Origin of the sequence: Microbacterium sp. HSID17254, from assembly GCF_003989315.1 — a bacterium.
Taxonomy (GTDB): Bacteria; Actinomycetota; Actinomycetes; order Actinomycetales; family Microbacteriaceae; genus Microbacterium.
The window spans coordinates 1-55,992 of record NZ_RBLT01000018.1 but is presented as its reverse complement, the minus strand read 5'-3'; the positions used below and the strand labels follow the sequence as shown (position 1 = coordinate 55,992).

Annotated in this window: 52 protein-coding genes (1 of these 52 only partly in view); 31 read left to right on the top strand and 21 right to left on the bottom strand. The window is 71.2% G+C overall.

All coding sequences use genetic code 11. The features are described from left to right. Together D8M34_RS11655 and D8M34_RS11650 are read left to right on the top strand one after the other, a co-directional pair. Positions 1–477: the 3' end of an ABC transporter substrate-binding protein gene (locus D8M34_RS11655; protein ID WP_126894074.1), read on the top strand. 552 nt of this gene lie to the left of the window's left edge; only the last 477 of its 1,029 coding nucleotides appear in the window; its start codon lies off the left edge, out of view; it ends in the stop codon at positions 475–477. Beyond that, positions 477–2,555: an iron ABC transporter permease gene (locus D8M34_RS11650; protein WP_126894073.1), complete on the top strand. Its 2,079-nt coding sequence runs from the start codon at positions 477–479 to the stop codon at positions 2,553–2,555. The genes D8M34_RS11655 and D8M34_RS11650 overlap by 1 nt, the downstream gene beginning before the upstream one ends. A 69-nt stretch (positions 2,556–2,624) precedes the next feature. Here D8M34_RS11650 and D8M34_RS11645 read toward each other — a convergent pair whose 3' ends face one another. After that, the gene (locus D8M34_RS11645) at positions 2,625–3,467 is read right to left on the bottom strand and encodes an alpha/beta fold hydrolase (protein ID WP_025104019.1); all 843 of its coding nucleotides are present in this window, start codon (positions 3,465–3,467) and stop codon (positions 2,625–2,627) included. A 95-nt stretch (positions 3,468–3,562) separates the two neighbouring features. On the opposite strand from D8M34_RS11645, the gene D8M34_RS11640 reads away from it, so the two are divergent. After that, the gene (locus D8M34_RS11640) at positions 3,563–4,129 is read left to right on the top strand and encodes a TetR/AcrR family transcriptional regulator (protein WP_025104018.1); all 567 of its coding nucleotides are present in this window, start codon (positions 3,563–3,565) and stop codon (positions 4,127–4,129) included. Positions 4,130–4,216: 87 nt separating this feature from the next. Then, positions 4,217–5,032, top strand: coding sequence for a TspO/MBR family protein (locus D8M34_RS11635; protein ID WP_126894072.1), 816 nt, complete (start codon positions 4,217–4,219; stop codon positions 5,030–5,032). Here the strand turns inward: D8M34_RS11635 and D8M34_RS11630 are convergent. Genes D8M34_RS11630 through D8M34_RS11605 form a run of 6 tightly spaced genes read right to left on the bottom strand, consistent with a single transcriptional unit; the run spans position 5,029 to position 12,844 of the window. Continuing rightward, positions 5,029–5,700, bottom strand: a complete 672-nt coding sequence (locus tag D8M34_RS11630; RefSeq protein WP_126894071.1) for a response regulator — start codon at positions 5,698–5,700, stop codon at positions 5,029–5,031. The two genes, D8M34_RS11635 and D8M34_RS11630, sit on opposite strands and share 4 nt — an antisense overlap. Next, the gene (locus D8M34_RS11625; RefSeq protein ID WP_126894070.1) at positions 5,697–8,258 is read right to left on the bottom strand and encodes an ATP-binding protein; all 2,562 of its coding nucleotides are present in this window, start codon (positions 8,256–8,258) and stop codon (positions 5,697–5,699) included. Before D8M34_RS11625 ends, D8M34_RS11630 begins: the two co-directional genes overlap by 4 nt. Beyond that, positions 8,255–8,860 (bottom strand): potassium-transporting ATPase subunit KdpC, encoded by a 606-nt coding sequence (kdpC, locus tag D8M34_RS11620; RefSeq protein WP_126894069.1) that lies wholly within the window; start codon positions 8,858–8,860, stop codon positions 8,255–8,257. Before kdpC ends, D8M34_RS11625 begins: the two co-directional genes overlap by 4 nt. Before the next feature lie 20 nt (positions 8,861–8,880). Next, positions 8,881–11,076: a potassium-transporting ATPase subunit KdpB gene (gene kdpB, locus D8M34_RS11615; RefSeq protein WP_126894068.1), complete on the bottom strand. Its 2,196-nt coding sequence runs from the start codon at positions 11,074–11,076 to the stop codon at positions 8,881–8,883. A gap of 2 nt (positions 11,077–11,078) precedes the next feature. Beyond that, on the bottom strand, positions 11,079–12,755 hold the full coding sequence (gene kdpA / locus D8M34_RS11610; protein WP_126894067.1) for a potassium-transporting ATPase subunit KdpA: 1,677 nt from the start codon (positions 12,753–12,755) through the stop codon (positions 11,079–11,081). Further along, positions 12,755–12,844, bottom strand: coding sequence for a potassium-transporting ATPase subunit F (locus tag D8M34_RS11605; RefSeq protein ID WP_036292752.1), 90 nt, complete (start codon positions 12,842–12,844; stop codon positions 12,755–12,757). The genes kdpA and D8M34_RS11605 overlap by 1 nt, the downstream gene beginning before the upstream one ends. A 279-nt stretch (positions 12,845–13,123) precedes the next feature. Here D8M34_RS11605 and D8M34_RS11600 point away from each other — a divergent pair, with 279 nt between their 5' ends. Beyond that, a complete protein-coding gene (locus tag D8M34_RS11600; RefSeq protein WP_126894091.1) occupies positions 13,124–14,281 on the top strand; it encodes an SLC13 family permease in 1,158 nt (385 codons plus the stop codon). 71 nt (positions 14,282–14,352) lie between these two features. Here the strand turns inward: D8M34_RS11600 and D8M34_RS11595 are convergent, their stop codons facing one another. Both D8M34_RS11595 and D8M34_RS11590 read right to left on the bottom strand, forming a co-directional pair. Further along, the gene (locus D8M34_RS11595) at positions 14,353–14,946 is read right to left on the bottom strand and encodes an FMN-binding negative transcriptional regulator (protein WP_126894066.1); all 594 of its coding nucleotides are present in this window, start codon (positions 14,944–14,946) and stop codon (positions 14,353–14,355) included. Further along, complete coding sequence (locus D8M34_RS11590) at positions 14,919–15,893, bottom strand: DMT family transporter (protein ID WP_126894065.1); 975 nt, start codon at positions 15,891–15,893, stop codon at positions 14,919–14,921. The genes D8M34_RS11595 and D8M34_RS11590 overlap by 28 nt, the downstream gene beginning before the upstream one ends. On the opposite strand from D8M34_RS11590, the gene D8M34_RS11585 reads away from it, so the two are divergent. Further along, complete coding sequence (locus tag D8M34_RS11585; protein WP_126894064.1) at positions 15,892–17,298, top strand: aminotransferase-like domain-containing protein; 1,407 nt, start codon at positions 15,892–15,894, stop codon at positions 17,296–17,298. The genes D8M34_RS11590 and D8M34_RS11585 overlap by 2 nt on opposite strands. Before the next feature lie 9 nt (positions 17,299–17,307). Here D8M34_RS11585 and D8M34_RS11580 read toward each other — a convergent pair whose 3' ends face one another. Continuing rightward, entirely contained in the window at positions 17,308–19,257 is a 1,950-nt protein-coding gene (locus D8M34_RS11580; protein WP_396654571.1) for an APC family permease, read from the bottom strand. A 224-nt stretch (positions 19,258–19,481) separates the two neighbouring features. Here D8M34_RS11580 and D8M34_RS11575 point away from each other — a divergent pair, with 224 nt between their 5' ends. Together D8M34_RS11575 and D8M34_RS11570 are read left to right on the top strand one after the other, a co-directional pair. Beyond that, positions 19,482–20,570, top strand: a complete 1,089-nt coding sequence (locus D8M34_RS11575) for a VanZ family protein (RefSeq protein WP_126894063.1) — start codon at positions 19,482–19,484, stop codon at positions 20,568–20,570. 10 nt (positions 20,571–20,580) lie between these two features. Further along, on the top strand, positions 20,581–21,285 hold the full coding sequence (locus D8M34_RS11570) for a GTP pyrophosphokinase (RefSeq protein WP_126894062.1): 705 nt from the start codon (positions 20,581–20,583) through the stop codon (positions 21,283–21,285). A 15-nt stretch (positions 21,286–21,300) separates the two neighbouring features. On the opposite strand, the gene D8M34_RS11565 is transcribed toward D8M34_RS11570, so the two are convergent. After that, entirely contained in the window at positions 21,301–22,548 is a 1,248-nt protein-coding gene (locus D8M34_RS11565) for an amidohydrolase (protein WP_126894061.1), read from the bottom strand. Between the two features lie 109 nt (positions 22,549–22,657). Next, entirely contained in the window at positions 22,658–23,299 is a 642-nt protein-coding gene (locus D8M34_RS11560; RefSeq protein WP_126894060.1) for a TetR/AcrR family transcriptional regulator, read from the bottom strand. A gap of 153 nt (positions 23,300–23,452) precedes the next feature. Here D8M34_RS11560 and D8M34_RS11555 point away from each other — a divergent pair, with 153 nt between their 5' ends. The 10 genes from D8M34_RS11555 (at position 23,453) to D8M34_RS11510 (ending at position 34,344) form a co-directional block, all read left to right on the top strand. Then, positions 23,453–25,114 carry an ABC transporter substrate-binding protein gene (locus D8M34_RS11555; RefSeq protein ID WP_085604718.1) on the top strand — a complete coding sequence of 554 codons (1,662 nt, stop codon included), beginning with the start codon at positions 23,453–23,455 and terminating at the stop codon, positions 25,112–25,114. A gap of 105 nt (positions 25,115–25,219) precedes the next feature. Continuing rightward, on the top strand, positions 25,220–26,044 hold the full coding sequence (locus tag D8M34_RS11550; RefSeq protein WP_025104001.1) for an ABC transporter ATP-binding protein: 825 nt from the start codon (positions 25,220–25,222) through the stop codon (positions 26,042–26,044). Continuing rightward, positions 26,041–26,847, top strand: coding sequence for an ABC transporter ATP-binding protein (locus D8M34_RS11545; protein WP_085604721.1), 807 nt, complete (start codon positions 26,041–26,043; stop codon positions 26,845–26,847). Before D8M34_RS11550 ends, D8M34_RS11545 begins: the two co-directional genes overlap by 4 nt. Beyond that, positions 26,844–27,932 carry an ABC transporter permease gene (locus D8M34_RS11540; RefSeq protein WP_085604724.1) on the top strand — a complete coding sequence of 363 codons (1,089 nt, stop codon included), beginning with the start codon at positions 26,844–26,846 and terminating at the stop codon, positions 27,930–27,932. Before D8M34_RS11545 ends, D8M34_RS11540 begins: the two co-directional genes overlap by 4 nt. 1 nt (position 27,933) lies before the next feature. Next, positions 27,934–29,082: an ABC transporter permease gene (locus D8M34_RS11535; RefSeq protein ID WP_085604727.1), complete on the top strand. Its 1,149-nt coding sequence runs from the start codon at positions 27,934–27,936 to the stop codon at positions 29,080–29,082. Next, entirely contained in the window at positions 29,082–31,334 is a 2,253-nt protein-coding gene (locus D8M34_RS11530; protein WP_126894059.1) for an exo-beta-d-1,3/1,6-glucosidase, read from the top strand. Before D8M34_RS11535 ends, D8M34_RS11530 begins: the two co-directional genes overlap by 1 nt. 155 nt (positions 31,335–31,489) lie before the next feature. Beyond that, positions 31,490–31,816 (top strand): ferredoxin, encoded by a 327-nt coding sequence (gene fdxA, locus D8M34_RS11525; protein ID WP_025103996.1) that lies wholly within the window; start codon positions 31,490–31,492, stop codon positions 31,814–31,816. Next, the gene (locus D8M34_RS11520) at positions 31,813–33,162 is read left to right on the top strand and encodes an FAD-dependent oxidoreductase (RefSeq protein ID WP_126894058.1); all 1,350 of its coding nucleotides are present in this window, start codon (positions 31,813–31,815) and stop codon (positions 33,160–33,162) included. Before fdxA ends, D8M34_RS11520 begins: the two co-directional genes overlap by 4 nt. Further along, positions 33,159–33,695 (top strand): flavin reductase family protein, encoded by a 537-nt coding sequence (locus D8M34_RS11515; RefSeq protein ID WP_025103994.1) that lies wholly within the window; start codon positions 33,159–33,161, stop codon positions 33,693–33,695. The genes D8M34_RS11520 and D8M34_RS11515 overlap by 4 nt, the downstream gene beginning before the upstream one ends. 22 nt (positions 33,696–33,717) lie before the next feature. Next, positions 33,718–34,344 carry a superoxide dismutase gene (locus D8M34_RS11510; RefSeq protein WP_025103993.1) on the top strand — a complete coding sequence of 209 codons (627 nt, stop codon included), beginning with the start codon at positions 33,718–33,720 and terminating at the stop codon, positions 34,342–34,344. Between the two features lie 92 nt (positions 34,345–34,436). Here the strand turns inward: D8M34_RS11510 and D8M34_RS11505 are convergent, their stop codons facing one another. Next, positions 34,437–34,703 (bottom strand): metal-sensitive transcriptional regulator, encoded by a 267-nt coding sequence (locus D8M34_RS11505; RefSeq protein ID WP_025103992.1) that lies wholly within the window; start codon positions 34,701–34,703, stop codon positions 34,437–34,439. 93 nt (positions 34,704–34,796) lie between these two features. On the opposite strand from D8M34_RS11505, the gene D8M34_RS19285 reads away from it, so the two are divergent. Then, positions 34,797–34,961, top strand: a complete 165-nt coding sequence (locus D8M34_RS19285; RefSeq protein ID WP_164498176.1) for a hypothetical protein — start codon at positions 34,797–34,799, stop codon at positions 34,959–34,961. After that, the gene (locus tag D8M34_RS11500) at positions 34,958–36,589 is read left to right on the top strand and encodes an FAD-dependent oxidoreductase (protein WP_126894057.1); all 1,632 of its coding nucleotides are present in this window, start codon (positions 34,958–34,960) and stop codon (positions 36,587–36,589) included. The genes D8M34_RS19285 and D8M34_RS11500 overlap by 4 nt, the downstream gene beginning before the upstream one ends. Positions 36,590–36,601: 12 nt before the next feature. On the opposite strand, the gene D8M34_RS11495 is transcribed toward D8M34_RS11500, so the two are convergent. The 3 genes from D8M34_RS11495 to D8M34_RS11485 all read right to left on the bottom strand — a co-directional run bounded on the left by D8M34_RS11495 (position 36,602) and on the right by D8M34_RS11485 (position 40,425). Continuing rightward, positions 36,602–37,609, bottom strand: coding sequence for a LacI family DNA-binding transcriptional regulator (locus D8M34_RS11495; RefSeq protein ID WP_126894056.1), 1,008 nt, complete (start codon positions 37,607–37,609; stop codon positions 36,602–36,604). A gap of 68 nt (positions 37,610–37,677) precedes the next feature. Continuing rightward, the gene (locus D8M34_RS11490; protein ID WP_085604737.1) at positions 37,678–39,339 is read right to left on the bottom strand and encodes a glycoside hydrolase family 13 protein; all 1,662 of its coding nucleotides are present in this window, start codon (positions 39,337–39,339) and stop codon (positions 37,678–37,680) included. 189 nt (positions 39,340–39,528) lie between these two features. Then, positions 39,529–40,425, bottom strand: a complete 897-nt coding sequence (locus D8M34_RS11485; RefSeq protein WP_060923499.1) for an SDR family oxidoreductase — start codon at positions 40,423–40,425, stop codon at positions 39,529–39,531. 214 nt (positions 40,426–40,639) lie between these two features. Between D8M34_RS11485 and D8M34_RS11480 the strand changes: the two genes are divergently transcribed. After that, positions 40,640–41,896 carry a hypothetical protein gene (locus D8M34_RS11480; RefSeq protein WP_126894055.1) on the top strand — a complete coding sequence of 419 codons (1,257 nt, stop codon included), beginning with the start codon at positions 40,640–40,642 and terminating at the stop codon, positions 41,894–41,896. Between the two features lie 96 nt (positions 41,897–41,992). Here D8M34_RS11480 and purQ read toward each other — a convergent pair whose 3' ends face one another. The 3 genes from purQ to D8M34_RS11465 all read right to left on the bottom strand — a co-directional run bounded on the left by purQ (position 41,993) and on the right by D8M34_RS11465 (position 43,617). Next, entirely contained in the window at positions 41,993–42,700 is a 708-nt protein-coding gene (gene purQ / locus D8M34_RS11475; protein WP_126894054.1) for a phosphoribosylformylglycinamidine synthase subunit PurQ, read from the bottom strand. Then, the gene (gene purS / locus D8M34_RS11470) at positions 42,697–42,945 is read right to left on the bottom strand and encodes a phosphoribosylformylglycinamidine synthase subunit PurS (protein WP_126894053.1); all 249 of its coding nucleotides are present in this window, start codon (positions 42,943–42,945) and stop codon (positions 42,697–42,699) included. The genes purQ and purS overlap by 4 nt, the downstream gene beginning before the upstream one ends. Before the next feature lie 141 nt (positions 42,946–43,086). Next, positions 43,087–43,617, bottom strand: a complete 531-nt coding sequence (locus tag D8M34_RS11465) for an adenine phosphoribosyltransferase (RefSeq protein WP_025103984.1) — start codon at positions 43,615–43,617, stop codon at positions 43,087–43,089. Positions 43,618–43,770: 153 nt separating this feature from the next. Here D8M34_RS11465 and D8M34_RS11460 point away from each other — a divergent pair, with 153 nt between their 5' ends. The 5 genes from D8M34_RS11460 to D8M34_RS11440 all read left to right on the top strand — a co-directional run bounded on the left by D8M34_RS11460 (position 43,771) and on the right by D8M34_RS11440 (position 49,669). Beyond that, on the top strand, positions 43,771–45,084 hold the full coding sequence (locus D8M34_RS11460) for an ABC transporter substrate-binding protein (protein ID WP_126894052.1): 1,314 nt from the start codon (positions 43,771–43,773) through the stop codon (positions 45,082–45,084). 97 nt (positions 45,085–45,181) lie between these two features. Continuing rightward, positions 45,182–46,222 carry a carbohydrate ABC transporter permease gene (locus D8M34_RS11455; protein ID WP_126894051.1) on the top strand — a complete coding sequence of 347 codons (1,041 nt, stop codon included), beginning with the start codon at positions 45,182–45,184 and terminating at the stop codon, positions 46,220–46,222. Then, positions 46,219–47,109, top strand: a complete 891-nt coding sequence (locus tag D8M34_RS11450; RefSeq protein ID WP_126894050.1) for a carbohydrate ABC transporter permease — start codon at positions 46,219–46,221, stop codon at positions 47,107–47,109. Before D8M34_RS11455 ends, D8M34_RS11450 begins: the two co-directional genes overlap by 4 nt. A 5-nt stretch (positions 47,110–47,114) precedes the next feature. Next, the gene (locus tag D8M34_RS11445) at positions 47,115–48,545 is read left to right on the top strand and encodes a GH1 family beta-glucosidase (protein WP_174235388.1); all 1,431 of its coding nucleotides are present in this window, start codon (positions 47,115–47,117) and stop codon (positions 48,543–48,545) included. Between the two features lie 128 nt (positions 48,546–48,673). Then, positions 48,674–49,669, top strand: coding sequence for a LacI family DNA-binding transcriptional regulator (locus D8M34_RS11440; RefSeq protein ID WP_126894089.1), 996 nt, complete (start codon positions 48,674–48,676; stop codon positions 49,667–49,669). A gap of 83 nt (positions 49,670–49,752) precedes the next feature. Here D8M34_RS11440 and D8M34_RS11435 read toward each other — a convergent pair whose 3' ends face one another. Beyond that, positions 49,753–50,562, bottom strand: coding sequence for a M57 family metalloprotease (locus D8M34_RS11435; protein WP_126894048.1), 810 nt, complete (start codon positions 50,560–50,562; stop codon positions 49,753–49,755). A 475-nt stretch (positions 50,563–51,037) separates the two neighbouring features. Between D8M34_RS11435 and D8M34_RS11430 the strand changes: the two genes are divergently transcribed. Continuing rightward, entirely contained in the window at positions 51,038–51,706 is a 669-nt protein-coding gene (locus D8M34_RS11430; RefSeq protein WP_102208659.1) for a TetR/AcrR family transcriptional regulator, read from the top strand. 14 nt (positions 51,707–51,720) lie between these two features. On the opposite strand, the gene D8M34_RS11425 is transcribed toward D8M34_RS11430, so the two are convergent. Beyond that, positions 51,721–52,377, bottom strand: a complete 657-nt coding sequence (locus D8M34_RS11425) for a GntR family transcriptional regulator (RefSeq protein ID WP_126894047.1) — start codon at positions 52,375–52,377, stop codon at positions 51,721–51,723. Positions 52,378–52,525: 148 nt separating this feature from the next. Between D8M34_RS11425 and D8M34_RS11420 the strand changes: the two genes are divergently transcribed. The 4 genes from D8M34_RS11420 to D8M34_RS11405 all read left to right on the top strand — a co-directional run. Then, entirely contained in the window at positions 52,526–53,803 is a 1,278-nt protein-coding gene (locus D8M34_RS11420) for an NRAMP family divalent metal transporter (RefSeq protein ID WP_025103975.1), read from the top strand. Between the two features lies 1 nt (position 53,804). Further along, entirely contained in the window at positions 53,805–54,569 is a 765-nt protein-coding gene (locus tag D8M34_RS11415; protein WP_126894046.1) for a LamB/YcsF family protein, read from the top strand. 1 nt (position 54,570) lies between these two features. Next, complete coding sequence (locus tag D8M34_RS11410) at positions 54,571–55,371, top strand: putative hydro-lyase (RefSeq protein WP_126894045.1); 801 nt, start codon at positions 54,571–54,573, stop codon at positions 55,369–55,371. Next, a partial coding sequence (locus tag D8M34_RS11405) for a 5-oxoprolinase subunit B family protein (RefSeq protein ID WP_148113054.1) occupies positions 55,371–55,992 on the top strand: 622 nt, incomplete at its 3' end. The genes D8M34_RS11410 and D8M34_RS11405, both read left to right, overlap by 1 nt.

Here is a 55,992-nt window from a genome sequence, read left to right as displayed (position 1 = left end):
GGCCGCGAGGAGCGGGCCGACGTCGTCACCGAGGAGTTCCAGGACCACCTCGACACCGCGAAGGCCGAGCTCGCCGACCGCGACCTCGCCACGACCGACTTCGTGTTCTTCGACGGCTGGGTCGACGGCGGCAACGTGGCGCTGCGTCCGTTCGGCCAGGGCTCGCTCGTCGGCGAGGTGGGCGAGGAGCTCGGGCTGACGAACGCCTGGACCGGCGAGGTCGACCCCGTGTACGGCCTCGGACAGACCGATGTCGAGGGCATGACGACGGTCGGCGGCGCGAACCTGTTCTACACCGGCACCGCGGACCCGGACTCCGAGAGCTTCGTCGACGCCCTCGCGGACAACCCCGCCTGGACCTCGCTCCCCGCGGTGGCGGAGGACCGCCTGACCGCGTTCCCGGCCGGCATCTGGACCTTCGGCGGCCCGCGCTCGACCGCGCAGATCATCGACGGCTACCTCGAGGTGCTCTCGTAGTGACGGAGACCCTCCGCCTCGACGACACGACGGCGACCGCGGAGCCCGGCGCCCCGGCGTCCGCTGTCCCCGTGGAGGCGGAGGGTCGGAAGCCCGCGGTGTGGACGGGCGTCGGCGTGCTCGTCGCTCTCGCCGTCGTGCTGGTCGCGGTCGCCTGCTGGCACCTCACCCAGGGCACGAGCGGCGCGGTGTTCGCCGACACCGACGTCCTCTGGGGCTCGCGGGTGCCGCGGCTCGCCGCCGGTGTCGCGGTGGGCGTGGCCCTCGGGGTCGCCGGCATCCTGCTGCAGTCCCTCGCCCGCAATGCCCTCGCGTCGCCGGACACGCTGGGCGTGACCGCCGGGGCCTACCTCGCCGTCACGGCGCTCGCCGCGTTCGGGATCGCCGTGCCGGTGTGGGCCTCCGGCGCGGTGGCGTTCGCGGGCGGCATCGTCGCCGCGGGCATCGTGCTCGGACTCGCCGGCGGGGCGGGGTCGTCCACGACCCGCCTCATCCTCGCGGGCTCCGCGCTGGCGCTCGCCTTCCAGGCCGCGACCTCGACGCTGCTCATCCTGTTCGACGAGGAGACCAAGGGACTGCTCGCCTGGGGGAGCGGGAGCCTGTCGCAGCTCGGACTCACCGCGTTCCTCCAGGCGGCGCCGGTCGTCGTGGTCGTCACGGTGCTGGCCCTCGTGCTCGCGCGGCGCCTGGACATCCTCACGCTGGGGGACGACACCGCCTCGTCGCTCGGCGTGCCGATCCGGTCGACCAGGACCATCGGGATCCTGCTCGCGGTCACCCTCACGGCGGTCGCGGTGACGCTCGCCGGGCCGATGGGATTCGTGGGGCTGTGCGCGCCGGTGCTCGCGCGGCTGCTGACGCGGGTGGTGCCGAGCCTGAACCGCCACGTGCTGCTGATCCCCGCGGCGGGGCTCCTCGGCGCCCTCGTCGTCATCCTCTCCGACGCCCTCCTGCGCGCGCTCATCGGCGCGGAGGCGGCGATCCTCATCCCGACCGGCGTCGCGACGACGCTGCTCGGCGCGATCGTGCTCGTGCTCATGGCCCGGCGCCTCCGCGACGCCGGTCCCACGCGCGAGCCTCCGCGGGTGCGCTTCGGCGTCCGCAGCCGCCTGCGCTTCCGGATCACCCTCGCCCTCGTCGCCCTCGGCCTGGTCGGGGTGCTCCTGCTCGGACTGCTCGCCGGGCACACCTGGCTGCTCACCGGCGACATCGCGCTGTGGCTGCAGAGCCAGGCTCCCGCGCCCATCGCCTTCGCCCTCGACGAGAGGGCGCCGCGGATCGTGGCCGCCGTGGTCGCCGGCGCCGCGCTCGCGCTCTCCGGCGCCGTGATCCAGGGGGTGAGCCGCAACCCGCTCGCCGACCCGGGCATCCTCGGCGTCACCGGCGGCGGCGGGCTCGGCGCGGTGCTGGTGATCACGAGCATCACGTCGTCGACGGGCGGGATGATCGCGGGAGCCGTCACGGGCTCGCTGCTCGCCTTCGCCCTCGTCTACCTGCTGTCGTGGCGGGGAGGCCTGAACGCGGACCGGTTCCTGCTGATCGGCATCGGGGTCTCGCACTTCACGGTCTCCCTCACGACCTTCCTCCTGCTGCGGTCGAACCCGTGGGACACCCCGAAGATCTACACCTGGCTCTCCGGCACGACCTACGGGCGTGTGTGGGAGCAGGTCGTCCCGCTGGCGATCGTCCTCGTGATCGCGGTGCCGTTCGTGGTGATGAGTCGCCGGGAGCTCGACGTGCTGTCGCTCGATGAGGACACGCCGCGACTGGTCGGCATCCGGCTGGAGCCGGTCCGGTTGACGCTGCTGCTGGTGGCGGCCGTCCTGGCGGCGCTGAGCGTGACGGCGATCGGGGTCATCGGCTTCGTGGGGCTGGTGGCGCCGCATGCCGCGCGGGCACTGGTGGGCGCACGGCACTCGCGGGTGATCCCGACGGCGGTGCTCCTCGGCGGGCTGCTCGTCGGCATCGCGGACACGATCGGCCGGACGGTGATCGCCCCCGCGCAGCTTCCGGCGGGTCTCGTGGTCGCGCTGATCGGCGCCCCGTACTTCGTCTGGCTGCTCTGGCGCTCCCGCTGACCCGCTTCGAATCGCGCAAATGGCCCCATTCCCGGGGGAAATGGGGCCATTCAGGCGATTCGAACGGGGCTACCGGGCCAGGAACTGCGTCAGCGCGGCGTTGACCTCGTCGGCGTGGGTCCAGAGGAGGCCGTGCGGGGCGCCCTCGACCTCGACGTACTCGGCCTCGGGGACGGCCTGGCGGAAGCGGCGGGCGGTCGCGTCGATCGGCAGGATGTTGTCCTTCGTGCCGTGCAGGATGAGGGTGGGCTTGCCGGCGGCGGCCACGGCCTTCACGTCGTCGCGGAAGTCCTCGATCCAGGTCGGGACCACGGCATACGCGGCGACCGGGGCGCTGGTGACGGAGAGGTTCCAGTTCGCGTCGACGACCTGCTGGCTGATGCGCGTGCCGAGGTTCTCGTCGAGGTTGTAGAAGTCCGTGTAGAACTGGGTGAACCAGGCGTAGCGGTCGCCCTTGGCGGCGGCCTCGATCCCGTCGAAGACCTCCTGCGGCACGCCTTCCGGGTTGTCGTCGCGCTGCACGAGGAAGGGCTCGAGCGACGCGAGGAAGGCGAGCTTCGCGACGCGCTCGTGACCGTAGCGGCCGACGTAGCGGGCGAGCTCCCCGGTGCCCATGGAGAACCCGACGAGCACGACGTCGCGGAGGTCGAGGGTCTCGAGCACCGTGTTCAGGTCGGCGGCGAAGGTGTCGTAGTCGTAGCCGGAGCCGACCTTGGAGGACTGCCCGAAGCCGCGGCGGTCGTAGGTGATGACGCGGTACCCCTGGGCGAGGAGCTCGCGGGTCTGGCGCTCCCAGCTGTGGCCGTTGAGCGGATAGCCGTGGATCAGGACGACGGGCTGGCCGCTGCCCTGGTCTTCGTAGTAGAGCTCGATCGGGGTGGTGTTCTCGGTGCCGACGGTGATGTAACCCATGATGTGTTCCTTTCGGTGCCGGTGAGAACGATCGTTCTCGCCTGATGTGATCAATCTAGAGAACGTTCGTTCTCGTGTCAAGTAGACTTCTGGACATGACCGAAGACGAGGCCCGCGAACGCATCCTCTCCGCCGCGGAGGAGCTGTACTACCGCAAGGGCTACGCGGCGGTCGGCATGGACGAGCTGCGGGCTGCCGCCGGGGTGTCGCTGCGGCGCGTGTACTCGCTGTTCCCGGCGAAGACCGACATCGTCGCCGCGGTGCTCACCCGGAAGCACGCCGAGTGGGAGCAGGGGCTCACGGCGGCCGTAGCGCAGAGCGGCGACGACCCGCGCGCCCGCCTCCTCGCGGTCTACGGCTACCTGGAGGACTGGTTCTGCAGCGACGGGTTCCGGGGCTGCGCCTTCATCAACGCGTTCGGCGAGCTCGGGGGGACGAGCCCCGAGGTGGCCGCGATCGTCCGCGCGCACAAGGCCTCGTTCCAGCAGTACATGGCGGAGCTCGTCGCGGACACCGGTGCCCCGGCGGGTCTGGCCGCCCAGCTCTCGCTCCTCGCGGAGGGCGCGCAGAGCACCGCGGCGATCGGCGCGGACCCGGAGGCCGCCGTGCACGCGCGCCGCGCCGCCGAGGTCCTGATCGACGCCGCCCTCGCTCCGGCCTGACGCCCCCACTCGCTAACTTGGTTAGCGAAATGGGGAGGTCCTGTCAAGGCCACTGCCTTCCGCGCCCGCCCCGCGTAGGGTGCGGGCATGGAGACCTCGACGAAGGGCATCGCCCGCCAGAGCCTCGTGATCGCCGCCGCCGTGTTCATGCTGATCGCCGCGGCCATCGGCGCCGGAGCATTCGGCGGGGACTCCGTCGACGAGCTCCAGAACGGGGCGCTCTCGGCGCAGGGCTCGTACCTCGCCCCGGCCGGGCCGGCCTTCTCGATCTGGTCGCTCATCTACGTGGGACTCCTCGCCTACACCGTGTGGCAGGCCCTCCCCGCCCAGCGCCAGGACGAGCGTCAGCAGGCGGTCGGGGGCTGGATCGCCCTCTCGATGGTCCTCAACGGCCTCTGGCTGGTGACCGCGCGGTACCTGACGCTGTGGCTCACCGTGCTCGTGATCGCGCTGCTGCTCGCGACGCTCGCGCGCATCATCGTGCTCCTCGGCCGGTTCCCCGCCCGCTCCCTCGCCGACCGCCTGCTCACGGACGGGGCGAACGGTCTGCACTTCGGCTGGGTCACGATCGCGACGGTCGCCAACACCGCCGCCTGGCTCACCCAGACCGTCCCGGAGATCGGGGCGGATGCCCCCGACGCCTGGGCCGTCGCCGTGCTCGTCGTCGTGCTGGTGATCGGTGCCGCATCGGCCTGGTTCACCGGCCGCCTCGCCCCGGCGCTGGCGACGGCCTGGGGGCTGAGCTGGCTCGCGATCGGGCGTCTCACGGGCGAGCCGGAGAGCACGCCCACCGCCGTCACCGCGATCATCGTCGCCGTCCTGCTCGTCGTCGTCGGCGTCGTGGCCGTCCTCCGTCGGCGGCGCCGCGCCGGCACGCACGACCGCGCGCCGCTCGGCCGCTAGAGCACCAGTCGGTAGCCCATCCCCGACTCGGTGAGGAGGTGGACGGGCGCCGAGGGTTCCCGCTCCAGCTTCTTGCGGAGCTGCGACATGTACAGCCGGAGGTAGCCGGAGTCGGACACCTGCGCGCTGCCCCAGATCTCCTTGAGGAGATCCTGCCGGGTCACCAGCGCGCCCGGGTGCCGCGCGAGGTGCTCGAGCATCCGCCACTCGGTCGGCGTGAGATGCACACGGGTGCCGGCACGGGTCACGGTCTTCGTCGCGAGGTCGACGACGACGTCCCCGAACGCGACCACGGACTCCCCGTTCGCGGCGACCGCACGGCGGGAGAGCGCCCGGAGCCGGGCCAGCAGTTCATCCACCTGGAAGGGCTTCGTGACGAAGTCGTCCGCCCCCGCATCCAGCGCCTCGACCTTGTCGGCCGAGCCCGTCCGCCCCGACACGACGATGATGGGCACGCTCGTCCAGCCGCGGAGGGCCTGGATCACCTCGATGCCGTCGAGCCGGGGCATGCCGAGGTCGAGCATGATGAGGTCGGGATGGGTCTGCGCCGCGACGGCGATCGCGGCGGCACCGTCGGCGGCCACGACGACCTCGTACCCGTGGGCCGCGAGGGTGATCCGCAGCGCCCGCACCATCTGGGGGTCGTCGTCGGCGATGAGGAGTTTCACTCCGTGCCCTCCGTGTCGGCGGTCCCTGCGGCGAGCGGCAGGGAGATGACCATGGTGAGTCCGCCCCCGGGGGTGTCCTCCGGTGTCAGGCTACCGCCCATGCCCTCGGTGAATCCGCGGGAGAGGGCGAGCCCGAGCCCCAGCCCGGTCGTGTTGTCGGTGTCGCCGAAGCGCTGGAACGGCTGGAAGATCGCATCGCGCCGCTCGGGGGCGATCCCCTCGCCGCGGTCGACGATCCGGATCTCCGCCCGATCCCCCAGCCGGCTGCTCGACACGAGCACACGGCTGCCCGCCGGCGCGTGCCGGTGGGCGTTGGCGAGCACGTTCACGAGCACCCGCTGGAGCAGCACCGGGTCGGCGTGCAGCGGCGGGAGGTCGGGATCGAGCGTGAGCTCGACGTCGGCGGGGCCGAGGCCGAGCTCGTCCACGGCGGCGAGCACCGGGCCTGCCGCGTCGATCCGCTGAGCCGAGACCGCGAGCACCCCCGCCTCCACGCGGCTCACGTCGAGGAGGTCGGTGACGAGGGTGGAGAGGGTCGCGAGACTCTCGTCCGCGGTCTCCAGCAGCTCCGCGCGGTCCTCGGCGGACAGGCCGTGCGCGCCCCGGAGCCCGCCGATCGCCGCGACGGCCGAGGCGAGCGGCCGCCGGAGATCGTGACTGACGGCGGAGAGCAGGGCGCTGCGCACCTGATCGGTCTCGGCGAGGGCCTCCGCCTCCCGCGCCGTGGCTCGCAGGTCGGTGTGCTCGATGGCGGCGGCGAGCTGGGCGACGATCGCGTCGAGCAGGCGGCGCTCCGGACCGGCGATCGGCTCGCCGTTGAGCTCCAGCACGGCGCGCGGGCCCCCACCGGACGCGACCCCGACCGGGATGGTCGTGGCGCGGCCGTCCGGCACGGGCTCGCCGTCGCTCGCCAGCACGTCCCCGGACGGGGTGAGCAGCCGCACACCGCTCAGCCCGAACGCCTCCCGGGTGCGGCTGACGAGGGCGAGCACGGCGTTGTCGCCGCGGAGCACGTTCCCGGCGACGGCCGCGAGGAGCTCCGCCTCGGCGGTCGCCCGCTGCGCAGTCCGTGCCCGGCGGGCGGCCTGGTCGACGATGAGGCTCACGAGGATCGCGATGATGACGTAGAGGGTGAGGGCGAGCACGTGCAGCGGGTGCGCGATCGTGATCGTGAACAGCGGGGCGACGAAGAGGAAGTCGAGGGTGATGCCGGAGAGCACGGCGGCGAACACCGCGGGGCGGATGCCGCCGATAAGGGCGACCACCACGACGAGGAGCTGGTAGGCGAGCACCTCGGCGGTGATCGACTCCGGGCTGCGGACCGTGAACATCAGCCAGGAGAGCAGCGGACCGAACACCAGGGCCACGCCGAAGCCCAGCGCCTGACGCCGCCAGCCGAGCGCGCCGCCGGTGATGCGGGGGAGGGCGAGACGGCCGCCCGCCGCGGCGTGGGTCACGATGTGCACGTCGATGTCGCCCGAGCGGCGGATGACCTCGGCGCCGATCCCCGGTCCGGTGAGCGCGGCGGCGAGGCGGCCGCGGCGGCTCACGCCGATCACGAGCTGCGTCGCGTCGGCGCCCTGGGCGAACTCGACGAGCGTCGCGGGGATGTCGTCGCCGACCACCTGATGGTAGGTCCCGCCGAGCGACTCGACGAGGGAGCGCTGCGCGGCGAGGGCGCCGGGGGTCTCGTCGCGCAGCCCGTCCTGGGCGGTCACGTGCACGGCGAGCAGCTCCCCGCCGGCGGACCGGGCGGCGATGCGGGCCCCGCGGCGCAGCAGCGTCTCGCCCTCCGGGCCGCCGGTGAGGGCGACGACCACGCGTTCGCGTGCCTGCCACGCTCCGGCGATGCCCTGTTCGGCGCGGTAGCTGCGGAGCGCGCTGTCGACCTCGTCGGCGAGCCACAGCAGGGCCAGCTCCCGCAGGGCGGTGAGGTTGCCGAGCCGGAAGTAGTGCGAGAGCGCGGCGTCGATGCGCTCCGCGGGGTAGACGAGACCCGCGGCGAGGCGGTCGCGGAGTGTCTGCGGCGCCAGGTCGACGACCTCGATCTCGTCGGCGGCGCGGACCACCGCGTCCGGGATGGTCTCGCGCTGGGCGATGCCGGTGATCTTCTCCACGACCGCGTTCAGCGACTCGATGTGCTGCACGTTCACGGTGGTGACGACGTCGATCCCCGCGTCCAGCAGCTCCTCGACGTCCTGCCACCGCTTGGGGTTCCGCGAGCCGGGGGCGTTCGTGTGCGCGAACTCGTCCACGAGCGCGATCTCCGGGCCGAGGGCGAGCACCGCGTCGAGGTCGAGCTCGGAGAGGACGACCCCGCGGTGGGCGTCCTCCCGTCGCGGCACTTCGGGCAGTCCGGAGGTCAGGGCGGCCGTGGCCGCACGGCCATGGGTCTCGACGATCGCGATGACCACGTCGCGGCCCTCGTCGCGGAGCCTCCGGCCCTCGGCGAGCATCTCGAAGGTCTTCCCGACCCCCGGCGCGGCGCCGAGGAGGACGCGCAGTCGTCCGCGGCGGTTCCGGTCCGTCGCGGGGCGCGGCGGCCGCTCTGCGCTCATGCACCCTCCCGGTCGTCGAGTGCGAGATTCAGCTCCGCGACGTTGATGCGCTCCTCGCCGAGGAACCCCAGGTCCCGCCCTTGAATCCTAGACTCCACCAGCGCCCGGACCTCGTCTTCCGGCAGGTCGCGGGCGACCGCCACCCGCGGCACCTGCAGCAGGGCGTACGCGACGCTGATGTGCGGGTCGAGACCGGAGCCGGACGCGGTCACGGCATCCGCGGGCACCGCGGACGGATCCACCCCCTCCCTCGCGGCGATCTCGGCCTTCCGTTCGGCGATGGCGGCGACGAGGTCGGGATTCTCCGGCCCGAGGTTGCTGCCGCTCGACGCTGCTCCGTCGTATCCGTCGCCCGCCGCCGAGGGGCGGGACTGGAAGTACTCCGGCAGGGCCTCGCCGTCGGCATCCGTGAAGGATTGGCCGATGAGCGCGCTGCCCCGGTCGCCGGGGAGCATCGAGCCGTTCGCCTGCGCGGGGAGGAGGAGCTGGCCGATGCCGGTGACGAGCAGCGTATACCCGACGCCGAGGACGAGGGTGAGGACGAGCATCGCGCGGACGGCGACACCGGCGGTGCGCACCGTGGTGCGGGTGGTGGACGACATGGCGTTCCTTTCGAGCCCGGTCAGAAGCCGGGGAGGAGGCTGACGAGGAGGTCGATGAGCTTGATGCCCACGAACGGGGCGATGACGCCGCCGAGGCCGTAGACCAGCAGGTTCCGCTGCAGGATCTGCGAGGCGCTCGCCGGCCGGTAGGTCACGCCGCGCAGCGCGAGCGGGATGAGGAACACGATCACGATGGCGTTGAAGATGATCGCGCTCGTGACCGCCGAGGCCGGCGAGTGCAGCTGCATGATGTTCAGCGCCGCGAGTCCGGGGAACACGCCCATGAACATCGCCGGGATGATGGCGAAGTACTTCGCGATGTCGTTCGCGAGCGAGAACGTCGTCAGCGCGCCGCGGGTGATGAGCAACTGCTTCCCGATGCGGACGATGTCGATGAGCTTGGTCGGGTCGGAGTCGAGGTCGACCATGTTGCCGGCCTCCTTGGCGGCGGAGGTGCCCGTGTTCATCGCGACGCCGACGTCGGCCTGGGCGAGCGCGGGGGCGTCGTTCGTGCCGTCCCCGGTCATCGCGACGAGGCGCCCGCCCTCCTGCTCGCGGCGGATGAGGTCGAGCTTGTCCTCCGGGGTGGCCTCGGCGAGGTAGTCGTCGACGCCGGCCTCGGCCGCGATGGCCTTCGCGGTGAGGGGGTTGTCTCCGGTGATCATGACCGTGCGGATGCCCATGCTGCGCAGCTCGTCGAACCGCTCCCGCAGGCCGTCCTTGACGATGTCCTTGAGGTGCACGACCCCGAGGATCCGCGCTTCGGCGGACTGGGTCCCTGAGCCTGTCGAAGGGACTGAGCCTGCCGAAGGGCCCTGCACCGCGACGACGAGGGGCGTGCCGCCACCCGAGGCGATGTCGTCGGTGAGGGTCGTGAGCTCGTCATCGGGGGTCTGCCCCAGCCAGGCCGCCACGGCCGAGGCGGCGCCCTTGCGGATCTGCGTGCCGTCGGCGAGGTCGAGACCGCTCATGCGCGTCTGCGCCGTGAACGGGACGACGACGGCGTCCGCCGGGGCCTCGACCCGGATCCCGCGGGCGGCGGCGAGTTCGACGATCGATGCGCCCTCCGGCGTCGGATCGGCGAGGGAGGACAGGGCGGCGGTATGCAGCAGCTCCGCGGCGTCCACTCCGGTGAGCGGCAGCACAGCGTGGGCGCGGCGGTTGCCGTGCGTGATGGTGCCGGTCTTGTCGAGGAGCAGCGTGGTGACGTCGCCCGCGGCCTCCACCGCCCGCCCCGACATCGCCAGGACGTTGCGCTGCACGAGTCGGTCCATGCCCGCGATGCCGATGGCGGAGAGGAGCGCGCCGATCGTGGTCGGGATGAGGCAGACGAGCAGGGCGATGAGGACGGGGATGCTCACCGGCGACGCCGCGTACGACGCGATCGGGTTCAGCGCGAGGACCACCACGACGAACACGATCGACAGGCTCGCGAGGAGGATGTTCAGGGCGATCTCGTTCGGGGTGCGCTGCCGGCTCGCCCCCTCGACGAGCGCGATCATGCGGTCGACGAACGTCTCGCCGGGCTTCGACGTGATGCGCACGACGATCTGATCCGACAGCACCCGCGTGCCGCCGGTGACGGCGCTGCGGTCGCCGCCGGACTCGCGGACCACGGGGGCGCTCTCGCCGGTGATGGCCGACTCGTCCACGGTGGCGATGCCCGCGACGATGTCGCCGTCGCCCGGGATCAGCTCGCCCGCGGTGACGATCACGAGGTCGTCGCGCTGCAGCTCCGCCGACGACACCGTCTCCGTCGGCGCTTCGACAAGCTCAGCGACCCACTCCGCGCCCTGGGTCCCTGAGCTTGTCGAAGGGCCCACCACCCGTCGCGCCATCGTCTGGGTGCGGGTGTTCCGCAGGCTCGCGGCCTGGGCCTTGCCCCGCCCCTCGGCGACCGACTCCGCGACGTTCGCGAAGAACACGGTCAGCCAGAGCCAGATCGCGATGCCCCACGTGAACGCGGCCGGGACGGGGGTGCCGCCGGAGGAGGCGGGTCCGCCGAGGAAGGGCTCCGCGATCGCGAGGACGGTCGTGAACGCGGCGCCGACCCAGACGAGGAGCATCACGGGGTTGCGCACGAGCGTCGCGGGGTTGAGCTTCCGGAGCGCGCCGGGGAGCGCCTGAGCGAGCTGGGCGCCGCCGAACGAGCGTGGGGGACGGGCGGGGGCCGCGGGGGCGTCCTGCTGTTCGGGAGGGGTGGTCAGGAGGGTCATGGTCAGAGTCCTTCGGCGAGCGGTCCCAGTGCGAGCACGGGGAAGTAGGTGAGGGCCGTCACGACGACGGTCACGGTGAGGAGCAGGCCGGCGAACTGCGGCCGGTGGGTGGGGAGCGTGCCGGTCGTGGCCGGCACCCGCTCCTGCGCGGCGAACGATCCCGCGAGGGCCAGCACGAGCACGATCGGGAGGAAGCGCCCGAGCAGCATCGCGACGCCCAGGGCGGTGTTGAACCACGGGGTGTTCGCGGTGAGCCCGGCGAACGCGGAGCCGTTGTTGTTCGCGGCGGAGGTGAACGCGTAGAGCACCTCGCCCATGCCGTGCACGCCCGGGTTGAGGATGCTCGTGGACTCCACGTCCTCGCGGATGCCGGGGATCGCGAAGCTCAGGGCCGTGCCGCCGAGGACGAGCACCGGGACGACAAGGATGTAGAGGCTCGCGAGAGTCATCTCCCGCGGGCCGATGCGCTTCCCGAGCCACTCCGGGGTCCGTCCGACGAGCAGCCCGCCGACGAAGACCGCGACGATCGCGAGCACGAGCATCCCGTAGAGACCGGAGCCGACGCCGCCCGGAGCGACCTCGCCGAGCATCATGTTCAGCATCGGCATCATGCCGCCGAGCGCGGTGTACGAGTCGTGCATCGAGTTCACGGCCCCGGTCGAGGTGAGGGTGCTCGCGCTGCCGAAGAGGGTCGAGCCGAGGATGCCGAAGCGCTGCTCCTTGCCCTCCATCGCAGCCCCGGCGAGTTCGGGCGCGGCGCCACGTCCCGCCAGCTCCAGGGCCGAGAGTGCGGCGAGCGAGGCGAGGAACAGGGTGCCCATGACCGCGACGATCGCGTACCCCTGCCGGTGGTCGCCGACCAGTCGGCCGAACGTGCGGGGGAGGGCGAACGGGATCACCAGGATCAGCAGCACCTCGAGAAGGTTCGTCCACCCGGTCGGATTCTCGAAGGGGTGGGCGGAGTTGGCGTTGAAGAAGCCGCCGCCGTTGGTGCCGAGCAGCTTGATGGCCTCTTGCGACGCGACCGGACCGCCGGGGATCATCTGCGTGCCGCCGGAGACCGTGGCGACCTCGGTGAAGCCGTTCACGTTCTGGATCACGCCGCCCGCGAGCAGGGCCACCGCGCCGATCAGGGCGAGCGGGAGCAGCAGTCGCCCCAGGCCACGGGTGAGGTCGACCCAGAAGTTGCCGATCGTCGCGGAGCCACGGCGCGCGAGACCGCGGATCAGGGCGATGGCGATGGTGAGGCCGACGGCGGCGGAGACGAAGTTCTGCACCGTGAGGCCAGCGAGCTGCACCGTGTAGCCCATGGTCTGCTCGGGCGAGTACGACTGCCAGTTGGTGTTCGCGACGAAGGACGCGGCGGTGTTGAACGCGAGTCCCTCGGGCACGGCGGGCAGGCCGAGCGACGCGGGGAGGAAGGCCTGGAGCCGCTGCAGCCCGTAGACGAGCAGGAGGCCGACGAGCGAGAACAGCAGGACGCTGCGGGCGTAGGCGCGCCAGGTCTGCTCGGAGCGGGGGTCGACGCCGATCACCCGGTAGAGCCCGCGCTCGATGCGCAGGTCGCGTCCGGAGGTGTAGACGTGCGCGATGTAGTCGCCGAGGGGGCGGTAGAGGAGCACGAGCACGACCACGACGGCCGTGATCTGGAGGACGCCGTACAGGACCGTCGCGTCCATCAGAAGCGCTCCGGGGCGACGAGCGCCACGACCAGGTAGACGACCGCGGCGACGGCGAGGACCGCGGCGAGGATCTCGAAGACGATCATGCGCGGTCCACCGCCTTGGCGATGAGGGACACGAGGGCGAACAGCGCCAGGGTCAGCGCGAGGTAGATGATGTCGAGCACGTCCTCGATCCAACTGCGCCGCCCCGCCGCATCCGCCGATCCTCACGTTTCCCCTACGCCCCACCCCCGGATGCATGCGGGTTGCTCACGGACGGCCTTCGAATCGCGCACCTGGTCCCCAACCCGCCACCGATGCAGCCAGGTGCGCGATTCGAAAAGGGGGCGCCGGCCCTATGCTCACGAGGTGGGAATCAGAAGGATGCGTATCGGCGTCGGGACCGGGATCGTCGCCGGGCTCGTGGTGGTCGCGCTCGTGTGCGTGCTCACCGGGTTCCTTCCGCCCACGGACGCCGGTGCGCTCGGGGAACGGATCGCGCCCGTGCTGGGGTTCGTCGTCGCGATCACGATCGTCGCCGAGCTCGCCCGTGATGCGGCGGTGTTCGACGTCGTCTCGCAGCGCCTCGCGCGGTGGGGTCGTGGCCGCGTGGTCGTGCTGTGGGCGCTGGTGGTCGTGCTCGCCGTGGTGAGCACCGTGTTCCTCTCGCTCGACACGACCGCCGTGATCGTCACCCCGGTCGTCGTCGTGCTGGCGCAGAGCATCGGCGTCTCCCCGCTGCCGTTCGCCCTGGCCACGGTCTGGCTCGCCAACACCGCGTCGCTCGCGCTGCCGGTCTCGAACCTCACCAACCTGCTCGCCGCGCCCGCGATGGGGGAAGGCCCCGGGGCGTTCATCGCCCTGAGCTGGGCGCCCACGCTCGTGGGGATCCTGGTGCCCGTCGCGATCCTCACGGTCCTGCATCGGCGCACGGTCTTCGGCACGTATGAGATGCCCGAGCCTCGTCGACCCGCCGATCCGACGCTGTTCTGGAGCGCCACCGGCATCCTCGTCGTGCTGATGCCGCTGCTCGCGCTGACCCCCGACGTGTGGATCCCCGCCACGGTCGCGGCTCTCGCGTTGATCGCGCTGTTCGCCGTCCGCCGCCGCCACGCCCTGCGGCTCTCCCTCTTCCCGTGGCAGGCGCTCGCGCTCGCCGCGTCGTTGTTCGTCCTGGTCGAGACCGCGCACGCGCAGGGATTGCTCGACTTCCTGACCTCGCCCACCGCGAACGGCGACTCTCTCGGCGACCTGTTCCGGCTCGCGGCGCTCGGGGCCGTGAGCGCGAACGCGATCAACAACCTCCCCGCCTACCTCGTGCTCGAACCCGCGGCAGGGGACCCGATCGCCCTGATGGCCCTGCTGATCGGCGTGAACCTCGGTCCGCTCATCACGCCGTGGGCCTCGCTCGCGACACTCCTCTGGCACCATCGCGTGACGGCGCTCGGGGTCGAGATCCGCTGGGGTCGCTTCGCGCTCTGGGGGGCCGTCGCCGCGGTACCCACCGTCGTCCTCGCCACGCTGGCCCTGGCAGCCTCCTGACCCCGTTTCGAATCGCGCGCTTTGCTGCACATCCGGCCGAGATGGAGCACAGTGCGCGATTCGAACGGGGGTCAGACGCGGCGCATCTCGGCGGCCAGGGCGGGGTGGACCGCGTCGAACCGAGCGGCGATGCGCTCGCGCACCTCGGGAGCCTTGTTCTGGCTGAGCTTGGCACGCGCGTCGAACCGGGTGACCCGGAGCCGCAGGCCCACCGTGCCCTTCGCCGCCCGCCGGGTGCCGGGCTCGTCCTCCGCGAGGCTCCGCCCGTGGGGCTGCCCACCCTCGAAGTAGTCGGTGAGCCGGGTGAGCATGGCGTAGTTCTCCTCCGCGGTGAGGATCTCGGGTGTGCCGGAGAGGTGCGCGGTGACATGGTTCCAGGTCGGCACGAGGTCCCCCGGCGCATAGAGGCTCGAGGACACGTAGTCGTGCGGCCCCTGGATGATCACCAGGATCTCGTGTCGACCGAGTTCGTGGAGCTCGTCGTCCGGACGCCCGAAGTGGCTCACCAGCACGATGTCGTCCTCGTCCTCCTCGAGCAGCACCGGGTAGTGCGAGGCGACGAGGCCGGCGGAGGCCGGTGAGACGAACGTCGCCCACGGGTGGGCGCGGATGAGGCGCTTCACCTCGTCGGGGTCGGTCATGAGGTAGCGGGGGGTGTGACGCATGGCGCCTCCTGTCGGGTGGGGGTGGGGGTGGGAGAAGAGCTGCGGGTGCGGACGGCGAGTCCGGCGCACACGACGACGGCGAGCCCGCCGAGCACCGTGGCCACACCGACGTCCTCATGGAAGAGGAAGGCGGCCCAGGTGATGCCCATGACGGGCTGGACGAGCTGGATCTGACTCACCTGTGCCATCGGGCCGATGGCGAGGCCGCGGTACCAGGCGAAGAATCCGAGGAACATGCTGACCGCGGCCAGGTAGGCGAATGCGAGCCACGCGGTCGGGCTGGCGATGGGCGGGGCGGCGACCCCGGCGGCCACGGTCACCGCGAGCATGACGGGAGCAGCGAGCACCAGGGCCCAGGAGATCGTCTGCCAGGCGCCGAGCTCGCGCGCGAGCAGGCCGCCCTCCGCGTAACCGACGGCCGCCGCGATCACGGCGCCGAACAGCTGGAGGTCGGCGGGGCGGAGGGCGCCGGGCGTGCCGTTCTGCACCGTCGCGAAGACGAGGGCCGCCGCGGACCCGAGAAGTGCGAACACCCAGAACGAGGCGGACGGGCGCTCGCGGGTGCGCAGCACGACGGCCACGGCGGTCGCGGCGGGGAGGAGGCCGATCACGACCGCCCCGTGACTCGCCGGCGTCGTGGTCATCGCGAACGACGTCAGCAACGGGAAGCCCGCGACCACACCGAGCGCGACGACCGCCAGGCGGGCCCACTGGACCGGGCTCGGCGCCTGCTGCCGCGTGACGAGGAGGACGACCGCGGCGAGCACGGCGGCGACGACCGCGCGCGCGGAGCCGATGAACAGCGGCGAGAGTCCGCCGCCGAGCGCGATCCGCGTGAACGGGAGCGTGAACGAGAAGGCGACGACGCCCAGCAGCCCCCAACCGGCACCGGCGGCGCGGGATAGCAGTGTTCCGTTCGGACGGATAACGCTACTGTGTTCTTTCATGAGTCAGGATAGCACCGCGCGGATCGTGGCCGGCCTGCGGGCGTGGATCGCTACGGCCGCCCCCGGCGCCCGCCTCCCCTCCAACCGCGCGCTGACGGCCGAGTACGCCGCGAGCCCCGTGACCGTGCAGAAGGCCGTGCAGCAGCTCGTCCGCCTCGGGCTCGTGGACGCGCGACCCGGCGTCGGCACGTTCGTCCGCCCCGCGCGCACCGTCCTGCCGGCGGACTACGGCTGGCAGTCCGGAGCGCTGGGGGCCGCCGCCGTGCGCCTCGACGGTCTCTCCTCGGCGCAGCGCCCGACCTCGCCGGACGCGATCGGGCTGCACTCCGGGTATCCGGCTCCGGACCTCCTCCCCGAGCGGCTCGTCCGGCAGGCCCTCGTCCGCGCCTCCCGGACCGCGTCCGCCCTCACCCGCTCGCCCGCGGCCGGCGAGCCCGGGCTGCAGGAGTGGTTCGCAGCGGAGCTGGCCGCCGCGGCCCCGGCGGGGGTCACGGTGCCGACCGCCCGCGACGCCGTCGTCATCTCCGGGAGCCAGAGCGGACTGAGCTCGATCTTCCGGGCGGTCGTCGGCGTCGGCCGGCCGCTGCTCATCGAGTCGCCGACCTACTGGGGCGCCCTGCTCGCGGCGGAGCAGGCGGGGGTCGTGCTCGTTCCCGTCCCCTCCGGGCCGCAGGGTCCGGATCCGGACGCCGTCGACAGGGCGCTCGCCGAGACCGGAGCCCGGGCGTTCTACGCGCAGCCCACGTTCGCGAACCCCACCGGCGCGCAGTGGCCGGCGGCGACCGGGGAGGCCGTGCTCGACGCGGTCCGTCGCCACGGCGCCTTCCTCATCGAGGACGACTGGGCGCACGACCTCGGCATCGACGCCGACCCGCGCCCCGTGGCCGCCTCCGACCACGACGGCCACGTGGTGTACCTGCGCTCGCTGACGAAGAGCGTGTCGCCGTCCCTGCGGGTGGCGGCGGTGATCGCGCGCGGTCCCGCCCGGGATCGCATCCTCGCCGATCGTGCGGCGGAGTCGATGTACGTCAGCGGCCTCCTGCAGGCCGCCGCTCTCGACGTGGTGACGCAGCCCGCCTGGCGCACACACCTCCGCGGCTTCCGGGAGCAGCTGCGCTCGCGGCGCGACCTCCTCCTGTCGTGCCTGGCCGCGCAGGCGCCGACCGCGCTGGTGGAGGCCGTGCCGGTCGGCGGGCTGAACCTCTGGCTGCGGCTGCCCGACGGCACCGACGCCGCAGCCGTCGTCCGGGAGTGCGCGGCCCGCGGCCTCGTCATCGCACCAGGAAGCGAGTGGTTCCCCGCGGAGCCCTCCGGTTCCTACGTGCGGCTCAACTACGCGAGCGCCGACCCGTCCCGCTTCCCCGAGGCCGCGACGATCCTCGGCGCGGTCCTCGCCGGCTCCTGACCGCCGCCGTCAGGACTCGGACGGCGGCCCGGCGGGGCGGTGCGCCCGGCGCCCCGACACCACGACCGGCCGCCCCGCCCGCTCCTGACCGGGCAGCGGACGCGAGCGCCGGCCGTAGATGAGCTCGGACGAGTCGAGCAGCCACGGCACCAGGGTGATCGACACCCCGTGCACGAGCATGAGCTGGTTCGCGAGGCGGCGGGCGCGCCGGTTGTGCAGGAAGTTCTCCCACCAGTGCCCCACGATGTACTGCGGCAGGTAGACCGTGACGACGGAGGAGCCGTGCTTCTCGCGGTACTGCCGGATGAACTGGGTCACGGGCTGTGCGAACGAGCGGTACGGCGACTCGACGATCACGAGCGGCACCGGCACGAGGTGGTCGGTCCACTCCTGCTGCAGGCGCGCGGCGTCGTCCTGCGACACGGCCACGTGCACGGCGAGGGTCTTGTCGTGCTTGGCGGCGATCGCGTAGTCGATGGCCTTCATCACCGGCTTCTGCAGATGGTTCACGAGGACGATCGCGACGTCGCCGGAGGCGCCGAAGCGGGTGGTGTCGTCGATGGCGATCTCGTGCTCGACGTCCCGGTAATACCGCTTGACGCCGATCATGAGGAACGCGAGCACCGGGATGGCGAAGAACACGAGGTAGGCGCCGTGCGTGAACTTCGTGATCGTCACGATGACCAGTACGAGCACCGTGAGCGTCGCCCCGGCGGAGTTGATGAGCAGCCCCACGCGTGCGGAACGCCGGTCCGCGGCACCGTCTCCGTTCGGTGGGACGGGTGCCCGGAGCAGCCGTCGCCAGTGCCGCACCATGCCGATCTGGCCCAGGGAGAACGACACGAACACGCCGATGATGTAGAGCTGGATCAGCGTCGTCAACCGGGCCTGGAACACCACGAGCACGGCGATCGCGGCGATCCCGAGGAGGATCATGCCGTTGGAGAACACGAGCCGGTCGCCGCGGGTGTTCAGCGACTTCGGGGCGTAGCCGTCGCGGGCGAGCACGGCGCCGAGCAGGGGGAAGCCGTTGAAGGCGGTGTTCGCCGCGAGGAGCAGCACGCAGGCCGTGGCCGCCTGCACGATGAAGAACGGGATGCTGCCGCCGCCGAACGTGGCCGCGGCGATCTGCGCCATGAGGCTCGGCTGCGGGGTCGTGCAGTCGAAGCCGATGAGGTCGCAGGGGTTCTCGGCGTAGTGCACGCCGGCGATGAGGGCGAGGGCGGTGAGTCCGGAGAACAGGCAGATCGCGATGGTCCCCATGAGCACGAGGGTCGACTGGGCGTTGCGCACCTTCGGGGCCCGGAACGCGGGGACGCCGTTCGACACGGCCTCGACCCCGGTCAGCGCGGAGCAGCCGCTGGAGAACGCCCGGAGGATGAGCAGCAGCACGGCCGCCTGGCTGAGGCTCTCGGCCTGCACGGCGAACTCCGCGCTGGACGCGATCGGGGCGTCGCCGAGTGCCGTCCGGACGAGCCCCGTGACGATCATGATGCCGACCGAGCCGATGAACACGTACGTGGGGATCGCGAACACAAGTGACGCCTCGCGCACGCCGCGGAGGTTCACGATGATGATGAGCACGACGAAGCCGACCGCGAGCTCCACGCGGAGCGGGTCGAGCGCCGGCACCGCCGAGATGATGTTGTCCACCCCCGACGCGACCGACACGGCCACCGTGAGCACGTAGTCGACGAGGAGGGCCGCGGCCACGATCACCCCGGGGACCTCGCCGAGGTTCTTCGACGCCACCTCGTAGTCGCCGCCTCCGGAGGGGTACGCCTTGATGAGCTGCCGGTAGCTGAGCACCACCACGAGCAGCAGCACGACGACGGCCGCGGCGACGAGCGGGGTGAACGACAGGAACGTGAGGCCGCCGATGAGCAGGATCATCACGAGCTCCTGCGGGGCGTAGGCCACCGAGCTCAGCGCGTCCGAGGCGAAGATCGGCAGCGCCATGCGCTTGGGGAGGAGCTGCTCGTCGACCTGGGCGCTCGTCAGCGGGTCGCCGAGCAGGATGCGCTTGGCGCGCGGCGGCGCGTCCGGGGTCGGCCTCGTTTGTTCTGACACGTCCGGCGACACTACGCCGACCGGAGGCGCCCTCACGCGATCCTCACGGAATCCCTACGGCCCGGTGGCGCTCCCTCACGGAATCCTCACGGCCTCCCGGTATCCTTGCGTCAGTGGGGGATCAGGTCGTTCTGGGGGTCATCGCCGTGGCGATCGGCCTGGCCGCGGGCGTCGTCCTCTTCGTGCCCTTCGTCGCGATCAGCTACCGCCGCCGCGGACGCCTCTCGCTCGGCCGCACGCTGCTCTGGCTCGCGGCGCTCGTCTACTTCTGGGCCATCTGGACGTACACGCTGCTGCCGCTGCCCGATCCGGACGCCATCCGCTGCGTGGGGGCGATCACCGACCCGATGTCCGTCGTGCGCGATGTGCAGAAGGCGTTCGCGGCGCCGGGCAACCCGCTGCGCCAGCCCGCCCTGCTCCAGCTCGTGTTCAACGTGCTGCTGTTCGTCCCGCTCGGGGCGTTCCTCCGCGTGCTGGGCGGCCGCGGCCTCCCGACCGCGCTCGTCGCCGGCTTCGGGTTCTCGCTGCTCGTGGAGACCACGCAGCTCACCGGTGTCTGGGGTCTGTACCCGTGCGCCTACCGCTTCTTCGACGTCGGCGACCTGATGACGAACACGACCGGAGCCGTGCTCGGCTCGGTGCTCGCTCTCGTGGTGCCCCGGTCGCTGCGCGGCCTGCAGGCGCGGGCGGATGCCGACGAGCCGCGCCCGGTCACCCGGGGTCGCCGCGCGCTGGCGATGCTGTGCGACGGACTCGCGAACGGGTTCGTCGTGCTCGCCGGGGGCGTCGCGGTGCAGCTCTGGCTCGAGTACGTCGTGCAGGACCGCCAGGCCGTGCTCGACGGCACGCTCGCCGGCACGGTGAGCACGGCGGTCGCCTGTGCGCTGTGGCTCGTGGTCATCCTCGTCACCGGCCGCTCGGTGGGAGACCTCGCCGTGCAGCTGCGCTACACCGGGTCGCCACTGCCGGCCGCGCTCGCCCGGCTGCTGCGCTGGGCGGGCGGCATCGGCGGACTCACGGCTCTCGGGATGCTCGGCGGGGTGTTCGACGCGCTCTCCTCGGTGCTGATCCTCGTCGCGGTCGTGCTGCTGTTCACCACCCGTCAGGGGCGCGGCCTCCCCGGTCTTCTCTCCGGCCAGCACCTCGAGGACGCCCGCGTCGCGCTCTCGAATCCACAGGGGTTTCCGATCACGGATCGATAACGTCGTCCCCATGAGCGTGATCCCCGTCGACGAGCACCTGATCTCCGAGGCGAAGGAGCTCCGCGACCAGCTGCAGCGCTTCCTCCGCGAGTACGAGTTCGGGATGCGCGAGGTGGAGACGAAGATCTCGATCCTCCGCGACGAGTTCACCCACGATCACGCGTACAACCCCATCGAGCACGTGAAGAGCCGGCTGAAGTCGCCGGACAGCATCGTCGAGAAGATCGCCAGGAAGGGCATCGACGACCCCGACTTCGACCGTATCCGTGCCGAGATCACCGACATCGCCGGAGTGCGGGTGACGTGCAGCTTCGTCGCGGACGTCTACCGGCTGTTCGATCTGCTGACCGCGCAGGACGACGTGAGCGTCCGCACGGTGAAGGACTACATCGCGAACCCGAAGCCGAACGGGTACAAGAGCCTGCACGCCATCATCGAGGTCCCCGTCTTCCTCTCGACGGGCGCGCTGTCCGTGCCGGTCGAGGTGCAGTTCCGCACCATCGCGATGGACTTCTGGGCGAGCCTGGAGCACAAGATCTACTACAAGTTCTCCAACCAGGTGCCCGCGCACCTCGTCGACAGTCTCAGCGACGCCGCCGACGCCGCCGCCGAACTCGACACCCGCATGGAGCGGCTGCACCGCGAGGCACATGGCGTGCCGCAGCGGCAGCTCGCGCCGCCCCCTCCGCCCGCGCCGGGGATCGTCGAGGTCTGAGCAGCCCGACCCGCGTCAGGCCAGGAACTCGCGGGCGGCGGCGGACATCGCCGTGACCCCGACCTCGATCGTCGGATGGATCTCCGGCGCGAAGAACGGCGAGTGGTTCGTGGGGATGTCCTTCTCCACGGTGCCCGCGGCGACGGCCTCGGCGAACCGGGCGGGGTCGACGCCGCCCCAGAACCAGAACACGAGCGGCACCTCGGCGTCGCGGGCGAACCACGAGACGTCCTCGCTGCCGGTGAACATGCCGGGGTCGACGACGGCCGACTCCCCGAGCGCCCGACGCAGCGCCGCCGAGACCCGCGCCGTGGCCTCCTCGTCGTTGATCGTGGCGGGGAGCGTGTGCTGCGTGTGGATCTCCGGCTCGCGCTCCGCGCCGGAGGCCATCGCCTCGGCGCGCACGATCCGCTCGACGCTCGCCAGCACCTTCTCCCGCACGTCCTCATTCGGGTAGCGGAGGCTGAGCTCGAGCTTCGCCTCGGCCGGGATGATGTTGTTCTTGAGTCCGGCGTGGATCGAGCCGACCGTCACCACGGCCACGCCCTGCGGGTCGATCTCGCGCGAGGCGATCGTCTGCAGGCGCATCACGGTCGCGGCCGCCATCACGACCGGGTCGATCGTGGCGTGCGGGCGGGAGCCGTGGCCGCCGCGGCCGTGCAGGGTGACGGTCAGACCGTCCGACGCGGCCATCTGGGTGCCGCTGCGCACGCCGATGATTCCGGCGGGCAGCGGGGTGACGTGCTGACCGAGCACCACGTCGGGCTTCGGGTAGCGGTCGAGCAGGCCGTCGTCGAGCATCGCCCTGGCGCCGGCGCCGTACTCCTCGGCGGGCTGGATGAGCACGACGAGGGTGCCCGACCACTCCGCGCGCGTGGCCACGAGCTTCTCGACGGCGCCGATCATCGCGGTGACGTGCATGTCGTGGCCGCACGCGTGCATGACGGGAACAGTCGTGCCTGCGGGGTCGACGCCTCTCGCGGTGCTCGCATATGCGAGGCCCGTCTGCTCCTCGACCGGGAGCGCGTCCATATCGGCGCGCACCCACACCACCGGCCGCGGGAACTCCTCATCCTGGGTCCCTGAGCCTGTCGAAGGGTTGCGAAGAACCCCGACCACGCCGGTCACCCCGACGCCTTCTTCGACCTCGAGGCCCAGGTCGCGCAGGTGCTGGGCGGCGATGCCGGCGGTGCGCGTCTCCTGGAACGAGAGCTCGGGGTGCTGATGCAGGTCGATGTAGAGCGCTTCGAGGTCGATCGTCATGGCCCGAGCCTAGCCGGGTGTGCGCCGAGACCCCGGCGTTCCGCCGAGACCCCGGCTTCGCCGCGCCGGGAGGGCGGGGTCTCGACGGGAACGCGGGGTCTCGGCAGGGTCAGTGCACGTAGGTCGGCAGTTCGGGTCCGGGACGCAGCACGGCGTTCACGATCGCCTGGATCGCGAACTCGCTCGTCTCGCCGAGTTCGATCACCTCGGGGTGCAGGAGCCACTGGAGCTGCAGGCCGTCCATCACGGCGAGGATGGCGGCCGACGCGGCGGCGATGGTCGCGGGTTCGGTCACGCCCTCCTGCGCGCAGAGCTCGCCGAACGCCGCCGTCACCTCTCGGCGCAGGGTCGTGTAGCGCTCCTCGAAGTACTCGCGACCGGGGTGGTCGTCGGTCACCGACTCGGAGGACAGGACCGTGTAGGCCTGCACGATGCCCGGCCGCTTCTCGTTGGCGAACGCCGTGCGGACGAGGTGGAGGAACAGCTCCGGTCCGTCGGGGATGTGCTTCTCGGCGAGGTCGGCCACGTCGGCCTGGTCGCGGTAGGCGAGCACCTCGAGGAGGAGCTTCTGCTTCGAGCCGAAGTGATGCAGCACGCCCGCGTGCGTGATGCCGACCTGCTCGGCGACGTCGGCGAGCGTGCCGTTCGTGGAGCCCTTGTTGCCGAAGATCTCCACGGCCGCCTTGAGGATCTGCTCGCGCTTCTCCCGCGTGGCCGGGCGCACCCGGACAGCGTGCACGTCGTCCGTCATGAACCCACCTCCCTCGTCCCGCTCTGCTTGCCAACCAACTTACTCCTCGGTAACCTCTCCACAGCTTACTTTCTCGACAGTAAGCAAAAGCGGCGGTCGGAGGCGATCCGTCGGCCGCCACGCCGCACAAGGACCCGTGCCCAAGGAGAAGCAATGAAGCTCACGAAAACCCTGATCGCCGCCAGCGCGGTCGCCGTCCTGGGCGTCTCGGCGCTCGCCGGATGCTCGGCGGGCGGTGGTTCCGGCGATGACGCCGGTTCCGCCTCCCTCACCATCGCGAAGCCCGACGGTGCGATCACCACCGAGTCGAACAACCCGTTCGTCGGCGACTCCGCCGCGTCGAAGTACGGCTATGCCAAGGTCGTGTTCGAGACCCTCGCGCTGGTGAACCAGACCGGCGACCGCGGTGTCACGCCGTGGCTCGCCGAGAGCCTCGAGTGGAACGACGACTACACGCAGCTCACGGTCGTCCCTCGCGCGGACGTCACCTGGAGCGACGGCGAGCCGTTCACGGCCGAGGACATCGTCTTCTCCTTCGAGACCGCCTCGATCCCCGCCCTCGACACGGCCGGCCTCAAGTTCGAGGGCGCCGAGGTCGACGGCGACACGGTCGTGCTGAGCTTCGGCGACTCCAAGTACGTCAACCAGGCCCGCGTGCTGCACGTGCCCATCGTCCCCAAGCACATCTGGGAGAACTTCGACGACCCGGCCACCGACCCCGTCACGGGTGACGACCTCGTCGGCACCGGCCCCTACGCGATGGCGAACTGGTCGACCGAGTCGGTCACGCTCGACGCGCGCGACGACTACTGGGGCGGCGACCTCGCCGTGCCGGAGCTGCACTACGTCTCGTACGGCGACAACACCGCCCTCACCACGGCCCTCGCGAACGGCGACGCCGACTGGGCGCAGGCGTTCATCCCGCAGATCGAGGAGCAGTTCCTCTCGGCCGACCCCGAGCACAACAAGTTCCTCGCCTCCCCGACCACCGGCTCCGCCACGCTGTTCATGAACCTGCAGCAGAAGCCGTTCGACGACCCCGCCTTCCGTCAGGCGCTCGCCTGGGTGATCGACCGCGACGCCTACGTCGACATCGCACGCGAGGGTGCCAGCGAGGCCGTCTGGTCGGTCACGGGGCTGTCGTCGATCCTCGAGGACGAGATCCAGCCCGAGTTCCAGGGCGTGGACTACAAGGTCGACGCCGAGAAGGCGCGTGACCTGCTGGAGACCGCCGGGTACACCTGGAAGGACGACGCCCTGATCGACCCCGACGGCACGCCCGTCTCGTTCACGCTCTCCGTCCCGTCCGGCTGGAGCGACTGGAACACGGCGCAGGAGCTCATCGCCGAGGACGTGAAGGACAGCATCGGCGCCGAGGTCAAGATCGACATGCCCGACTGGGGCGGCTGGGCCGACCCCCGCGACAACGGCACGTTCTCCGCGATCATCCACTGGCTGGAGGACAGCGGCACGGCGTACGGCCTGTACACGTCGACCATGGACCCGCGCTGGATCTCGCCCGAGGGCAAGGCCGGCTTCAACTTCGGCCGCTTCGACGACCCGGAGGCGACCGCCGCACTGAACACCTACGCCAACGCCTCGTCCGACGAGGAGCGCACCGCCGCGATCGACACGCTGCAGACGATCTTCTCGGAGCAGGTGCCGGCCATCCCGCTGGGCGCCCACCCGCTGCTCGGCGAGTTCAACACGCGCAACTACGTCGGCTGGCCGTCGGAGACCGACACGTACGCGTCCGCCGACCCGACGCAGCCGAACATCGTGCAGATCCTCACGAAGCTGAAGCCCGCCGAGTAGGACTTCGACAGGCTCAGCCACCCACGGCGGGGCTTCGACAGGCTCAGCCACCCATCTGGGTCCCTGAGCCTGTCGAAGGGCCCGCCCCCCACGAAGGACACCCCCATGCCAGATCCCCTGCTCACCGTGCGCGACTTCTCCGTCGTGTACGACGTCGATCCACCCGTCGAGGCGGTGAAGAACGTGACACTCGAACTGCAGCGCGGCGAGATCCTGGGCCTCGCCGGGGAGAGCGGATGCGGCAAGACCACGCTCGCCTACGGGGTGCAGCGCCTGCTGCGTGCTCCGGCCGTCATCACCGGCGGCAGCGTGACCTTCCACGACGCGACCGGCATCGACATCGACATCAACGCGCTGGACGTCGACGCGATGCAGCGATTCCGCTGGGACAAGGTGTCGATGGTGTTCCAGGGCGCGATGAACGCCCTCAACCCCGTGGCCACGATCGGCTCCCAGTTGGAGGACGTGTTCGAGATCCACCGCCCCGACATGAACCGCAGGCAGCGGCGTGCCGAGGCCGAGGAACTGCTCGAGATCGTCAAGGTCGGCCGTCAGCGCGTGCGCTCCTTCCCGCACGAGCTCTCCGGCGGCATGCGCCAGCGCGTCATGATCGCCATGGCCCTGGCGCTGCGTCCCCAGCTGATGGTCATGGACGAGCCGACGACCGCGCTCGACGTGCTGGTGCAGCGGGAGATCCTCAAGCAGATCTCCCAGCTGCGGCACGAGTTCGGCTTCTCGGTGATCTTCATCACCCACGACCTGCCGCTTCTGCTGGAGATCAGCGACCGGATCGCGATCATGCGCGAAGGAGAGATCATCGAGCTCGACACGGCGGAGCGCATCTGGACCCAGCCGGAGCACGAGTACACGAAGACGCTGCTGTCGTCGTTCCCCCGGCTCACCGGGGAGAGAGGGGTGCTGGTGCGATGACCACCCTCGAATTCCGCCATGTCACGAAGGCGTACAACGTCCGAGGCGCCGGGCAGATCAAAGCCCTCGACGACGTGAGCTTCACCCTGACGTCGGGCCAAACGATCGGCCTGGTCGGCCAGTCCGGCAGCGGCAAGTCCACGATCGCGAAGATCCTCACCCAGCTCGAGACCCCGACCAGCGGCGAGGTGCTGCTCGACGGCACGCCGATCCCGCGCCGCGGCAAGGGCCTGCGAAGGTATCGCCAGCAGCTGCGGATGGTGTTCCAGGACCCGTTCGCCTCGCTCAACCCGTACCACTCCATCCGCTACCACCTGGAGCGTCCGCTCCGCCTCGACGACGTGGTGCCGAGGAAGGAGACCGAGAACGAGGTGCGTCGGCTCCTCGACCGGGTGCGCCTCGATGCGGACGCGGTGATCGACCGCCGCCCCCACGAGCTGTCGGGCGGTCAGCGGCAGCGCGTGGCCATCGCGCGCGCCCTGGCCTCGCGTCCCTCGCTCCTCGTCGCCGACGAGCCGGTGTCGATGCTCGACGTCTCGATCCGGCTCGGCGTGCTGAACCTGCTCGCCGACTTGCAGCGCGAAGAGGGACTCGGTGTGCTCTACATCACGCACGACCTGGCGACCGCCCGGCACTTCAGCGACGAGATCATGGTCCTCAACCAGGGGCGCGTGGTCGAGTACGGCACCGCCGACGACGTGATCCTCAACCCGCAGGATCCGTACACCCGCGAGCTGCGCGCGGCCTCTCCTGATCCGGAGAAGCACTTCGCCGCGGCGGCATCGAACGGAGGCGCGCTGTGAGCTCCGCTCTCCCCCAGCTCGACGACAACGACCTCATCGCCCGCGATGCCCTGGAGGTCGGCACCACGGCGACCAGGGCAGAGCGCACCAGGCGGCCGGTGCCGTGGCGCTTCTTCGCCGGTCGCGCGGCGTTCTACCTGTTCACGCTGTGGGCGGCGATCACGATCAACTTCTTCCTGCCCCGCCTCATGAAGGGCGACGCGGTCAGCTCGTACCTCGCGCGCAACCGCACCGTGAGCCCCGAGGCGGCGGAGGCCCTGCGCGTGCTCCTCGGCATCGACACCGACAAGTCCATCTGGCAGCAGTACCTCGAGTACTGGGGGATGCTGCTGCGCGGCGACCTCGGCATCTCGACCCTGCACGGTCTGCGGCCGGTCGCCGAGGTGCTCGCCGCCGCCCTGCCCTGGACGCTCGGACTGGTCGGCATCGCGACCGTCATCTCGTTCGCGATCGGCACGCTGCTCGGAGCCGTCGTCGGGTGGAAGCGCGGCAGCAAGCTCGACGCGATCATCCCGGTGACGACGTTCTTCAACACGATCCCGTACTTCTGGCTGGGACTCATCGCCATCGCGATCTTCTCCTCGACCCTGAAGTGGTTCCCCTCATCGCACGCCTACGACAAGGGGCAGTCGCCGGAATGGAGCCTCGACTTCATCGGCCAGGTGATCATGCACGGCACGCTCCCGGCTCTGACCATCGTGGTCGCCTCGCTCGGCGGGTGGGTGCTCGGCATGCGCAACATGATGCTGACGGTGCTCGACGACGACTACATCACGGTCGCGCAGGCGAAGGGCATGCCCAACAAGCGCGTGCTCTGGGGCTACGCCGCCCGCAACGCGGTGCTGCCGCAGATCCAGAGCTTCGCGCTGTCGATCGGCTTCATCGTCGGCGGCACGATCGTCATGGAGATGGTGTTCAGCTATCCGGGTGTCGGCAAGCTGCTGCTCGACGCGACCAACGCCAAGGACTTCGCCCTCATGCAGGGCGTGTTCCTCGTGATCACGCTGTCGGTGCTCGTGGCCAACATCCTCGCTGATGTCGTCTACGCCTACCTCGACCCGCGCACGCGCCAGATGGAGTCCTGACATGACCGTCCCCACCACCGCAGCGAACACAGCGCCGGACGGATCGGCCGTCGTCTCCGGCATGCCCGAGACCGCCACGCTGCGCACCCCGCCGGCCGGGACGCCGCCCCGCAAGACCTTCTGGTCGCAGCTCGCGCAGGCGTTCGCGATGTTCCGCAACCCCAAGTCGATCGCCGGCCTCCTCATCCTCGGGGCGTTCGTGCTCATCGCGATCTTCGCCCCGTGGATCGCCCCGTACGGACCGACCCAGAAGGACCGCACGGCGCTGCGTCAGCCGCCATCCTGGGAGCACTGGCTGGGCACGACGCACATGGGTGAGGACGTGCTGAGCCAGATCATCTACGGCACCCGCGGGGTGATCGTCGTCGGCTTCCTCGCGGCGTTCATCGCCACGATCATCGCGATCACGATCGGTGTGATCGCCGGCTACGTGCGCGGCTGGAAGAGCGAATCGCTGTCGGCGCTGACCAACGTGTTCCTGGTGATCCCCGGCATCCCGCTGATCATCATCATCGCCTCGCAGTTCGAGAACCCGCCGCTGATCGTGATCGCCGCGGTGCTCGGGATCACCGGGTGGGCGTGGGGCGCCCGGGTGCTGCGCGCGCAGACCATGTCGTTGCGCAACCGCGACTTCATCCAGGCCGCCCGCGCGAACGGCGAGCCGCTGCGCCGCATCATCACGGTCGAGATGCTCCCGAACCTCATGGCGCTCATCGCCTCGAGCTTCGTCGGCACCGTGACGGCAGCCATCCTCGGTCTCACGACCCTGGCCTTCATCGGCGTGATCCCGGTCAGCAACCTCAACTGGGGGACCATCCTGTTCTGGGCGCAGCAGAACGGTGCCTTCCCGCGACTGTGGTGGTGGTACGTGCCGGCCGGGCTCTGCATCGCGATCATCGGCGTCGCGCTTTCGCTCATCAACTTCGGCATCGACGAGTACGTCAATCCGCGACTGCGGTCGGCCGGTGAGCGGGCCAGGGCGATGAAGAAGAAGGGGCTGAACGTGAACGACGCCGTCACGGCCGTCCGCAGCGTGCCCCTGCCGAAGAAGGCTCCCGATCCCGTATCGTCGGCGACCTCGCCGGGCGCTTCCGGCGCCACCGACTCCGCGAACACCGCGACACCGCACACGAACCAGAACACGAAGTGATGACCTCTCAGACTCTGACCACGCAACTCCCGTATCAGGACCCCGCTCTCTCGATCCCCGAACGCGTGGCCGACCTCCTCAGCCGGATGACGGTGGATGAGAAGGTCGGGCAGATGCTCCAGCTCGACGCCCGCGACGACATCGACGACCACGTGCTCCGGCGGCACGCGGGATCGATCCTGCACGCCTCGGATGAGCGTCTGCGGCGGGCTGCCGCCCTGGTCGCGCAGACCCGGCTCGGCATCCCGCTGCTCGTGGGCGAGGACTGCATCCACGGCCACTCGTTCTGGCCCGGAGGCACGATCTACCCCACGCAGCTCGGCATGGCAGCCTCCTGGGATCCGGCACTCGTCGAGCGCGTGGCGCGGGCGACGGCCGAGGAGGTCGCCGTGACCGGCATCCACTGGACGTTCTCGCCGGTGCTGTGCATCGCCCGCGACCTGCGCTGGGGGCGGGTGGGGGAGACGTTCGGGGAGGACCCGTTCCTCATCGGGGAGCTCGCTTCGGCCATGGTGCGCGGCTATCAGGGCGACGGGCTCGACGACCCCACGGCCATCCTCGCGACGGCCAAGCACTTCGCCGGCTACTCGGAGACGCAGGGCGGACGCGACGCGAGCGAGGCGGACATCTCCCCGCGCAAGCTGCGCTCCTGGTTCCTGCCGCCGTTCGAGCGGGTCGCCCGCGAGGGCTGCCGGACGTTCATGCTCGGCTACCAGACGACCGACGGGGTGCCGATCACGCTGAACGAGTGGCTGCTCAGCGACGTGCTCCGCGGCGAGTGGGGTTACACCGGCACCCTCATCACGGACTGGGACAACGTGGGCCGGATGGTGTGGGAGCAGCGGGTGCAGCCCGACCTCACCCATGCCGCGGCCGCCGCGGTGCGCGCCGGGAACGACATGGTGATGACCACGCCCGGGTTCTTCGAGGGGGCGCTGGACGCGGTCGCCCGGGGGCTGCTGCCGGAGGACGCCTTCGACGACGCGGTCTCCCGCATCCTCACGCTGAAGTTCGAACTCGGGCTCTTCGAGGACCCCCGGCTGCCCCGCGACGACGTGTCCGCCGTGGTCGGCAGCGCCGCGCACGCGGAACTCAACCTCGAGATCGCGCGCCGTTCGCTCGTGCTCCTGGAGAACGACGGCGTGCTGCCGCTGGATGCCGCGGCGCCGCTGCGGGTGGCGGTGACCGGGCCGCTCGCGGACGACGCGCAGACGCAGCTCGGCGACTGGGCCGGCGGCTCGGGTCAGGCGGGCTGGCTCGACGGACAGCCCCGCGAGATGATCACGACCGTGCTCGACGGCCTCCGTGCGGTGGACGCGTGGACGGTCACGCATGCACGCGGCGCCGACATCCTCACGCTCGCCGACGACCCCCGCGGCACGCACTTCCCGGACAACCAGCCGCGTCCTCCCGTGGTGCAGCCGTGCCCGCCGGATCCTGCGCTCATCGCGGAGGCGGTGGCCGCTGCCGAGGCCGCCGACGTCGTGGTCGCGGTGGTCGGCGATCGCATCGAGCTCGTGGGCGAAGGGCGGTCCACGGCAACGCTGGAGCTCATCGGCGGCCAGAACGCCCTGCTCGACGCGCTCATCGACACCGGGAAGCCCGTCGTCGTGGTGCTCCTCGCGTCCAAGCCGCTCGTGCTCCCGCCCTCGGTGCAGCGGGCGGCGGCGGTGGTCTGGGCCGCGAATCCGGGTATGCAGGGCGGACGGGCGCTCGCCGACATCGTCACGGGTGCCGTGGAGCCCTCGGGCCGGCTGCCCATCTCGTTCGCGCGGCACGTCGGGCAGCAGCCGACCTACTACAACCAGATCCGTGGTCAGCACGGCGACCGCTACGCCGACCTCACCCAGGCGCCCGCGTGGGCCTTCGGAGAGGGCCGGTCGTACACGACCGTGACGTACGCGGAGCTGGAGCTGGAGCAGACGGAGCTGCGCCTCGGCGCCACCGTGGTGGGGCACGTGACCGTGACGAACACGGGGGACCGGCCCGTCCGCGAGACCGTGCAGGCGTACGTGCGGGACGAGGTGACGAGCGTGAGCTGGACCGACCGCGAGCTCAAGGCCTTCCGGCAGGTCGACCTCGCGCCGGGGGAGAGTGCGCGCGTGCGGATCGAGGTCCCCGTCGCGGACTGCACGATCGTGACCGCCGCCGGCGTCCGGACCGTGGAGCCCGGCGCCTTCACGCTCCTCGTCGGCCCCAGCTCCCGCGAGGAGCACCTCCTCCCCGCCCCCTTCGAGATCTCCCGTTCCTGATTCCCCGAGACCCCGCTTTCCCGCCGAGACCCCATCGTGTCCGCGCGGCGGAGGCGGGGTCTCGGCGAGAGGTCGGGGTCTCGGCCTCGATTTGACCTCAAGTGCGCTTGAGGTTTTACGGTGGAGGGCGTGAGTGGGACAGAGAAGAAGTCGCGATGACGTATGTGATCGCGTTGCCGTGCGTCGACCTCAAGGACAAGGCGTGCATCGACGAATGCCCGGTCGACTGCATCTATGAGGGGGAGCGGTCGCTCTACATCCACCCCGACGAGTGCGTGGACTGCGGAGCGTGCGAGCCGGTGTGCCCCGTCGAGGCGATCTACTACGAGGACGACCTGCCCGACGAGTGGCAGGACTACTACAAGGCCAACGTCGAGTTCTTCGACGAGATCGGCTCGCCCGGCGGCGCCGCCCGCACCGGACTCATCCGTCACGACCACCCGCTCATCGCCGCGCTCCCGCCCCAGGAAGTGCACGAGTGACTCCGCGCATCGCCATCGTCGGCGCGGGACCCGCAGGCATCTACGCCGCCGACCTCCTCCGGGCTCAGGTGCCGGAGGCGGCCATCGACCTGTACGAGAAGCTCCCCGCTCCGTACGGCCTCGTCCGCTACGGCGTCGCCCCCGACCATCCGCGCATCCGCAAGATCATCGACGCGCTGCACGACGTGCTCCTCCAGCCCGGCATCCGGCTGCGCGCCAACGTCGAGGTCGGCGTCGATGTGACGGTCGACGAGCTCCGCCGGGCGTACGACGGCGTCGTCATCGCGACCGGAGCCGACCGTGACGTGGCGTTCGACGTGCCGGGAGCCGACCTCCCCGGATCGTTCGGCGCCGCGGATTTCGTGGCCTGGTACGACGCGCACCCCGACGTCGCGCGGGGCTGGGGCCTGGAGGCGGAGTCCGTGGCCGTGCTCGGGGCGGGCAACGTGGCCCTCGACGTCACGCGCATCCTCGCGAAGCACGCCGCGGCGCTGGAGCCGACCGACACCCCCGACCACATCCTCGACGCGCTCGCCGCGAGCCGGGTCCGCGACGTGCACCTGTTCGCCCGTCGCGGTCCGGCCGATGTGCGTTTCTCCGCTCTGGAGCTGCGCGAGCTCGGGGAGCAGCACGACGTGGAGGTGGTCGTCGATCCCGCCGACCTCGCGCTCGACGACCACGCCGCCCGCATGCTGGAGCAGTTCTCGCAGCGCCGCATCATCGTGCGCACCCTCACGGAATGGGCGCAGCGTCCGTCCACCGAAGCCTCCCGGCGCATCCACCTGCACTTCCGGCATCGACCCGTCCGCGTCCTCGGCACGGACTGTGTGGAGGGCATCGAGTTCGAGCGCACGGCCTCCGATCCGCTCGGCCGCATGATCGGCACCGGCGAGCTCGTGCGGTACGAGGTCGGCGCCGTCTACCGGGCGATCGGCTACCTCTCCTCGCCCGTGCCCGGCGTGCCGTTCGACGCGGCGCGGGGCATCGTTCCGAACGCGGAAGGACGGGTGCTCGATGCCGACGGCACGCCCGTCCCGGGTCTCTATGCGACCGGCTGGATCAAGCGCGGGCCGATCGGGCTCATCGGCTCGACCAAGTCCGACGCCGCGCAGACCGTGCAGCATCTCGTGGAGGACCTCGCCGCGACGCCGTCCGCCCGCATCGACCGCGACCCGCCCCTGGACCTCCCCGGCGTGGTGGACTGGGAGGGTTGGTTGCGCATCGACGAGGCCGAGCGCCGCGCCGGAGCCGTCCGCGGCCGGGAGCGCACGAAGCTCGTCGACCGCGCGGCCATGCGCGCCCACGCGACCCCCACCCCCATCCCTCTCGAGGAGAGCACCCGATGACCCCCGACCCGCACACCACCCCGCACCCCGCCGCTCCGGTGCCCACGCCGGTCGGGGAGGGGCTCAAGGCGGCGTTCCGCACCCACCCCGCCGGTGTCGCCATCATCACGGCGCAGGGGCCGGACGGCCCCGTCGGCCTCACGGCGTCGAGCGTGTCGTCGGTCGCGGTCGACCCGGCGGCGATCGTGTTCTCGGTGACCAGGGCGACCGGGAGCGCCGGGGCCATCCTCGGCGCCGACACCTTCGTCGTGCACCTCATCGACGACGAGCACTCCGCGCTCGCCCAGAGCTTCGCGGTGAGCGGCTCCGAGCGCTTCACGCCCGAGCAGGGCTGGACGACGCTGCCGACCGGCGAGCCGCACCTGGCGGAGGCCCGTGTCGCCCTGCGCTGCCGGGCGATCCAGACCGTGCCCGTCGGTTCGTCGACCGTGGTGATCGCCGAGGTGCTCGAGGTGCTCACCGGCCGCCCGGCCCGCCCGCTCGTCTACATCGACCGCCGATTCCACGCCCTGTCCCACGACACCGCCCTCTGACCCCGTCACGAAAGGAACCCCCATGTCCACTCCGTACACGCTCCCCGAGCTGCCCTACGACTACTCGGCACTGGAACCGCACATCTCCGGCAAGATCATGGAGCTGCACCACTCCAAGCACCACCAGGCCTACGTGACCGGCGCGAACACGGCGCTGGAGCAGCTCGCGGCGGCCCGCGACAGCGGCGACCTCGGAGCGGTCAACAAGCTCGAGAAGGACCTCGCGTTCAACCTCGGCGGCCACATCAACCACTCCGTGTTCTGGCAGAACCTCTCGCCCGAGGGCGGCGGGGCTCCGGAGGGCGAGCTCTCGGCGGCGCTCGCGGATTCGTTCGGGTCGATCGACGGTTTCCGCGCGCACTTCACCGCGACGGCCCTCGGCGTGCAGGGCTCCGGTTGGGCCGTGCTCGCCTGGGACTCGGTGGGCGCTCGTCCCGTGATCTTCCAGCTCTTCGATCAGCAGGGCAACGCGCCGCTCGGCGTCATCCCGCTGCTGCAGCTCGACGTGTGGGAGCACGCCTACTACCTCGACTACCTCAACGTGCGGGCGGACTACGTCAAGGCGTTCTGGAACCTCGTGAACTGGCCCGACGTGCAGCGCCGCTTCGAGACGGCGCGCACCGCGACCGCGGGTCTCCTCGTCCCCTGATCCCCCTTCGCCGACCCGGCCCCTTGCGTGCGCCCCGGCCTGTTGCGATCGTCCGCAACGGGCCGGGGTGGCCGCAAGGGGCCGGGTCGCGTTCAGGCGAGGGTGAGGAAGAGCTTCTCCAGGTCGGGGAGGGGGACGGCGTCGTCCTGCGCGGGGTCCTCCAGGCAGGTCTTCATGGCGGAGGCGATGATCTGGAACCCGGCCTTGTCCAACGCGGAGGTCACGGCGGCCAGCTGCGTGACGACGGCCCGGCAGTCACCTCCGCTCTCGACCGCGGCGATCACGGCGCCGAGCTGTCCCTGGGCGCGCTTGAGGCGGTTGGCGATCTTGCGCTGCGTGTCGGTGTCGACGGTGGTCATGGTCTCTCCCTGAAGGCCGGCTGTGCGCTCCACTATACCCCCGGGGGTATAGTGTCTGGATACCCACCGGGGTATCGAGTGAGGAGAGAACACATGTGTCGAGCAGTCCGTTGCCGTACCTGCGGGAAGACCACCTGGGCGGGGTGCGGCCAGCACGTCGACGCCGTCCGCCGCACCGTGCCGGCGTCGGACTGGTGCGCGGGCCACCCGAAGGACGAGGCCAAGGGCGGTCTCCTGTCCCGGCTGTTCGGCCGATGAGCGTGCCGTTCCGCGTCGTCATCGTCGGTGGCGTCGCCGGCGGCATGTCGGCGGCGACCCGGCTCCGGCGGCTCGATGAGTCCGCGCAGATCGTCGTCTTCGAGCGCGGGCCCGAAGTCTCGTATGCCAACTGCGGCCTGCCCTACTACGTGGGCGGCGTGATCGAGGAGCGCGACGCCCTCCTCCTGCAGACCCCGGAGTCGCTGCACCGCCGCTTCCGGCTCGACGTCCGCGTCCGTCACGACGTCGTCGGCATCGACACCGCGCGCAAGAGGGTCGAGGTCGTCGATCTCGACAGCGGCCGTCGGAGCGCCCACCCGTACGATCGCCTCGTGCTCGCCACCGGTGCCCGGCCCCGCGGCGACGAGCCGACCGGAGCCCTCCCCGCGCGGAGCCTGCGGACCGTGGCCGATGCCGATGCGATCGACGCAGCCCTCCGCCCCGGGCTGCCGGTGGTCGTGGTGGGCGGCGGATACACGGGGCTCGAAGCGGTGGAGAACCTCGTCGCCCGGGGCGCCGCGGTCACCCTGGTGCAACGCGGTGCCCAGCTGCTCGCCCCGCTGGATCCGGAGATGGCCTCCCCGCTCGCGGCCGAGGTCCGGCGCCGCGGGGTCGACGTGCGACTCGGCGTCGAGGTCGTGGCCACGGCCGCGGATTCCGTGACCCTGAGCGACGGTGCCACCCTCCCCGCGGAGTTCCTCGTCGATGCCTCCGGGGTCGTGCCCGAGGTCGGACTCGCCCGCGCCGCCGGGATCCGTCTTGGCGAGACCGGCGGCATCGCGGTCGACGAGGCGTGCCGCACCAGTGCCCCGGACGTCTTCGCGGTCGGCGACGGCGTCGAGAAGACCGACCTCATCGGCGGCGGTGCGGCGCTGGTGACAATGGCCGGTCTCGCCAACCGCCACGGCCGCATGGTGGCCGACGTCATCGCGGGTCGGGAGGAGTCGGCGCGCCCCGCCCTCGGCACCGGCATCGTGCAGGTGTTCGGCCTCGCCGCCGCGAAGACCGGCTGGAGCGAGAAGCAGCTCCGTGCCGCGGGCCGCGCGTTCTTCGCCGTCCACGTGCACCCCGGATCGCACGCCGGCTACTACCCGGGCGCGGAGACCCTGTCGATGAAGCTCCTCGCCGACCCTGTCACCGACCGCATCCTCGGCGCGCAGATCGTCGGCCGTGACGGCGTGGACAAGCGGATCGACGTCATCGCGACGGCGCTGCAGGCGGGCGTCACCGCCTCCGGTCTCGCGCACCTGGAGCTCGCGTATGCTCCGCAGTTCGGCTCCGCGAAGGATGCCGTGAACATCCTGGGCTACGTGGCCGAGAACACCCGCAACGGCACCACGCCGACCCTCCAGTGGCACGAGCTCGACGGCGCTCTGCGGGCGGGATCGACCCTCATCGACGTCCGTACCGCGGCCGAGCATACGAACGGCGCCATCCCCGGCGCCAGGAACATCCCGCTGGACGAGCTGCGCGACCGCCTCGACGAGCTGCCGGAGGGGCCTCTGGTGGTGCACTGCCAGGTCGGCCTGCGCGGTCACATCGCCACCCGGCTGCTGCGGCAGCACGGGCGCGCGGTGCGCAATCTCGACGGCGGCTACCGGACCTGGCAGGACGCGACCGCGGCCTGACCCGCGGTCGGCTCAGACGAGTCGCGCGGTCGTGCCTCGGACGTTGAGCTCGTACGGAAGGGCGGCGGGCGGCCGCACGGCATCGGGGTCGGTGAGTTTCGCGAGGACCGCGTCGGCCGCCCGCTCGCCCTGCCCGAGCGGGAACTGGTCGACCGTGGTGAGGCGGAAGAACTCGCCGAGCTCATGGCCGTCGATGCCCACGATGGACAGGTCGCCCGGCACCGCGAAGCCGAGGTCGCGGGCGGCGAGGAGCGCCCCGATCGCCATCTCGTCCGAGGCGGCGAACACCGCGGTGGGGCGAGGCCCCGGGCGCCCGAGGAGCTGCTTCGCGGCGCGGTAGCCGCCCTCGACCGTGAAGTCGGCCGGCTCCAGGAACGCGGGGTTCAGGGGGACGCCGGCCTTCGCCAGCGCCCTCTCGAAGCCGAGCCGGCGGTTCGTGGGGATGTGGAAGTCGATGTCGAATTCGGGGTTCGCGCCGATGTGCGCGATCTCCGTGTGCCCGAGCCCGAGCAGGTGTTCCGTCGCGAGCTGGGCCACGGCGACGTCGTCGACCGTGAGGGTGTCGAGCTTCGGGTTCGGGCCCCCGATCGCGATCACGGGGAGCCCGAGGTCGAGGAGCTGCTGGGTCTCGTCCTCGTCCAGCTCGATGGACACGGCGATCACGGCGTCCACGCGCTGGCGGCGCAGGAACGTGTCGAAGACGTGGCGGCGCACGTCCTTGTCGGCGGTGATGTTGTAGAGCGTGATGTCGTAGCCGGCGCGCATGAGCGCGGCGGACACCCCCGACAGCACGGTGCTGAAGAACCAGCGGTCGAGGAACGGCACGACGACCCCGATGTTGCGCGTGCGCCCCGACGCCAGGCTCGAGGCGCGGGAGGAGACGACGTACCCGAGGGAGGCGGCAGCCGCCTGCACGCGCTCGCGCGCCGACTCGGACACGTGCCCGCGGCCGCTCAGCGCGCGGGAGACCGTCGCGGTGGAGACGCCGGCGAGCCGGGCGACCTCGTCGATGCTCGCCATCGTCTGTCCTTCGGATCGGAGACGCCCGTGACACGCCCCGGGAGGAGCGCGCCACGGGCGCAGCGGTGTCAGGCCTTGGTGTACCAGACGGCGGTGTCGACGGGGACCTCGGGGCCGTCGAACGGCTGGCTGCGGAGCAGGACGACCGCGCCCTCCGGGAGGTCGAGCGGAGCCGTGCCGAGGTTCGCCAGCACGTGCACCTCGCCGCGACGGAAGGCGACGGCATCGGGACCGGCGTCCTCCCACACCAGCGACCCGGTGCCGAATCCGAACTCGCGACGGCCGGCGAGAAGGCGCTTGTACAGGGCCAGGGTCGACGCCGGGTCGACCTCCTCGACGTCCCGGGCGTAGGCCGCCCAGTCCGCGGGCTGCGGGAGCCACGAGAGGCCGGTGTCGTTGAAGCCGAAGGCGGGAGCCTCCGCCTCCCACGGCAGCGGCACGCGGCAGCCGTCGCGGCCGTAGCGCTCGCCGTTCGTGCGGAACCAGGTCGGATCCTGGCGGTACTCGTCCGGGATCTCCATGGCCTCGGGCAGGCCGAGCTCCTCGCCCTGGTACAGGTAGGCCGAGCCGGGGAGCGCGAGCATCAGCGTGGTGGCCGCGCGGGCGCGGGCGAGGCCGATGGCGGTGTCGGGCTTGTCCGGGGTGTTCGGGCCGATGCCCTCGCCCTGCGGGTTGTCGATCGTGAGGGCGAGGCGCGTGGCGTGCCGGACGACGTCGTGGTTGGACAGCACCCAGGTGCTCGGGGCGCCGACCGCGCCGAACGCGTCCAGCGACTCGCGGATCACGTCGCCGAGTGCCTTCGCGTCCCACGCCGTCATCAGGTACGGGAAGTTGAAGGTCTGGTGCATCTCATCCGGACGCACCCAGAGGGCGGTCTCCTTCAGCGTCGGCATCCAGGCCTCGCCGCACAGGGCGCGGTCGCCGTCGTACTCGGCGAGCACCTTGTGCCAGTCGCGGTAGATCTCGTGCACGCCGTCCTGGCCCCAGTAGGGCACGTTCGACTCGCCGCCGCCCATGGAGTCGGCGTCGGTCGGCGGCGTGTAGTCGGGCAGCCCCTCGGTCTTGATCATGCCGTGGGCCACGTCGACCCGGAAGCCGTCGACGCCGCGGTCGAGCCAGAAGCGCAGGATCGAGCGGAACTCCTCCTGCACCTCCTCGTTGTTCCAGTCGAAGTCCGGCTGCGTGGCGTCGAAGATGTGCAGATACCACTGGCCGGGGGTGCCGTCGGCCTCCGTGACGCGCTGCCACATGCCGCCGCCGAACACCGACTCCCAGTTGTTCGGAGGCAGCTCGCCGTTCTCGCCGCGGCCGTCGCGGAAGATGTAGCGCGCGCGCTCCGGGCTGCCCGGCGCCGCCTTGAGCGCCTCCTGGAACCAGGGGTGCTGGTCGGAGGAGTGGTTGGGGACGAGGTCGACGATCACCCGGATGCCGCGGGCGTGCGCGGATTCCAGCATCGCGTCGAAGTCGGCCAGCGTGCCGAACAGCGGGTCGACGTCGCGGTAGTCGGCCACGTCGTAGCCGGCGTCGCGCTGCGGGCTCGTCATGAAAGGGCTGAGCCAGATCGCGTCGACGCCGAGCTCCTGCAGGGCGTCGAGGCGGCTCGTGATGCCCGGCAGGTCGCCGATGCCGTCGCCCGACGCGTCCGCGAAGGAGCGGGGGTAGATCTGGTAGATGACGGCGCTGCGCCACCACTCGGAACCGGGGGCTGCGATCTGTTCGAGCTGTGCCATGCGATCAGGCTACTGCAAACGCTTACAGTCCCGCCACCACAGGTATCGAAACGGTTCGGAGCTCTTTCTTCCCCTCTCCTCCGACCCACCCCTTTCCGTTCGACCCACCCCCTTGCGGACGGCCGGAAGGGGCCGGGAGGAACGGAAGGGGGTGGGTCGACGGGGGATGAGGGGATGAGGGGATGAGGGTCAGGGCGTCGGCATGCCGCCGTTGACGTTCAGGGTCTCGCCGAGCACGTAGCTCGACTCCGGGGAGGCGAGGAAGACGTAGGCGGGAGCGAGCTCGGCGGGCTGACCCATCCGGCCGAGCGGAGTGTCCTGGCCGAACTGCGCGATCTTCTCCTGCGGCTGCCCGTCGCTCGGCTGCAGCGGGGTCCAGATCGGTCCCGGAGCCACGGCGTTCACGCGGATGCCCTTCGGCGCGAGTTGCTGGGCGAGGCCCTTCGTAAAGGCGTTGATCGTCGACTTCGTCGAGGCGTAGTCGACGAGGATGTCCGACGGCGAGTAGGCCTGGATCGAGGTCGTGTTGATGATCGTCGACCCCGCGGGGAGGTGCGGGAGGGCGGCCTTGGTGATCCAGAACATCGCGTACACATTGGTCTTGAACGTGTCGTCGAACTGCTCGTCCGTCACATCGGTGAGGGACTCCTGGAAGACCTGCTTGCCGCCGTTGTTGACGAGGATGTCGAGCCCGCCGAGCGCCGCGACGGCCTCGGCCACCAGGGTGCGGCAGTACTCCGGGTCGCGCAGGTCGCCGGGGATCGTGGCGACGGTCGCTCCCGCCTCGCGGAGGATGCCGGCGATGCGGCTCGCGTCCTCCTCCTCTTCCGGGAGGTAGGAGATCGCGACGTCGGCGCCCTCGCGGGCGAATGCGATCGCGGTGGCCGCGCCGATGCCCGAGTCGCCGCCGGTGATGAGTGCCTTGCGCCCGGTCAGCCGTCCGGTGCCGCGGTACGACTCCTCGCCGAGGTCGGCCTTCGGAGTGAGGTCGGCGTCGAGACCGGGCTCGCGCATGTGCTGCTTCTGCGGCTGGATGTCGGCGTAGAGCTCGACCGGGTTCGTGAAGGTGTACTGGTCGCGGGACATGGGGTGTCCTTTCCGGGAGGTCGGGGACGGGAGGACCATCGTGCGCGCCGTGCTCCGGGTGCGGCAAACGCCTTGCACGCATCCGGTCGCTTTGGTACACGCGCATGTGGCCGAAAGACACTTCCCCCGGTGCCTCCTGTCATGACAGGGTTGCGAGCATCCCCCGTGTCGCTCGCGGCATGTCCCCCGGGGGTCCTGCCGTCGAGAGGTCGTGATGTCCGCTTCCGCCCGCCGATCCGCGCCCTGGGCGGTCGTCGCCGCGCTCGTCGTCGGTGCCGTGCTCGTCGGCGCCGCCCCCGCCGTGTCCGACGCGTTCGGTGCCCGCGCGCAGCCCCCGGCGGACCCGGTGAACGACCCCGCGGCTTCGGTCGCGCTCGCGTACGAGTTCCTCGACGCGCGGGTCGACGAGTTCTGCGACGGCGAGGGCCGCTGCCTGCCCCGCAGCTACGAGGGCGGGTTCTTCACCACGCCGTCGTGGGACTTCACCCCCTCCTTCGTGTACGACGACGCCCTCGTCGTGATCGCCTACACGGCCCGCGGCCTGCCGGACGACCTGCGCCGCGCGCGGGCTGTCGCGGACACCCTCCTCTTCGTGCAGGAGAACGATCCCGTCGGCGACGGCCGCGTCCGCACCTCGTACGAGCCGCACGGCATCCGTCAGGGCCGGATGGAGATCACCGGGCCCGGCACCTTCACCGGCAACCAGGCCTGGGTGGGCATGGCGCTCGCCCGCCTCTTCCATGCCACCGGCGAGGCACGGTACCTCGACGGCGCGGTGCGCATCGCGGAGTGGATCCAGGACAACACCGCCGACATGACGCGGGCACCCTACGGCTACACCGGCGGGCAGACCGATGCCGGGGTGCCGCTGGAGTGGAAGTCCACCGAGCACAACAGCGACATCGCCGGCTTCTTCACGCAGCTCGGCCAGCTCACGGGCGACGGGGTCTGGGCGGAGCGGGCGGCGGTGGCTGCCGGATTCGTCGCGGCGATGCAGAGCGCCGACGGGCACGTGGACACCGGGACGCTGCTCGACGGCAGCACGATCAACACCCGTCCCATCCCGCTCGACGCGCAGACCTGGAGCCTGCTGGGCACCGGGGACGCCCGATACGGCTCGGCCGTGGACTGGACGCTCGCGCACCTCATCGCCCAGGACGGCCCGTACCGGGGCCCGTCGATCAGCGACGTGGACGTGTCGAAGGTCTGGTTCGAGGGCAGCGGGCACCTCGCGCTCGCGCTGCAGGAGCGCGGGGCCGCCGGCGACCAGGATCGCGCGGAGGAGCTGCTGGCCGACATCCGGCTGGTGCAGCGCGACGCGGCGAACGGCGACGGCAAGGGCATCGTGGCGACCTCGACCGACGGACTCGACTCCGGCTTCGGCGACCTCTACTACGCGAGCCTGCACACCGGCACGACGGCCTGGTACCTGCTCGCGGCCGTGGGCGACAACCCGTTCCGCCTCCCCTGACCCGCCTGTCGACCCGGCCTTCTGCGGTCGACCCGGCCCCTTCCGCGCGCCCGCAACGGGGTGGGACGCGCGCAGAGGGGTGGGTCGAGGGAGGTGTCAGGCGGCGACGCGGGCGACGGCGGCGATCGCGCTCGTGAAGAAGTCGAGGCCGTCCACGCCGCTGCGCATCGCGACAGCGGTGTCCGGACCGAATCCGGGCTCGGTGGCGTGCTCGGGGTGCGGCATCAGGCCCACGACGTTGCCGGCCTCGTTCGTCAGCCCCGCGATGTCGCGCAGCGAGCCGTTCGGGTTCACGCCGGCGTAGCGGAACGCCACGAGACCCTCGCCCTCGATGCGGTCGAGCGTCTGCTCGTCGGCGATGTAGCCGCCGTCCGCGTTCTTCAGCGGGATGACGATCTCCTGGCCGGTGCGGAAGGCGTTGGTCCAGGCGGTGTCGGCGTTCTCGACCGTGAGCTTCTGGTCGCGGCGCACGAAGTGCTGGTGGTTGTTGCGGATCAGGCCGCCGGGCAGCAGGTGCGCCTCGACGAGCATCTGGAAGCCGTTGCAGATGCCGAGGACGGGCATGCCCTTCGCGGCGGCGTCCTTGACCTCGGCCATGATGGGCGAGAGGGCGGCGATGGCGCCGGCACGGAGGTAGTCGCCGTAGCTGAACCCACCGGGGAGGACGAGCGCGTCGACACGCTCGAGGTCGTGCGAGCCGTGCCACAGGGCGACCGGCTCGGCGCCCGCGATGCGGACGGCGCGCTGTGCGTCGACGTCGTCCAGCGAGCCGGGGAAGGTGACGACGCCGATGCGGACGGTCACTCCGCCACCTCGACGCCCACGACGTCTTCGATCACGGCGTTCGAGAGCACCTCGTCGGCGATACGGCGGGCCTCGGCGAGGACGTCGTCGGTGACCTCGCCCTCGACGGTGAGCTCGAAGCGCTTGCCGATGCGGACGTCGGTGAAGCCCTCGACGCCCAGGCGGGCGAAGGCGCCGGAGACGGCCTTCCCCTGCGGGTCGAGCAGTTCGGGCTTGGGCATGACGTCGACGACGATGGTGGGCATGACGGCTCCAAGAGTCGCGGGCGGACGGGCGGATTCAGTCTACCGCTCGCCGATGCTCCGCTGAGACCCCGGGCTCTCGCCCAGACCCCGCCCCGCGCGAGCCGCTACGCCGGGGCGTCGGCGAGAACCCGGGGTCTCGGGTCAGGAGTGGAAGACAGTGTGGAGGTCGCCGATCGTGTCGCGGCCGCCGAGGCCGTCGATCTCGAAGAGCACCGAGATGCCGGCGACGTGGCTGCCGAGACGCTCCACGAGCTGCCGACCGGCGGCCAGCGTCCCTCCGGTGGCGAGCACGTCGTCGATGAGGAGGACGCGGGATCCGGCGGGCAGGTCGTCGTGCATCTCGATGGTCGCCGTGCCGTACTCGAGGGCGTAGTCGACGGACGCTGCGGGGCGGGGGAGCTTGCCGGCCTTGCGGATCGGGATCAGCCCGACTCCCGCGGCGATGGCGGCGGCACCCGCGAGGATGAAGCCCCGCGCCTCGATGCCGGCCACCACGTCGAACTGTCCCGCGAAGGGCTCGATGATCGCCTCGGTCGTCACGCGGAGGGCCTCGGCGTCGGCGAGGAGCGGCGTGATGTCGCGGAAGATGATGCCGGGCTCCGGGTAGTCCGGGATGCTGCGGATCAGGGATTCGGCGCGGGCGAGGGCAGGGGAGAGGGTGGCTTCGGGCACCGGACAAGGGTACGCCGGTTGCGCGGGAGGGACCTGCAGGCGGCGCTCTTGACATCGTGGGAGCGCTCCCATAGAGTTCACGACAACCTTGTGGGAGCGCTCCCACAAGCCCCCACGCACCACCACCCGCACAAACCCACAAAGGAGTGAACCGTGAACTCACGTGCCCGCACCCGGATCCTGGCGACAGCCGCCGTGGCATCCGTCTCCGCTCTCGCCCTGGCCGGCTGCTCCGGCAGCACCGGCGACGGCGACTCCGGCGCCAGCGCCGACGAGAAGGTCACACTGACCGTCACCACCTTCGGCACCTTCGGCTACGACGACCTCTACAAGGAGTACGAGAAGGCGCACCCGAACGTGACGATCGAGGCGACCAACATCGACACCGGTGGCAACGCCCGCACCGACGCCTTCACCAAGATCGCCGCCGGCTCCGGCCTCAGCGACATCGTCGCGATCGAGGAGGGCTGGCTCGGCGCCATCATGGACGTCTCGGACACCTTCGTCGACCTGCGCGACTACGGCATCGAGGACCGCAAGGACGACTGGGTCGACTGGAAGTACGGCCAGGCGACCGACGCCGAGGGCCGCGTCATCGGCTACGGCACCGACATCGGCCCGAGCGGCATCTGCTACAACGGCGCCGCGTTCGAGGCCGCCGGCCTGCCCAGCGACCGCGAGTCGGTCGCCGAGCTGCTCAACGGCGACTGGGAGAACTACTTCCAGGTCGGCGCCGACTACACGGCCAAGACCGGCAAGGCCTGGTACGACCACTCCGGCTTCGTCTGGAACGCCATGGTGAACCAGCTCGACGAGGGCTACTACACCGCCGACGGCGAGCTGAACGTCGAGGGCAACGACGAGCTCCAGGAGCGCTTCGAGCTCCTCGGCGCCGCGACCGAGGGCGGCCAGTCCGCGGCACAGACCGCATGGGACTGGAACGGCGGCAAGTCGTTCGTCGACGGCACCTTCGCCACCTTCGTCTGCCCGGGCTGGATGCTCGGCGTCGTGCAGGGACAGGTGGAGGCCGGCGGCGGCGACGCGTCGACCGGCTGGGACTTCGCCGACGTCTTCCCCGGCGGCGCGGCCAACTGGGGCGGCGCGTTCCTCTCGATCCCGGAGTCGTCGGAGCACAAGGAGGCCGCGGCCGAGCTCGCCGACTGGCTGACGCAGCCCGAGCAGCAGGTGAAGCAGTCCGCCGCCGCGGGCAACTTCCCCTCGACCATCAAGGCGCAGGAGTCCCTCGCCGAGGAGGCCACGCCCAACGAGTTCTTCAACGACGCGCCGACCGGTGCCATCCTCGCCGAACGTGCCAAGGGCGTCGTCGCGCAGTTCAAGGGCGCCGATGACTCGGTGATCCAGGAGAACGTCTTCGGCCCGGCGCTCAGCGCGCTCGACCGCGGCGAGACCGACACGCAGGGCGCCTGGGACCAGGCGATCGGCCTCCTGAACGACCTCGTCGGCTGATCATCTCGCTTCGACAGGCTCAGCGACCCACGGTGGTTGCTCAGCGACCCGACGGATGGGTGGCTGAGCCTGTCGAAGCCCGGCTAAGGACACGCCCATGACCCTCACCGCCCCGCCGGCGGAGCCGCAGGCCGCCGCCCCCGCAGCGACCGACGCGCCGCCGCGACGCTCCTGGCGCACCCGCGTCTCCCGTTTCGACCACCGCGCCTCGCCGTACTTCTACATCTCCCCGTTCTTCCTCCTCTTCGGGCTCATCGGCCTCTTCCCGCTGCTGTACACGGTGTGGGTCGCGGTGCACGAGTGGGACCTGCTGAAGGGCGAGGGGCCGTTCGTCGGCTTCGGCAACTTCGCGGCGATCCTCGGCGACGGCATGTTCTGGAACTCCATCCGGAACACGCTGAGCATCTTCCTGCTCTCCGCCATCCCGCAGCTCGCCGTCGCTCTGGTGATCGCCTACCTGCTGGACCGCGGACTGCGGACGCCGACGTTCTGGCGGATGAGCGTCCTCATCCCGTTCGTGGTCACCCCGGTCGCCGTGGCGATCATCTTCTCCAGCATCTTCAACGAGGCGGACGGTCTGGCCAACAACCTCCTCAACCTCGTCGGCATCGCCGATCAGCAGTGGAAGCACGACACGGTCCTGTCGCACATCGCGATCGCCGTGATGGTGAACTTCCGCTGGACCGGCTACAACGCCCTCATCCTCCTCGCCGCGATGCAGGCCGTGCCGCGCGACCTCTACGAATCGGCCGCACTCGACGGTGCCGGGGCGGTGCGGCGGTTCTTCGCCATCACGATCCCCACCATCCGTCCCACGCTGATCTTCGTCATCATCACGGCGACCATCGGCGGCCTGCAGATCTTCGCCGAGCCGCGGCTGTTCGACGTCTCCACCGCGGGCGGCATCGGCGGCAGCGACCGGCAGTTCCAGACCACCGTGCTGTTCCTCTGGGAGCTGGCGTTCTTCCGCCGCAACCTCGGTGAGGCCTCGGCCGTCGCGATCCTGCTCTTCCTGCTGATCGTCGCGATCGGCCTCATCAACTTCCTGATCTCCCGGCGCATCGCCACCGGAGACGCCCCGAAGAACCGCGCGGCCCGACGCCGCATCCGCCCGACCGGGAAGGAGGAGGCGCGATGACCGCCACCCAGGCCCTCAGCGTGCCGGAGCGGATCCGCCGCCGGCGCGGCACCGCGAGCGGGAGCGCCGGCCTCGGCAGCCGCCCGGGCTTCCTCACCTACGGGCTCCTCGCGGCCTTCGTCATCGGCGGCGCCTACCCGCTGTGGTGGTCGTTCGTCGTCGCGAGCGGGACGAACGCGACCCGCGGCGAGACCCTGCCCCTCATCCCCGGCGGCAACTTCCTCGCGAACGCGGCGAAGGTGTTCGACGCGATCCCGTTCTGGCTCGCCCTCGGCAACTCCTTCCTCATCTCGACGATCATCACGATCTCCGTCGTCACGTTCTCGACGCTCGCCGGCTACGCGTTCGCGAAGCTCCGCTTCCGCGGGCGGGACGGCCTCATGGTGTTCGTGATCGCGACCATGGCCATCCCCACGCAGCTCGGCATCATCCCGCTGTTCATGCTGATGCGCGAACTCGGCTGGACGGGGACGATCGGTGCGGTGATCGTGCCGACCCTCGTCACGGCGTTCGGGGTGTTCTTCATGCGGCAGTACCTCGTGGACGTGATCCCGGACGAGCTCATCGAGGCCGCCAGGGTCGACGGCGCGAACCAGTTCCGCACCTTCCTCACCGTCGGGGTGCCCGCGGCGCGGCCGGCCATGGCGATCCTCGGACTGTTCACGTTCATGACCGCCTGGACCGACTACCTCTGGCCCCTGATCGTGCTCGCCCCCCAGAACCCGACGCTGCAGACGGCGCTCAGCCAGCTGCAGTCCGGCTATTACATCGACTACTCGATCGTGCTCACCGGCGCGGTGCTCGCGACCCTTCCGCTCCTCGTGCTCTTCGTGATCGCGGGGCGGCAGCTGGTCAGTGGCATCATGGCGGGCGCGGTGAAAGGATGACCCCTATGACGCGTGCCTTTCCCTCGGACTTCCTCTTCGGCGCGGCGACCGCGGCCTACCAGATCGAGGGCGCCGCCTTCGAGGACGGACGGACGGCCTCCATCTGGGACGCCTTCTGCCGGGTGCCGGGGGCCGTGGTCGGCGGCGACGACGGGGATGTGGCGTGCGACCACTACCACCGGTATCCGCAGGACGTGGCGCTGATGAAGGAACTCGGCCTCCAGACGTACCGCTTCTCCACCTCGTGGTCGCGCGTGCGCCCCGACGGCGGCGCGGTCAACCAGGCGGGGGTCGACTTCTACAGCCGCCTCGTCGACGAGCTCCTCGCGGCCGACATCCTGCCCTGGCTCACGCTGTACCACTGGGACATGCCTCAGGCCCTGCAGGAGGTCGGCGGCTGGACGAACCGCGACTCCGTCGAGCGCTTCCTGGAGTACGCGGGCACCATGCACGACGCCCTCGGCGACCGCGTGAACGTGTGGACGACCCTGAACGAGCCGTGGTGCTCGTCCTTCCTCTCCTACACCGGGGGCGAGCACGCGCCAGGGCACACGAGCGTCGCCGAGGGGCTGCTGGCCTCACACCACCTGCTGCTCGCGCACGGTGCGACGGTGCGGGAGCTCCGCGGCCGCGACGCCTCCCTCAACCTCGGCATCACGCTGAACCACACGGTGGCCGACCCCGCCGACCCGCAGAACCCCGCGGATGTCGACGCGGCCCGGCGGCTGGACGGCCAGTTCAACCGGTGGTTCCTCGACCCCATCTACCGCGGCGCCTACCCCGCCGACACCGTGGAGGACATCCGCGCGGTGGACCCCGAGGCCGTGGCGCGCTTCGAGGCGGCGGTGCACGAGGGCGACCTCGACACCATCGCCCAGCGCATCGACACGCAGGGCGTGAACTACTACCACGGCGACCTCGTGTCCGGCACGGGGCCCGACGACGCGGCGGTGTCCAGCGGCCCGGAGACGGCGCACGTGACGCGGAGCCCGTATCCCTCGCACGAGGGCATCCACGCGGTCGAGCGCGGACTGCCGAGGACCGCCCAGGGCTGGGAGGTCCAGCCGGAGGGACTCACGCGACTCCTGCAGCGGCTCTGGACCGAGTACGCCGAGCCCGCGGGTGTGGCCCTCTCGGTGACGGAGAACGGCGCGGCCTACGACGACACCGTCGTGGGGGAGGACGGGGAGACGCGGGTGCCCGACGCCGACCGCACCGCGTTCCTGCGCGCGCACCTCGACGCCGTGCTGGACGCCAGGGACAGCGGCGTGGACGTCCGCGGCTACTTCTACTGGTCCCTGTTCGACAACTTCGAGTGGGCCTGGGGCTACGACAAGCGCTTCGGGATCGTCCGCGTGGACTACGACACCCAGGAGCGGACGGTCAAGGACTCCGGCCGCGAGTACGCCCGGATCATCGCCGCCCGGTCCCTCTGACCCGTTCGAATCGCCCGATTGGTCCCATCTGCGGCCGAAATGGGACCAATCGGGCGACTCGAAGCGAGGATTTTCACGGCCTGGCTCCGGGTGGATGAGAATGGGGCGATGGAAGAGAGCAAGCGATGATGTCGCCCCGCGCGACCATCGAGGAGGTCGCAGCGGCCGCCGGCGTGTCCCGGTCGACCGTGTCGCGCGTCGTCAACGGGTCGACCGCGGTCAGCCCGGAAGCGCTCGCCGCCGTGCGCGCCGCGATCGACGAGCTCAACTACGTTCCGAACCGTGCCGCGCGCTCGCTCGCCTCCCGGCAGACGCACGCGATCGCCCTCATCGTCCCCGAGGACACGACCCGCTTCTTCGGCGACCCGTTCTTCGCGGCGATCGTGGCCGGCATCACCGGCGCGCTCCGCAGCTCCGACTACCTCCTGAACCTGCTGATCGCGAGCGACGACCCCGGCGACAAGATGACGAGCTTCGTGCGCAACGGCGGCGTCGACGGCGCGCTCATCGTGTCGCACCACACGAGTGACGCGTTCGTCGACCGGATCGCCGACGCGGTCCCCGTCGTCTACGGCGGCCGTCCGGTGCGCCGGGCCGAAGGCGACTACGTGGTCGACGTCGACAACGTCGCCGGGGCACGGGCGGCCACGCAGCGCCTCGTCGACATCGGACGCACCCGCATCGCCACGATCTCCGGTCCGCTCACGATGCCGTCGTCGACCGACCGCGTGCAGGGGTTCCGCGCCGCGCTGGCCGCCGCGGGGCTGACCCCCTTCGCGGAGGAGGAGGGCGACTACAGCGAGGCGAGCGGAGCCGATGCCGCCCGCCGTCTGCTCGCGGAAGGGCGGCCGGACGCGATCTTCGTCGCCAGCGACCTCATGGCCCGCGGGGCGCTCATGGCCCTCCGCGCCGCCGGGGTGCGGGTGCCGGAGGACATCGCGCTCGTCGGCTTCGACGACTCCTCGGTGGCCCTCAGCACCGACCCACCCCTGACGACCATGCGCCAGCCCATGTACGCCCAGGGCGAGGCGATGACGCAGGTGCTGCTCTCCCGGCTTGCCGGCGACGACCCGCCTCGGACGACCATCCTGCCGACCGAGCTCGTCGTCCGCGGCTCCGCCTGAGCCGCACCGACCGCGGACACGGGTGAGGCCCGGTCGCGGAACGACCGGGCCTCGGTGGTGCCGGAGCGGGTCCGACGAAGGCGTCAGTTCCCGTAGAGCGAGACGACGCCGCTGCGGTCGACGCTGGTCATCGACAGATCGGCCGAGCTGCCGTTGCACTGCGGGTAGTGCATGATCGACGACGAGTCGTACGGTGTGAGCGGACGCCAGTTGTTGTCCTCGAAGCAGGTGCCCGCCTCCGGGCGGGTGTGCTCGTGGCGGAAGCCGAGGACGTGGCCGAGCTCATGGCCGAGCACGTTGGTCGGGGTCCACGCTCCGGCGCTCCAGATCGAGTCGTCGATGAGGACGTTCTGCTGCCGGGCCGGCGTGCTGGGGAAGAAGGCGCGGGCGATGTACTGCGTCGTGGCCACCGGCTCGACGGAGAAGACGACGGCGTTGTTCCGCGTGGTGCAGTTGGCGTCGGCGCTGCTCACGTAGCGGAAGTCGACCTTCGACGACGCGGACTCCCAGAGTGCGGCGCCGCCCTCCATCGCCCGGACGACGTCGGCGTGACGGCTGCCGAACTTCGTGCTCACGCAGTAGGTGAGGTTGGCGACCTGGGAGGCGGACCACTTGTCGTCGATGTTGTTGACCGTGTTGACGATGAGGCCGTCGGTGCGGGTCTCCGGGCCGATCAGCCGATCGTAGAACGCGCGCAGCTCCTTCTTGTTCGAGATCACCTCATCGCCGTTGACGACGTAGGCACCGTCGACGTCCCGATAGGTCGACGCCGCGAACTCCTGGTATGAGGGCGCGGAATCGTCGGGGGACGCGGCCGTGGCGGGGATGACCGCGCTGAGGCTGAGCGCGGCCGCCGCGGTGGCGGCGAGCGCGAGTTTTCTGGTGAATCGCATGGAAGATCCTCTTCGATCTGAGCGGTGCCGCGCGCCCGGTGAGCGAGCGGACTCCGGCCGGAACGGTGAGCATCGCTGCCACCGAGGGGCCGAAGCCCGCTCACGCTAACCGCGCGATTTCGACGGGGTCAAGGCGCGACACGGCCCGTCGCCCGCTTTCTGCACTCAGGTCAGGAATCGGCCGCATCCGTCGCCGTCGAAGGTGCCGCCGTGGCTCGGCCGGACGTCGGCACCGGCGGTCGACGCCCGGGCCTGGTCGTCGGTCCCTCGTCGTAGGCCGGAGGTCGAGGATGACCACGGACGCGTCTCCGCCACCCCCTCGATCGGCGGAAGACGCGTCCGTGGCCCGCTGCGGCGAACCCCCGCGCCGCGAGTGCTCGCACCCTCCATAGGTTGAACGAGCATTCAGTGATTAATCTATCCCGAGACGGCCCGTGAGGGAATTCCGCCGGAGGACCCGGGAGGTGGACACCGCATGGCGCGATCGGATGCGCAGAACCGTGCGGCGCGGGAGCGCGCACGCGAGAACATCCTCCAGGCGGCGATCGAGGTCTTCAGCGAACGCGGCGTCGCCGGGGCGGGCATCGCCGAGATCACGCGTCGCGCCGGCGTCGCCCAGGGGTTGGTGAACTACCACTTCGGCGGCAAGGACCAGCTCGTCGCCGCGGTGATCGACCGGTGGTTCGAGACGGTGCTGGGGTTCGCGCAGGTCGAGGGCACGCCCGACGAGATGCTCGCCGCGATCATCGACGGGGCGATCGGCGCGACGGCCTTCGCGATGCCTCTGCAGCGTGCGGTGCTCGCCATGCAGCAGCAGCCGCTGACGCATCGGCTGTTCGCGGAGTCGGAGCAGCGCTATGCGGACGGCGCGACGGCCGCCGAGGATGCCGTGCGCGCGGTGTTCCGTGCCCGAGGCGCCGAGGATCCGGCGCTGGAGGAGGTCATGCTCCGCAGCACCCTGGAGGGGGTGTTCGTGAAGTACTGCGTCTTCGGCGACACGTATCCGCTCGAGGACGCGCGGCGCTGGCTGCACCGCCGGTACGGTCTGCCCGAGCCGACCGCCGCGCTGCCTGGGCTGCCGGCCTCGCCCCCGGGCGAACCCCGACCCCGCGCGACGGCGGCGCTGCGGACCGACGCGTCCTGAGCCGCAGCCCCCGCTCAGTCGAGCTGCATCCGCGCGAAAGCGCCGAGCACGACCCGCTCCGACTGCACGAGGTACCGCTCCAACTCGGCGGCCCCGGCCTCGGCGCCCCGGGTCAGGAACGTGTCGAGGACGGCGCGGTTCTTCCGGACGAACGGCTCGTGCAGCGCGCGGGGGTCGTCGATCTTCAGGAACGCGAGGCGCAGCTCCGCCGCGACGTTCCGGTAGGTGCGGGCGAGACGCGGGCTGTCGGCGAGATCGACCAGCGCGACGTGGAACGCCATGTTCGCGCTGCCGACCGCGCGCCAGGCGGACGCGTCGTCGGCCGAGACGCCGGCGACGGCGGCCTCGGCCGCGGCGACCGCGTCGGTCATGCGCTGGACGGCGGGATGCTCGGGCTCGGACTGCCGCAGAGCCGTGCACTCGATGACCCGGCGGGCGCGGTAGATGTCGATGACGTCGGCGATCGTGGGAGAGGCGACCGAGACGCCGCGGTGCGGGATGTGCTCGACGAGGCCCTGTTCCGCGAGCACCCGGAACGCCTCGCGCAGGGTGTTGCGCGACACGTCGAAGCGCTCGGCCAGAGCCGATTCGGACAGCCGGGAGCCCGGGGCGACGTCGCCGTCGATGATGCGCTGACGGAGCACGTCGGCGAGCGGGCCCTGCTGGTTCATGCCTTCATCGTAGGGCGGCATCACGCCGATCATTACCGAAAAGCAACCGCGCTGTAGCACGACGGAAACATGATTGTTGAACAATCAGGTTCTGTCCGTTCTACACTGGGGGTCACCCGACACCCACCAACGACGATGGGACCCCCCTATGTCCGAGCAGTCCGCCCCCGCCCTCACCCCCGAGGACGAAGCCCGCGCCGCCCACGCGAAGAAGCGCGCCGGCCGCAGTGCCGTCATCGGCGCCATCTTCCTCATGGCCACGAGCGCCATCGGTCCGGGCTTCATCACCCAGACCGCGACGTTCACCGCCCAGATGGGAGCCGCGTTCGCGTTCGCCATCCTCGTGTCGATCCTCGTCGACATCGCGGTGCAGCTGAACATCTGGCGCATGATCACCTCGTCCGGCAAGCGGGCCGGCGAGCTCGCCAACAGCGCCATCCCCTTCTCCGGCCACGTCATCGCCGTCCTCGTCGTCATCGGCGGGCTCGCGTTCAACATCGGCAACATCGCCGGCGGCGGCCTGGGCCTGAACGCCCTCCTCGGCATCGATCCGAAGCTCGGCGGCGCGCTCACGGCGGCCCTCGCGATCATCATCTTCCTCGTGAAGAAGGCCGGCAAGGTGATGGACGTCGTCCTCATCATCCTCGGCGTCGGCATGATCGTGATGACCCTCGTCGTCGCCCTCATCGCCCAGCCGCCCATCGGCGACGCGCTGCGGCAGACCTTCGTGCCCGACCAGCTCAACTTCGCCACCATCACGACGATCGTCGGCGGCACGGTCGGCGGCTACATCACCTACTCCGGCGCCCACCGCTACCTCGACTCCGGCCACGTGGGCCCGCAGTACGCGAAGCCCGTCATGCGCGCCGCCGCCAACGGCATCCTCGTGACCGGCATCATGCGCTACGTGCTGTTCCTCGCGATCCTCGGCGTGGTGGCCTCCGGCGTGGCGCTCGACCTCTCCTCGCAGGCCGCCAACCCGGCAGGGCAGGCATTCGGTGCGGTGCTCGGCGACGCCGGTCTGCGGATCTTCGGCGCGATCTTCTGGGCCGCCGCGATCAGCTCGGTCATCGGCGCCGCGTACACCTCGGCGACCTTCCTCTCGACCTTCACCGCCAAGCTCCGCGGGGGCTGGCCGCTGCAGCTCGCCACCGTCGCGTTCATCGTCGTGTCGCTGGCGGTCTACCTGGCGATCGGCACGGCCCCGGCCGCGATCCTCGTCTTCGTCGGCGGCTTCAACGGCCTGATCCTCCCCATCGGGCTGACGGTGTTCATGTACATCGGCTGGTTCCGCCGCGACCTGCTCGGCGACCGGAAGTACCCGATGTGGCTGCTCATCGCGGGCACCGTCGTGACCGCGCTCACCTGGTACATGGGCGCCGTCTCGATCGGCCCCATCTTCGCCTTCCTCGGAATCGGAGCGTGACATGGCGACCATCGACCTGAACTCGGACCTCGGCGAGAACGTCCCCGACCGGATCGTCAGCGACGACGCGAGCATGCTCGAGATCGTCACGAGCGCGAACGTGTCGTGCGGGTTCCACGCGGGCAGTCCGGAGGGGATCCGCGAGACCCTGGCCGCGGCCGTCGCCGGGGGCGTCGTGATCGGCGCCCACCCCGGGTACCGCGACTACGAGAACTTCGGGCGCACGAAGGTCGACATCGACTCGGCCACGCTGCAGGCGCACGTGGAGTACCAGCTCGGTGCGCTCCTCGGGCTCACCGCGGCGGTCGGCGGGCGGGTCTCCTACGTCAAGCCGCACGGGGCGCTCTACAACACCATCGCCCGCGACGAGCGGCAGTCGAAGGACGTCGTGGCGGCCATCAAGGCGATCGACCCCTCGCTCGTGCTGCTCGGCCTCGCCGGCGGCGTCGTGCTCGACGTCGCCGAACGAGCAGGACTCGCGGTCGCCGCGGAGGCCTTCGCCGATCGCGCCTACCAGCCGGACGGTCAGCTCGTCTCCCGCACCGAGGAGGGGGCCGTGCTGCACGACCCCACCGCGGTGGCCGAGCGGATGGTGCGCCTGGCCGCGGACGGCGTGATCCGGGCGATCGACGGCACCGACGTGGCCGTGTTCGCGCAGTCGATCTGCGTGCACGGCGACAGCCCGGGCTCGGTCGCGATGGCGGCGGAGACGAAGCGCCTGCTGCAGGCGGAGGGCATCACGATCGCCCCGTTCGCCGGAGTCTGACATGGCCGTGCTCGCGACTCCCGCCCAGCTCGCCGACGCCCGGGCCGCCCGTGCGGCGCACCGCGCCGGCCACTCCGCGCCGACCAGCGGCGTCGCCCCGGGGCTGACCCAGGCGAACCTCATCGCGGTGCCCGCGGACTGGGCCTTCGAGACCCTGCTCTACGCGCAGCGCAACCCGAAGCCCTGCCCCGTCCTCGAGGTGATCGAGCAGGGGGCGGTGGAGTCGCGGCTCGCGCCGGGCAGCGACATCCGGACCGACATCGGGCGGTACCGCATCTGGCGGGACGGCGAGCTCGTGGAGGAGGTGTCCGACGCGATGGCGGCGTGGGACGAGCATCCCGACCTCGTCGCCTTCCTCATCGGCTGCAGCTTCACGTTCGAGACGGGGCTCGTCGAGGCCGGGATCCCGATCCGTCATCAGGAGCTCGGACGCAACGTGCCGATGTACCGCACGGCGGTGGACTGCACCCCGGCCGGACGGCTGCGCGGCGAGATGGTGGTCTCCATGCGTCCGATCCCCGCGGACCGCGTGGCCGATGCCGTGCAGATCTCCGGGCGCACCCCGGCCGTGCACGGTGCGCCCGTGCACATCGGCGACCCGGCATCGCTCGGTATCGTCGACGTGATGGTGCCCGACTTCGGCGACGCCCCCGAGATCCGCCCCGGCGAGATCCCCGTGTTCTGGGCGTGCGGCGTGACCCCGCAGGCGGCGATCATGGCGTCGAAGCCGCCGTTCGCCGTCACCCACGCCCCGGGCTACATGTTCGTCACCGATGTGCCGGATGCGGAGTACCGGGTCTGATGCGCATCCTCACGGCCTCCGACAGCGCGCTGCTCGTCGAGGCGGACGACCTCGAGCAGGCCATGCGGCTGAACCTCGCATGGAGCGACGTGCCCGGCGTTCGGGAGCGCATCCCCGGCGCCCGCACCGTGCTCGTGCGCTTCGACCCGCACCGCACCTCGGCCGCCGCGCTCGCCGAGGCGCTCGCCGCGACCGAGGTCGACGCGGCGGCGCTGCCCGACGCGGGCGAGGTCACCATCCCGGTCCGCTACGACGGGGAGGATCTGGACGAGGCGGCCGCGCTCCTCGACGTCTCGGCGGAGGAACTGGTGGCCCGTCACCTCGCCGCCGACTGGCGCGTGGCCTTCTCCGGCTTCGCTCCCGGCTTCGGCTATGCCGTGAGCGGCGACCCCCTCTTCGACGTGCCGCGGCGGTCGTCGCCCCGCACCCGGGTGCCCGCCGGTTCCGTCGCCCTCGCCGGGGCGTTCAGCGGCGTGTATCCGCGGGAGAGCCCCGGCGGCTGGCAGCTCATCGGCCGGACCGCCCTGGAGATGTGGGACATCGACCGCGACCCGCCGGCTCTGCTCGTGCCGGGCCGCCGCGTGCGCTTCGTGCGTGCGGAGCGGGAGTCGGTCGCGGCGA

What these genes read in the sequence shown, in the direction of transcription:
- D8M34_RS11515 (WP_025103994.1), top strand. Translation starts at nt 33,159, where the DNA reads ATGACCCCCGACCCGCACACCACCCCGCACCCCGCCGCTCCGGTGCCC.
- D8M34_RS11510 (WP_025103993.1), top strand. Translation starts at nt 33,718, where the DNA reads ATGTCCACTCCGTACACGCTCCCCGAGCTGCCCTACGACTACTCGGCA.
- purS (WP_126894053.1), bottom strand. Translation starts at nt 42,945, where the DNA reads ATGCCCACCATCGTCGTCGACGTCATGCCCAAGCCCGAACTGCTCGAC.
- kdpC (WP_126894069.1), bottom strand. Translation starts at nt 8,860, where the DNA reads ATGTCGTCCACCACCCGCACCACGGTGCGCACCGCCGGTGTCGCCGTC.
- D8M34_RS11640 (WP_025104018.1), top strand. Translation starts at nt 3,563, where the DNA reads ATGACCGAAGACGAGGCCCGCGAACGCATCCTCTCCGCCGCGGAGGAG.
- fdxA (WP_025103996.1), top strand. Translation starts at nt 31,490, where the DNA reads ATGACGTATGTGATCGCGTTGCCGTGCGTCGACCTCAAGGACAAGGCG.
- D8M34_RS11555 (WP_085604718.1), top strand. Translation starts at nt 23,453, where the DNA reads ATGAAGCTCACGAAAACCCTGATCGCCGCCAGCGCGGTCGCCGTCCTG.
- D8M34_RS11600 (WP_126894091.1), top strand. Translation starts at nt 13,124, where the DNA reads ATGCGTATCGGCGTCGGGACCGGGATCGTCGCCGGGCTCGTGGTGGTC.
- D8M34_RS11545 (WP_085604721.1), top strand. Translation starts at nt 26,041, where the DNA reads ATGACCACCCTCGAATTCCGCCATGTCACGAAGGCGTACAACGTCCGA.
- D8M34_RS11480 (WP_126894055.1), top strand. Translation starts at nt 40,640, where the DNA reads ATGTCCGCTTCCGCCCGCCGATCCGCGCCCTGGGCGGTCGTCGCCGCG.
- D8M34_RS11560 (WP_126894060.1), bottom strand. Translation starts at nt 23,299, where the DNA reads ATGACGGACGACGTGCACGCTGTCCGGGTGCGCCCGGCCACGCGGGAG.
- D8M34_RS11565 (WP_126894061.1), bottom strand. Translation starts at nt 22,548, where the DNA reads ATGACGATCGACCTCGAAGCGCTCTACATCGACCTGCATCAGCACCCC.
- kdpB (WP_126894068.1), bottom strand. Translation starts at nt 11,076, where the DNA reads ATGACCCTCCTGACCACCCCTCCCGAACAGCAGGACGCCCCCGCGGCC.
- D8M34_RS11430 (WP_102208659.1), top strand. Translation starts at nt 51,038, where the DNA reads ATGGCGCGATCGGATGCGCAGAACCGTGCGGCGCGGGAGCGCGCACGC.
- D8M34_RS11450 (WP_126894050.1), top strand. Translation starts at nt 46,219, where the DNA reads ATGACCGCCACCCAGGCCCTCAGCGTGCCGGAGCGGATCCGCCGCCGG.
- D8M34_RS11500 (WP_126894057.1), top strand. Translation starts at nt 34,958, where the DNA reads ATGAGCGTGCCGTTCCGCGTCGTCATCGTCGGTGGCGTCGCCGGCGGC.
- D8M34_RS11440 (WP_126894089.1), top strand. Translation starts at nt 48,674, where the DNA reads ATGTCGCCCCGCGCGACCATCGAGGAGGTCGCAGCGGCCGCCGGCGTG.
- D8M34_RS11635 (WP_126894072.1), top strand. Translation starts at nt 4,217, where the DNA reads ATGGAGACCTCGACGAAGGGCATCGCCCGCCAGAGCCTCGTGATCGCC.
- D8M34_RS11415 (WP_126894046.1), top strand. Translation starts at nt 53,805, where the DNA reads ATGGCGACCATCGACCTGAACTCGGACCTCGGCGAGAACGTCCCCGAC.
- D8M34_RS11590 (WP_126894065.1), bottom strand. Translation starts at nt 15,893, where the DNA reads ATGAAAGAACACAGTAGCGTTATCCGTCCGAACGGAACACTGCTATCC.
- D8M34_RS11550 (WP_025104001.1), top strand. Translation starts at nt 25,220, where the DNA reads ATGCCAGATCCCCTGCTCACCGTGCGCGACTTCTCCGTCGTGTACGAC.
- D8M34_RS11410 (WP_126894045.1), top strand. Translation starts at nt 54,571, where the DNA reads ATGGCCGTGCTCGCGACTCCCGCCCAGCTCGCCGACGCCCGGGCCGCC.
- D8M34_RS11580 (WP_396654571.1), bottom strand. Translation starts at nt 19,257, where the DNA reads ATGGCGCTGCCGATCTTCGCCTCGGACGCGCTGAGCTCGGTGGCCTAC.
- D8M34_RS11505 (WP_025103992.1), bottom strand. Translation starts at nt 34,703, where the DNA reads ATGACCACCGTCGACACCGACACGCAGCGCAAGATCGCCAACCGCCTC.
- D8M34_RS11445 (WP_174235388.1), top strand. Translation starts at nt 47,115, where the DNA reads ATGACGCGTGCCTTTCCCTCGGACTTCCTCTTCGGCGCGGCGACCGCG.
- D8M34_RS11420 (WP_025103975.1), top strand. Translation starts at nt 52,526, where the DNA reads ATGTCCGAGCAGTCCGCCCCCGCCCTCACCCCCGAGGACGAAGCCCGC.
- D8M34_RS11485 (WP_060923499.1), bottom strand. Translation starts at nt 40,425, where the DNA reads ATGTCCCGCGACCAGTACACCTTCACGAACCCGGTCGAGCTCTACGCC.
- D8M34_RS11625 (WP_126894070.1), bottom strand. Translation starts at nt 8,258, where the DNA reads ATGAGCGCAGAGCGGCCGCCGCGCCCCGCGACGGACCGGAACCGCCGC.
- D8M34_RS11585 (WP_126894064.1), top strand. Translation starts at nt 15,892, where the DNA reads ATGAGTCAGGATAGCACCGCGCGGATCGTGGCCGGCCTGCGGGCGTGG.
- kdpA (WP_126894067.1), bottom strand. Translation starts at nt 12,755, where the DNA reads ATGGACGCGACGGTCCTGTACGGCGTCCTCCAGATCACGGCCGTCGTG.
- D8M34_RS11530 (WP_126894059.1), top strand. Translation starts at nt 29,082, where the DNA reads ATGACCTCTCAGACTCTGACCACGCAACTCCCGTATCAGGACCCCGCT.
- D8M34_RS11605 (WP_036292752.1), bottom strand. Translation starts at nt 12,844, where the DNA reads ATGATCGTCTTCGAGATCCTCGCCGCGGTCCTCGCCGTCGCCGCGGTC.
- D8M34_RS11435 (WP_126894048.1), bottom strand. Translation starts at nt 50,562, where the DNA reads ATGCGATTCACCAGAAAACTCGCGCTCGCCGCCACCGCGGCGGCCGCG.
- D8M34_RS11645 (WP_025104019.1), bottom strand. Translation starts at nt 3,467, where the DNA reads ATGGGTTACATCACCGTCGGCACCGAGAACACCACCCCGATCGAGCTC.
- D8M34_RS19285 (WP_164498176.1), top strand. Translation starts at nt 34,797, where the DNA reads ATGTGTCGAGCAGTCCGTTGCCGTACCTGCGGGAAGACCACCTGGGCG.
- D8M34_RS11595 (WP_126894066.1), bottom strand. Translation starts at nt 14,946, where the DNA reads ATGCGTCACACCCCCCGCTACCTCATGACCGACCCCGACGAGGTGAAG.
- D8M34_RS11455 (WP_126894051.1), top strand. Translation starts at nt 45,182, where the DNA reads ATGACCCTCACCGCCCCGCCGGCGGAGCCGCAGGCCGCCGCCCCCGCA.
- D8M34_RS11490 (WP_085604737.1), bottom strand. Translation starts at nt 39,339, where the DNA reads ATGGCACAGCTCGAACAGATCGCAGCCCCCGGTTCCGAGTGGTGGCGC.
- D8M34_RS11425 (WP_126894047.1), bottom strand. Translation starts at nt 52,377, where the DNA reads ATGAACCAGCAGGGCCCGCTCGCCGACGTGCTCCGTCAGCGCATCATC.
- D8M34_RS11535 (WP_085604727.1), top strand. Translation starts at nt 27,934, where the DNA reads ATGACCGTCCCCACCACCGCAGCGAACACAGCGCCGGACGGATCGGCC.
- D8M34_RS11570 (WP_126894062.1), top strand. Translation starts at nt 20,581, where the DNA reads ATGAGCGTGATCCCCGTCGACGAGCACCTGATCTCCGAGGCGAAGGAG.
- D8M34_RS11495 (WP_126894056.1), bottom strand. Translation starts at nt 37,609, where the DNA reads ATGGCGAGCATCGACGAGGTCGCCCGGCTCGCCGGCGTCTCCACCGCG.